Origin of the sequence: Haloferax gibbonsii ATCC 33959, from assembly GCF_000336775.1 — an archaeon.
GTDB lineage: Archaea > Halobacteriota > Halobacteria > Halobacteriales > Haloferacaceae > Haloferax > Haloferax gibbonsii.
Genome location: NZ_AOLJ01000025.1, coordinates 53,949 through 109,352, shown reverse-complemented (window position 1 = coordinate 109,352; position 55,404 = coordinate 53,949). Strand labels below are relative to the sequence as shown.

The window sequence follows — 55,404 nt, the reverse complement described above, 5'->3', positions numbered from 1 at the left end:
CACTTGAGCGCGATGTCGCGGTCGGTCACGATACCCCGGATGTCGTCGCCGTCAGCGACGACGACCGAACCGACCTTTCGGTCCTCCATCAGCTTCGCCAGCTCTCGAATCGGCGTGTCTTCCCTCGCTGTCACCAGTTCGTCTCTCGGTCGTGCGATGTCTCGTACGGTCATCTCTCTCACTCCGGTGGAACCACGCGGTGTGGGTACGCCACCGTTCGACACGTTCGTCGCCCGCGATATTATTTCTGTATTCTTACATCTCGACCAGTTTCGGCGGTATGTCGGCGCGCGCGGAGTGTCCGCGGACGCGGACGGTCTCTCGCGTCGGTGTCATCAACGGCGGCGTGCTCCGATACCCCACCGGAAGCCGTGCGTGAGGTCAACACGCCAATCACACCGGGACCGGGGCGCTTTTTTAGCCTCCATCGTTAGGAGACGGTGTGTTATCGGTCGAGTTGCACTCGCATTCGTCTCTGTCCTACGACGGCCGGGACCCAATCGAGTACCTCCTCGAACAGGCGGTCGCGGTCGGCTTGGACGCCCTCGCCGTGACCGACCACGACGAGATAGACGCCAGCCTCGAAGCCGCGGAACTCGCGGCCGACTACGGACTGGTCGGCATCCCCGGGATGGAAGTCACCTGCGCCGCGGGCCACGTCCTCGCGCTCGGCGTCGAGGAACTGATTCCAGCGGGGTTGTCGTACGACGAGACGCTCGACCGCATCCACGACGCCGGCGGCATCGCCGTCGTCCCGCACCCCTTCCAGAAGTCGCGTCACGGCGTCGCCCCGCACATCTCCAGCGCGCAACTGGCCAGCGCCGACGCCATCGAGATCTACAACTCGCGGCTCCTCACCGGCATCGCCAACCAGCGCGCCGAGCGGTTCGCCAAGCGGCGGAACCTCCCGATGACGGCCGGGAGCGACGCCCACATCGCGGAGATGGTCGGACAGGCCGTCACCGAGGTCGGCACCGACACCCGAAGCGCGGACGCCATCCTCTCGGCCGTCGCCGAGGGGCGAACCAGCGTCGTCGGCAACAAGACCCCGTGGCGTATCTCGTTCCGGCAGGCCGCGGGCGGCGCGACCCGGCGCCTGAAACACGCCCTGACGGACCTCTTTTGATGCGCGGCGCGTCCCCCGACCTCGTCCGGCGCGCCCTCGGCGAGCGCGACCCGCTCCCCGGAACCGCGGGATTCGCGGGCGAACTCGACGGCCGACTCGTCCGCGACGTGCTCGGTCGCCAGCCCCTCTTCTCCGAGCGCGACGACCCAGAGCGGTGGTCGTTCGACCACCGCGACCTCGACGACCCGGTCGCCGTCCCCGCCGGTCACGCCCGCGAGACGACCGGCGAGGCCGCCGGCGACGACGAACGCGTCTGGTCGCTCCCCGACCCGCCGGCAGCCACCGACCGCGACGCCGCGCTCGAACGCGTCCGCGAGGCCGTCTTCGACTCGGTTCAGTCGGTCGATGACGACGGCCTCGCCGTGGCCTTCTCCGGCGGCGTCGACTCCGCGGTCGTCGCGGCCGGCGTCCCCGACGCCCCCTGTTACGTCGCCGGCTTCGAGGGCTCCCACGACGTCGCCGCCGCCCGCGAGGCCGCCGCCGCGATGGACCGCGACCTCGCCGTGGTCGAACTCACCCACGAGGCGCTCGAACGCGCCGTCCCGGAAATCGTCGCCGCGCTCGGACGGACGAACCCGATGGACGTGCAAATCGTCCTTCCCCTGTACCTGCTCGCCGAGCGGGTCGCCGAAGACGGCTACGACCGCCTCGCGGTCGGACAGGGCGCGGACGAACTGTTCGGCGGCTACGCGAAGGTCCAGAAGGCCCCCGACGACCCGCGCGTCGAGGCCGAAACCGTCCGCGGGGCGGCCCGCGAGCTGATTCTCACGCTCCCCGACCAGCTCGAACGCGACCTGCTCGTCCTCCGCGCCGCCGGGGTCGAACCCGTCGCGCCGCTGCTCCACGACCGCGTGGTCTCGGCGGCGCTCCCGCTTCCCGGCCAGTTGCTCGTCGACGGCGACCGGCGGAAGGTCGCGCTCAGGGAGGCCGCGAGCGGCGTGCTCCCCGAGTCGGTCGCGGAAGCGGACAAGAAGGCGGTCCAGTACGGGACCTACGCCTCGCGCGAACTCGACCGGCTCGCGCGGCAGGCGGGGTTCAAGCGGCGGATGGAGAATCACGTCCAGCGGTACGTCGAATCGCTAGTAGAGTAGGTCGGTCCCGGTCGGTCTCGTCGCTCCGTTCGACTCAGTTCTCCGTCTGACTCAGTTCTCCGTCTCGTCGCCGACGACCTCGATGGCCTCCAGCGCGAACTGCACCGTGTCGGGGTCGAGGTCGCTCTCGCGGAGGGCCGACTCGTCGTACCACGACCAGACCTCGGGGTCGGCCTCGCCCGCCGCGGGGTCGATGTCGCGGGAGTCCACGCGGGCGTAGAAGATGTGGTCGATGTGCTGGTGACCGACCGAGCCGTCGCCGTGGACGTTGATGTCGTAGAGCATCTGCTGGCGGGGCTGGGGGAGCGCCCGGCCGTCGGGCGCGGGGACGGACGGCGTGTCGTCGACGAGTTCGGGGTCGAGACCCGTCTCCTCGCGGACCTCGCGGAGGCCGGCCTCGTGGGGGAGTTCGTCGCGGTCGACGTGGCCGCCCGGCGGGATGCGGATGCCGAGGCGCTCGTGTCGGTGAAGCGCCACCGCACCGTCGTTGACGATGTACACGGTCGAGGTGAAATGTCGGGTCGTCTCCATGGCTGTGGCTCCGGAGCGAGCGGCATGGCTGTTGCGAAACGAGACGAAACGGAGCGAGACGAAACGAAGCGAAGCGAGACGCGGCGGCGCGAACCGAACGAACCGGCCGGGTTAGGGCAGTTGGACCTGCTCTTCGGCTTCGAGGAGTTCGTGGTAGCGGTTGCGGATGGTGACCTCGGAGATGTTTGCGACCTCGGAGACCTCGTTCTGCGTCACCTTCTCGTTGGTGAGAAGCGAGGCCGCGTAGACGGCGGCGGCGGCGAGGCCGACGGGGGACTTGCCCGAGTGGACACCCTGTTCTTTGGCGTTCTTCAAGAGCTGTCGGGCGCGCCGCTCGGACTCGTCGGAGAGGCCGAGTTCGCTGGCGAACCGCGGGACGTACTGCTCGGGGTCGGCGGGCTTGATTTCGAGCTTCAGCTCGCGGACGACGTAGCGGTAGGTGCGGGCGATTTCGTCCTTCTCGACGCGCGAGACGCTCGTAATCTCGTCGAGCGACCGCGGGGTGTCGGCCATGCGGGCGGCGGCGTACAGCGCCGACGTGGCGACGCCCTCGATGGAGCGGCCGGGGAGCAAGTCGTCGTCGAGCGCGCGGCGATAGATGACCGAGGCGGTCTCGCGGACGTTATCCGGGAGGCCGAGCGCGGAGGCCATGCGGTCGATTTCGCCGAGCGCCTGCTTCAGGTTGCGCTCCTTGGAGTCGCGGGTGCGGAACCGCTCGTTCCACGTGCGAAGTCGCTGCATCTTCTCGCGCTGGCGGGACGACAGCGAGCGCCCGTAGGCGTCTTTGTTCTGCCAACCGATGTTGGTCGACAGCCCCTTGTCGTGCATCATGTTCGTCGTGGGCGCGCCGACGCGGGACTTCTGGTCTTTCTCCGAGGAGTTGAACGCGCGCCACTCGGGGCCGTGGTCTATCTCGTTTTCCTCCACGACGAGGCCGCAGTCCTCACAGACCGTCTCGCCGTGTTCGGAGTCGGCGACGAGACTCTCCGAGTCACACTCGGGACACGAGAGCGTCTGCTCCCGCTCGGCGTCGGTCTGCTCGGTATCTTTCGTATTCTCATTGCGCACGCGCGCGTTGCCGGTCGTGAAACGTCGGACACTTTCTGTCATTTGTGTGCGAGAGAAGCAACTGGGAACGGTCGTTCTCCGTCTATTCGTATTGACCCTCGTTACTTATATCTGACGGCGGCAGAAGGACGGAATGAGCCGTGTTCGCAGGGTCGGTTCCAGTCGTCTCGTCGGCGAGCTCGCCCGGGCGGTCCCACCCCGCGGACCGGAGGAAACGACCCACACCGAAACTCTTACTCCCGGTCTCCGTCACCTCCGATACATGAGCGATACGCCCGTCGACGCCGACGAGGTTCGACACGTCGCCGAGTTGGCGCGGGTCGACCTCGACGAGGACGAGGTCGAGGAGTTCGCGGCGCAGTTCGCGGACATCCTCGGCTACTTCGACGCCCTCGACGAGGTCCCCGAAGTCGACCGCGAGGACGAACTGGTGAACGTGATGCGCCCCGACGAGGTCCGCGAGGGCCTCACCCAAGAGGAGGCGCTCTCGAACGCCGCTGAGACCGAAGACGGCTTCTTCAAGGGCCCGCGGGTGTCGTAGATGTCGCTGAACGCCTTCATCACGAAAGAGACGCTCGACGGCTCCGACGACGGCCCGCTGGCCGGCAAGACGGTCGCCGTCAAGGACAACATCTCCACGGAGGGGCTGCGGACGACCTGCGGCTCCGCGATGCTCGAAGACTACGTCCCGCCGTACGACGCGACCGTCGTCGAACTCCTGAAGGACGCCGGCGCGACCATCGTCGGCAAGGCCAACATGGACGAGTTCGGCATGGGGACGACGACCGAGACCTCGGCGTTCGGCCCGACGAAGAACCCCGTCGACGAGTCCCGCGTCCCCGGCGGCTCCTCCGGCGGCTCCGCGGCCGCCGTCGCCGCCGGCGAGGCCGACCTCGCGCTCGGCACCGACACCGGCGGCTCCATCCGCTGTCCCGCGGCGTTCTGCGGCGTCGTCGGCATCAAGCCGACCTACGGCCTCGTCTCGCGGTACGGCCTCGTCGCCTACGCGAACTCCCTCGAACAGATCGGCCCCATCGCGCCGACCGTCGAGGACGCCGCCGCGCTCCTCGACGTCATCGCCGGCCCCGACGACCGGGACGGCACGACCCGCGACGCCGGTGCCGACTCGAACTACGCCGCGGCCGCCGACGGCGACGTCGAGGGGCTCACCATCGGCGTCCCGACCGAGTTCGTCGAGGGCGCGGACGAGGGCGTCGAAGCGGCGTTCTGGGCCGCGCTCGACGAACTCGAAGCGCAGGGCGCGGAGTACCGCGAGGTCAGCATGCCGTCCGTCGAGAAGGCCGTCGCCGCCTACTACGTCATCGCCATGTCCGAGGCGTCGTCGAACCTCGCCCGCTTCGACGGGGTCCGCTACGGCAAGTCCGGCGGTTACGACGGTAACTGGAACGAGGCGTTCGCCCGCGCCCGCGAGGACGGCTTCGGCTCCGAGGTCAAACGCCGCATCCTCCTCGGCACGTACGCCCTCTCCGCGGGCTACCACGACAAGTACTACGCGAAGGCGCAGGACGCCCGCGCGTGGGTCAAACAGGACTTCGACGAGGCGTTCGAGGACGTGGACGTGGTCGCGTCGCCGACGATGCCGGTCCCGCCGTTCGAACTCGGCGAGAGCCTCGACGACCCGCTGCAGATGTACCTCGCCGACGCGAACACCGTGCCGGTGAACCTCGCGAACCTCCCCGCCATCTCGGTGCCGGCGGGCGAGACCGACGGTCTCCCGGTCGGTCTCCAACTCATCGGGCCGAAGTTCGGCGAGGAGACCATCGTCCGCGCCGCGTCCGCGGTCGAGAACTAACACGAGAACGGCTTTTCACGGCACCGAGCGCCGACCGAGTCGCTCGGTTCCGCGTCGTCGGTCGTCGTCGCGGGTGGACTATCCCCGAAACAGATTCATCACTTCGTCGGCCACGTCCGACTCGACGCCGAGCACGTAGCGGTGACCGGCTTCGAGGACGGTGTCGGGGCCGCCGATTCGGTTCCCCTGATAGTCGACGATGATGAGACTCCCCTGTGGGAGCCGAACCTCGTCGAGTCGCTTGCCGGCGACGGGCGCGTCTTCGGCGACTTCGACCTCCACGATTTCGACGTTGCCACCGATGTCTTCGATAGTTCGAACGCCGCCGTTCGCGATTTCGTTGGTCGCCGCCCGCGCGCCGAGTCGCTCTGGGAAGACGAGTCCGTCCACGAACTCCTCGTAGAGTTCGTCCGGCGTCCCGGTGATTCGCATGACGGTCCGAACGTCCGACATCCGCTGCGCGGCCAGGCAGACGGCGAAGTTGGTCGACTCGTCGTCGGTGAGTGCGGCCACCACGTCGCTCCGCTCGGGTTGGGCCTGTCTGAGTATCTCCGGGCGGGAGGCGTCCCCCTCGATGACGGTGGCGATGTACTTGTCGGCGACGTCCGGGATTCGGTCCGGGTCCGCCTCGACGATGACCACGTCGTGGCCCCGGTCGGAGAGGAGTTCGGCCGTCCGAAGGCCCAACTCTCCACCGCCGGCGACGACGACGCGTAAATCGTGTGTTACTGGGTCGGGCATGCGTGTGAATTGGTGTCGGCGTGTAGTAGTCGTCTCGGTGCGGTGTTTCGTCGGCGGGTAGTCTTCGGACTCTCGGGTCGATTCGTCGGTCAGTCGTCGGCTCCCTCCGCCGGTTCAATCGGCTCCGGGTCCTGAATCTCGGGCGGTCCCGCCGGGCCGACGTCGTCGCGCCTCGACAAGAGGAGGTAGACGCCGCCGCCGACGACGAGCCAACCGATGGCCAGCACCCAGGTGAACCAGTCGATAAAGAGGCCCAAAAGCACGTTACAGACGATGCCGAGGACCGGAGTGACGGGGTACAGCGGCACTTCGAAAGGTCGCTGTAGGTTCGGCTGTCGCCGCCGAAGCCGAATCAACGCGTAGTTGACGATGATGAACCCCAGAAGCGAGAACAGGCTCGCAAGGTTCCCGACGATGCGGATGGGAACGACGAGGACGGCGACGAGCATCACCACGGCCGACGCGAGAATGGCGACGAGCGGCGTCCCGTACCGGTGGTGGAACCGGCCGAGGCGGGCGGGTAACTGTCGCTCGCGGCCCATGGCGAACGCCACTCGGGACGACCCGATGACGACCGCGTTGAGCGCCGAGATGGTCGAAAAGACCGCCCCGAAGGCGATGAGCGCCGCGCCCGTTCCGACTATCGGGAACGTCGGCATGAAGCCCTCCGCCGCCTGCGCGATTGCCGTCTCGCCCGCGCCAGCGAGCCCGTCCGCGCCGAGCGTCCCGATGGCGACGAAGACGACGAACAGGTAGACGACCACGGTGACGGCGACCGAGAGGAGGATGGCCCGCGGGATGTTCACCTGCGGGTTCTCGACTTCCTCGGTGACGGTGGCGATGAGGTCGTACCCCTGAAACGCGATGAACGTCAGCCCCATCGCGGGGAGGACCGACAGCGCTCCCTCGGTGAAAAGCGGGTCGAACTCCCCCGCGTCCGCGGCCGTGAGACCGAACGCGACGAACACGCCGAGGATAGCGATTTTGAGTAGCGTGATGGCTGTCTCGCCCCGTCCCGAGGCTTCCGTCGAGAGGGCGTTGAGCGCCACGAGCGTCACGACGGCCCCGAGCGCGTACAGGACCGGCGGCCCCGGAAGGGCGTAGCCGTAGATGTGCCCGAACTCGACGAAGTTCGAGGCGAACCCGAGCGCGTACAGCGACCCCGCGATCATGTACGTGAACCACCGCGTCCACCCCATGACGAAGGCGACGGGTGCGGAAAACACCTCGCGGACGTACGCGTACCCGCCGCCGTTTCGCGGAATCGCGGCCGCGAGTTCGGCGTACGAAAGCGCCGTGAAGGTCGTCACGCCGCCGTTGAGGGCGAACGCGACGATGGCCGCCGGGCCGGAGATATCGACTGCAAGCCCCGTCAACACGAAGATTCCCGCGCCGATCATCGCGCCGATTCCGACCATCGTCGCGTCGAGCAGACTGAGACTCACCGTCGGTTCGCGCCCGCCCGAGTGACTCACGGGCGGACCCTCGCTTGGTCGCGGGACCGACTGGCCGGGACCGTCATGTGTCCACATATACCACATCTGTTGATAAATATCCGGTCCACCACCCCGACCGAGACGCCGTAGACGCGCGGGCGGGCTGGACGAACACTCGGTTTACCCTCCAGTAGGGTGACCGAACACGCGGCGACGCCTCATTCGGTAGCTGTTTGCGCGGAAAGTCCCCGTTTGACCAACGAAACGACATGCCGACAGTTTTTCCACCACCCGATGCGCACGCCGGAACGTCATGTACATCATCGTCGTCGGTGCGGGCAACATCGGCACGCCGCTCATCGAAATCGCCACCGAGGGCGGCAACGAGGTCGTCGTCGTCGAGCGCGACGAGGCGAAGGCCGAGGCGGCCGCCGCGACGTTCGACTGCCTCGTCCTCAACGACGACGCCACGGTCAAACAGACGCTCGACGAGGCCGGCGCGGACCGCGCCGACGCCATCATCACGACGACGGACAAGGACGCGACCAACATCATGGTCTGCCTTCTGGCGAAGGAGCTCGACATCCCCGACATCGTCTCCGTCGTCCACAACCCCGAGCACATGAGCCTCTACCGCCAAATCGGCGTCAACACGATGGAGAACCCCCAGCGACTCATCGCGGAGTACCTCTATCGGGCGGTCAAGCGCCCGTCCATCGTCGACTACATGCGCATCGGCGAGCACGCCGAGGTGTTCGAAATCCGCGTCGACGAGGACGCGCCGATTACGGGGATGACGATTCAGGAGGCTGCCCAGGAGAACCTCCTCGACGGCGACACCCTCATAGTCGCTATCGAGCGCGAGGGCGACGACGACCCCGTGACGCCCCGCGGGAACACGACCATCGGTTCGGGCGACCTCCTGACGGTCTACTCCGCGAAGGGCGCGACGCCCGACGTGACCGACGTGTTCGGCCACTACGAGGACCACTGATGCCCCGCCGCGGACGAACCGTCTCGGGATGGCCCGCCGACCTCGCGGTCATCGGCCGCGACGTGGGCTCGCTCCTCGCCATGGAGTCGGCGCTGATGACCGCGTCGGTCCTCGTCGCGGTCGGCTTCGGCGAGTGGTACGCCGCCCTCGCGTTCCTCGTCGCCGGGGGCGCGACGGCGTTCGTCGGGCTGGGCGCGCGGAAGGCGTTCGAAGACGCCCCCGCGCCCCGCATGAAACACGGGATGATAATCGCCGCCGCGGGCTGGTTCGCCACCGCCGCCTTCGGGTCGCTTCCCTTCTTCCTCACGGCGCAGTTCGCCCCACAGAGCGTGTTCACGGCGCTCGTTCCCGCGGGGGTCGACTACGCCCAGTCGAGCCTCGTCTACTTCCGCGACCCCTTACACGCCCTGTTCGAGAGCATGAGCGGGTGGACCGGCAGCGGACTCACGATGGGCATCCACGAACCGTCGCTCCCGCGGACGATTCAGTGGTGGCGCTCGCTCATCCAGTGGGTCGGCGGCGTGGGCGTCATCGTCCTCACCGTCTCCATCCTCTCGCGGCCCGGCAGCGGGAGCTACGCGCTCTACCGCGGCGAGGCCAGAGAGGAGAAGATTCACCCGAGCGTCGTCTCGACGGTCCGGACGGTGTGGAAGATTTTCGTCGGCTACACGCTCCTGTCGGTGGTCGTCCTCTTTTTCGCCATCCGCGCCAGCGACTACGGGGCCGCGCTCCCGCTGTGGGAGGCGGCGTGGCAGGCGCTCAACCACGCGATGACCGGCCTGTCGACCGGCGGGTTCGCCGTCACCGACGGCTCCATCGGGACGTACGACTCGCCGCTCATCGAGACGGTGTTGCTCCCCATCATGGCGCTGGGCGCAATCGCCTTCCCCGTCCACTACGCCGTCCTGAAGAACCGCGACGTCGACCGCCTCTGGGGCGACCTCCAGACGCGTTGGCTCCTCGTCCTCTTCGCCGTCGGCGCGGTCGCGCTGGCCGTCCAGAACCTCGTCAGTCTCCCCGCGACCGCGGGGTCGGCGTTCGTCGAGACCGCCGACTACTTCGGGCTCTCGGGCGTCGTCGGCGGGGCGGAGTCGGACGCCGTCCGCGACGCCGCGTTCCACTGGGTGAGCGCGCTCACCTGCACCGGCTTTCAGGCCGCGCCGCTCGGCGAGTGGTCAGACGGCGGGAAGATTCTGCTGTCGGGGGCGATGACCCTCGGCGGGGCCGCCGGGTCGACCGTCGGCGGCATCAAAATCATCCGCGGCTACACCATCGCCCGCGGCATCCGCTGGCAGTTCTCCCGCGTCTTCCTCCCCGAGAGCGCAATCGTCAACATCGAGATGAACGGCCGCCGGCTCTCGCGGACCGAGATGGACCGCGAGTTCTCCGAGGCGGCCATCGTCTCGATGCTCTGGCTGCTGTTGCTCGTCGGGTCGAGCGTCCTCCTCGTGAACCTCGCCGGGCCGGAGTTCACCTACGCCGACGCGCTGTTCGAAGTCGCGTCCGCGCAGGGGAACGTCGGCATCTCGACGGGCATCACCGGCCCGTGGATGAACCCGTGGGTCGAGACGATGTTCCTCTTCAACATGTGGGTCGGTCGCCTCGAAATCATCCCGGTGTTGGTGTTCGCCCGGTCGGTCATCTACGGGCTGAATCCCTGACGAAAAGCGGCACTGACTCCTGTTTTTCGGCGCTATCGCCGCCAGTACTCTGGCGTGAAGATGACCAACACGGGGAGAATCTCCAGTCGGCCCACCCACATGAGAAGCACCATGTACAGCTTCGAGCCGTTGGAGAAGTCGAGATAGCTCCCCATCGGGCCGACGATGCCGAAGCCCGGCCCGACGTTCCCGAGGGTCGCGGCGACGGCGCTCATCGTTTCGAGGATGCTCACGTCGAAGCCGGTTCGCGCGGCGTCGAGGTGGAGCAGACCGGTCGAGACGAAAAAGAGCACGAGGTACAGGAGCGTGAAGGCGTAGATGCCGCGGATGGCCCGCTCGTCGACCGCGCGGCCCGCGAGCCTGACCGGGCGGACCGCCTCGGGGTGGGCCGTCGTGAACAGCTCTCGGCGGAGCGATTTCACGATGACGTACCAGCGGACGATTTTGACCGCGCCGCCGGTCGACCCGCCGGAGCCGCCGATGAACATCGCGAAGAGGAGGCCGTACTGCGTCGGCGCGCTCCACGCGTTGAAGTCGATGCTGGCGTAGCCGGTCGTCGTGACGATAGAGACGACCTGAAACACCGACTGGCGGACCGCGGGTTCGACGTTGCCGATGATGGCCGTGCGGATACCTTCGAGGTAGAGTTGGTCGTAGGTCTCGCCCGCCGGCGCGACGGACATGAGGCCGTCGCCGAGGAAGAGAATTCCGGCGAGAATGGCCGAGATGACCCCGATGACGCCGAGGTAGGACTTGAACTCGGTGTCCCGGAACAGCCGCTTCGGCTCGCCCGTGAGGACGTGCCAGAAGAGCGCGAAGTTGGTCCCGGCGGCGACCATGAAGGGAACGATGACCCACTGCGCGGCCGCCGAAAACGCCTCGATGCTGCGGGCCTCCGGGGAGAACCCGCCGGTCGGCATCGTCGTCAGCCCGTGGGCGATGGCGTTGTACACGTCCATGTTCGGGGCGTTGCCGGTGACGTGCAGGCCGTAGAGGAGGACGATTTCGAGCACCGTGAGGCCGAGGTACGCGCCCCAGAGCGCGCGGGCCGTCTCGGCGATGCGCGGGGTGAGTTTCTCGATGCCGGGGCCGGGCGCTTCCGCGTCCATCAGCTGTGCGCCACCCACGGAGAGTTCGGGGAGGATGGCGACCGCGAGGACGACGATACCCATCCCGCCGAGCCACTGGGTGAGCTGTCGCCACATCATGATGCCGCGGGTGTGGGAGTTAAACGAGATGTCGCCGAGCACCGTCGCCCCGGTCGTGGTGAAGCCGCTCATCGTCTCGAACAGCGCGTTCACCGGGCTCCCGAGGGTCGACTCGGGGTGGATGGGCGACGCGAGGAAGGGGATGCCGTGGGCCTCGATGAGAAACGGTATCGCGCCGACAATCGTGACGGCCAGCCACGTCACCGCGACCATCAGGAAGCCCTCGCGGGCCCCGATGTCGGGCTCGTCGGCGAGCCGTTCGAGCCCCGCGCCGACGAGGACCGTGACGGCCATCGTGACGACGAACGGGAGCACCGACTCGCCGTAGTACAGCGCGACCACGAGCGGGAAACAAAGAGGGACCGCGAGATACTTCAGGACGGTCCCCACGAGACGCAGGCTGGCTCTGTAATCGACCCGCAATTTCATCCGTGGACTAACGTACCGAGCGCCGGGTTCTTCCCTGTTCGGGTTCGCGGTCGCCCGCGCGACGACGTGACGGGGTCGAGTGTTCGGCGCAGAACGAGGGGCCGTGCGGCGACGGACCGACTTACAGGTTTGGTCCCACGTCGTCGATGACGCAGCTATCGACGAAGACGACGACGTGGTCGCCGGGTTCGATGACGGTGTCCCCGCGGGGGGTGATGAACTCGCGACGGCGGGTTATCGCGCCGATGACGACGCCTTCGGGGAGCGTCGCGACCGACTCCCGAATCGGCTTGCCGGCGAGGACGCTCTCGGCGTCGATTTCGATTTCGAGCACCTCGGCCTTGTCCGATTCGATGAGTGCGACGTTCTCCGCGCCGCCCTCGCGGGTGAACCGCGTTATCTCTTCGGCGACGACCTCGCGGGGGCTGACGCCCACGTCGACGCCGACGGCCTCGAACAGGTCCACGTACGGCGTCGTGTCGATGACGGCGACGGTGCGTTCGACGCCGAGGCGGGCGGCGAGCAGCGACACGAGCAGGTTCTTCTCGTCGGAGTCGAGCGCCGAGACGAGCAGGTCGGCGTCGCCGATGTACTCGCGTTCGAGGAAGTCCACGTCGGTCGCGTCGCTCTCCATGACGATGGTCCCCGGAAGCATCTCCGCGAGTTCGCGGGCGCGCTCCGCGTCGTACTCGATGAGTCTGGGCTTGAAGCCGCGCTCTTCGAGCAGGCGGGCGACGTGGTAGCCGATTTCGCTCCCGCCGACGATGACGACCTCCTCGGCGGTTCCCGGCGGTTCGTCCGGCGAGACGGAACTGGCGAACCCTTGGACGCTCTTGGGGCTGCCGATGACGACGACGCGGTCGCCGGGGCCGATGACGGAGTCCCCGCGGGGGATGGTGACCTCGCCGTCGCGGAGGATGGCCGCGAAGGTCAGCGAGTCGAACCGGTCGGCCTCGCTCACGGTCTGGTTGGCGACGGGGCTCTCCTCGTCGACTTCGAACTCGGCCATCTGGACCTGCCCGCCCGCGAAGGGGTCCACGTCGCGGGCGGCGGGGAGGCCGACGACGCGGACGATGGACTCCGCGGCGAGCAGGTTCGTACAGACCATGAAGTCGATGCCGAACGCCTTCTCCGAGCGCTGCCACGTCCGGAGGTACTCCGTGTTCTTGACGCGGGCGATGGTGAACGCGTTCGAGATGGCCTTGGCGGTCGCGCAGGCGACGATGTTCGTCTCGTCGTCGTCGGTCGAGGCGATGACCATGTCGGCGCGCTCGACGTCGGCCTCTTCGAGCGTGTCCACGGAGGTTCCGTCGCCGTGGAGCGCCAGCACGTCGAGCGAGTAGTTCAGTTCGTCGACGCGCTCCGGGTCGCAGTCGATGACGACGACCTCGTGGGTCTCGTCGAGGTCGGCCGCGATGGACGACCCGACCTGTCCGGCACCGATGATTATCACGCGCACCAGAGACCAGCCCCTGTCATACCCCTGTGTTGGACGGCGGGCGCGTATGTGCATTTCCCTTCGCGAATACCCCGGCCACCGTCGCTCACGGCCCCGGTTTCGCGTGTATCGTGAGTTCAACGCGCCGCGGCCGCCCCTCGATGTCGGCGACGATTCGCTCGACGATTCGCTCGGCCTCCTTCTGGAGCACCGGTCGGAGTTTGTCGATGACCCAGCCCAGCGAGACGAACCGCGGGAGGTCGATGTCGCCCGCGGAGACGCTGTCGGGGTCGTACTCGACCTCGAAGAAGACGCGACAGGCGGTGTCGGCGTCCGACGGGGCCCCGTCGGGCAGGTCGTCGAGTTCCTCCACCCGCCAGCGGCCGACGGCGTGGACGTCCTTGGTGATGGTCCAGTCGATGCGCGTCGGCGGGGTGACGTCCGTCACCTTCGACTCGGCGGTGTAGGTGAGCTTCCACCACGAAAAGTACAGGGCGTACCGCGTGCCCGGCGACCCGTCGCCCGACTGTCGCACGTCTCGCAGGTGCTTCGAGTAGTCGGCGTACCGCGGGAAGTCCACGAGGAACTCGTATATCTCCTCGGGGGGCAGGTAGACGACGGTGCTGACGGCTATCTCGTCCACGAGCGTCGAATGGGGTCGGCGGGACCAAAGCCTTGTGGGCCGCGTCGCCCGTTCCCGCGGGACCGACAGCCGTCGCAATCGCAACCTATAATCGGCCGGTGTCTCGACCTAGAGCCGAGATGGTGGGGGGGACGCTTCGGGACGTCAGGGCCGAGATTCGGTCGCTGGCGCGTCCCGACGGCGACTACGCGATAGTGTGCGGTCGCACTGGTTCGGAGCCCGGTGCCGCGACGGGCCGGCGGTTTCCGGACCGGCGCACCGCCGGGGCGGCCGCGGAACTGACGAGAGACTACCGGGCGGCGCTTCGGCGATACGACCCGAACATCCCGTACGACGACCCGCAGGTGTACGAGGTGTCGAAGGGGCCGCCTCGGTCGGCCGCAGCGGGGTCGGAAGACGACTACACCCGCTACAGTGCCTTCTGTCACGACACCGCGGGCGCGCTGTTCGAGGCGCTGTCGGAACTCGGCCACCGGGAGGCCGAGACCGCCGCGATGGAGACGTACCTCACGCTGGCCGAGGTCGTCGACGACCACGACGACTTCTGTCTCACCTTGGTGTGGAGCCTGATGAGCGAACTGGACGTCCGCCTCTCGCCCGCCGAGCAGCGGGCGGTCGTCGAGGCGGCCGCGGACCTGTTTTGTCCGACTGCGACGCCGAACCCGGTTGACGCGACGCTCGGGCACCTCGAAACGGCCGGCTTCGTCGAGGGCTACTCGGTACGGCCGATTCCCGACGCCGAGGCCGATGTCGGGACCGGCGGGATGTCCGAAACTGACGTCCCCACGAACGCCCGTACCGACGCTCGGACCGACGGCGACGACAGCTCTCGGACGTGGGAACTCACCTTCGGCGACTACGCGCTCGCGGAGCGGACCGGCCGGATTCCGACGCTCCCCATCGCCGTGTCGCTCCTCCGACGGACGCCCGGGCGGGCGGTGCGCTTCATCGACGGCGAGGCGCTCTCGGACGGTCGCTGGCGGCTTCGCGTCCGGATGACCCCGGAAGGCGACTCCGCGGGGCTCGTCAGCGTCGAGGCGGCCGAGAACCGCTGGCTCAACGACCCGAGCGCGTCGCTGGGGCGGTAGCGCGCGTCTCGCGCGGCACGGGATTCGGCAGACTTCGGCGACATCCGCACGGTTTTACTCGCCGCTGAGCTATCGCACGGCATGAGCGAGACGAATCCACGAGACGCGCTCGTCGTCGGCGGCGGCGTCGCTGGCCTCACCGCCGCGACGTTCCTCGCGCGCGCCGGCCTCGACACCCTCGTCGTCAACGACGGCGAGCCGATCGTTCGCCGAAACGCCCACCTCGAAAACGTCCCCGGCTTCCCGGCGGGCGTCAACAGTCGACTGTTCACCGACCTGCTCTCCGAACAGGCCGACCGAAACGGCGCGGACCGACTGACGGGCCGGGTCACCGACCTCGACGTGCTCGGCGACGACGACCCGCTGTTCCGCGCGACCGTCGAGACCGACGACGGCGAAGAGACCGTCGAGGCGTCGCGGGTCGTCGCGGCGTCGTGGTCCGACGCGTCGTACCTCGAAGACACGGGCGTCGACCTCCGCGCCGCCGGGTCGAAGACCTACGTCGACGTGGACGACCTCGGCCGGACCGCCGTCCCCGGCATCTACGCCGCGGGGCGACTGACCGAGATTTACCACCAGGCGGTCGTCGCCGCCGGCGACGCCGCGGAGACGGCCATCACGCTGGTCCACGATTCGGGGACGGCGTTCTACAACGACTGGGTCGCGCCGACCGGCTACTTCACCGACCGCGGCCGCGAGGTGCCGCCGGCCTGCGAGGAGATAGACGCCGACGAGCGCGCCCGCCGCGAGCGCGAGTCCCGCGAGGTCATGCGCGAGTTCTTCGCCGAACCGCACGACGAGCCCCAGCGCACGCACCCGAGCCTCGTCGACGACGAACTCGGGCGACTCGACGAATAACCGACTCCGATTCGCGCGGGTGCGGTCCGAGACCACCCCGCGCGGACGCGAATCCTTTTAACCGATAGCGGGCGCAGAGACGAGTGAATGCTCGAAGGTGTGAACGTCGCGCTCGGGGTGACGGGGAGTATCGCGGCCGTGAAAGTCGTCGAGTTGGCGCACGAACTCCGACGGCGGGGCGCGTCGGTCCGCGCGGTGATGACCGACGCCGCGACGGGAATCATCCACCCGTGGGCCGTCGAGTTCGCCACCGACAACGACGTCGTGACCGAGATTACCGGCCGCGTCGAACACGTCGAACTCTGCGGCCGCGAAGGTTGGGCCGACGTGTTCCTCGTCGCGCCCGCGACCGCCAACACGGTCGGCAAGATAGCCGCCGCCGTCGACGACTCCCCCGTGACGACCACCGCGACCACCGCCATCGGCGCGGGCGTCCCGGTCGTCGTCGCGCCCGCGATGCACGAGCCCATGTACGACCACCCCGGCGTCCTCGACGCCATCGAGCGGGTGCGGTCGTGGGGCGTGGAGTTCGTCGACCCGCGCGTCGAGGAGGGGAAGGCGAAAATCGCCACCGAGGAGGCCATCGTCACCGGCGTGGCGACGGCGACGACCGAACAGTCGCTCGCCGGGAAGTCGGTCGTCGTCACCGCCGGCGCGACGACCGAATCCATCGACCCCATTCGAACCCTCTCGAACCGCGCCTCCGGTCGCACGGGTCGCGCCGTCGCCCGCGCGCTCGCGATTCGCGGCGCGGACGTGACGCTCGTCCACGACGGCGACGACGTACACTACGCCGACGTGCTCGCCGTCGAGTCGGCGGCCGAGATGCTGGAGGCCGTCGAGGCCGCGGTCGACGCCGACGCCGACGCGCTCGTCTCCGCGGCCGCCATCTCCGATTTCACCGTCGAGGCGGCCGACCAGAAGATTCGCTCCGGCGAGGCGCGCACGCTCGACCTCGAACCCGCGCCGAAGCTCATCGACGCGGTCCGCGGTTCGCATCCCGACCTCACCATCGTCGGCTTCAAAGCCGAGACGACCGGCGACGACGAGGCGATGGTCGGCGAGGCCCGCCGCATCATGGACCGCGTCGGCCTCGCGTTCGTCGTCGCCAACGACGCCTCCGTCATGGGCGCGGACGAGACCCGCGCGCTCGTCGTCCGCGCCGACGAGACGAGCGAGTACGTCGGGTCGAAAGACGGGCTCGGCGCGCGCGTCGCTGACGAACTGAAAACGGAACTCTCGTGAAAAAACGACCCGGCCCGGCTCGGGACTACGCGAGTAGTCCGACGAGCACGCCGCCGAGTATCAACACGACGAGTGCGATACTCGTCGCAATCGTCGCGCGAAGGCTCCCGACGGTAATCGAGTCCGCCTCGGTCCGTCCGAGGCCGCCGGCGACCCGACGCAACGCGGGGTACGGGTTCGCAATCGCGCCCGCGACGTCGTAGGACGCGGTCGAGACGACGCGGTCGACGGCGGCGAAGAGACCGGTCGAGCCGCGAACCAGCGCGCGGGTGCCGTAGAAGACAGCGGGATTCAACACGGCGTCGACGTCCGGCACGTCTCCGACCTTCGAGAGCGGTTTCTTCACGACCACGAAGCCGACGACCCCGAGCACGGCGAGCGCGAACCCTTCGCCGAGGTGGCTGAGCGTGAAGGGGTGCGCGTCGGCGGTGCTTCCGGGCAGTATCGCGAACAGCGCGTCTGGGTACAGCCCGAAGGCGACACAGAGCCCCGCGACGCTGAGCATCGCGACCGACTGGCCCGTCCCGGCGCGGTCGAGCGACCAGTCGCGGTCCGCATCGCGGAAGAACGCGTAGTAGCCGAACTTGATGAACGACATGAACGTTCCGACGCCCCCGGCGAGGAGGAGGTAGAAGATGCCGTCCAGATGCTCCTTGTGGGCGGCGGCGGTAATCATGCCCTTGCTGACGAACCCGTTGAAGCCGGGGAAGCCGCTAATCGAGAGGGCGGCGACGGTGAACGCGAGCGCGGTCGCCGGCAACGCCCCGCGGAGGTTCCCCAGGTACTTGAGGTTCTCTTCGCCGGTCCGCGAGAGGACGACGCCGGCGGTCATGAACAACAGCGCCTTGTAGAGGATGTGGTTGTAGACGTGCGCGAACGCGCCGGCGGTCGCGAGCGCCGTGCCGATGCCGACGCCGGCGACCATGTACCCGACCTGCGACTGGATGTGGTACGCCAGGAGCCGTCGCATGTCGTTTTGCATGAGCGCGTAGCCGACGCCGACGACGGCCATCGCGGTCCCCATGTACGCGATTGCGAGGTTCCCGTCGGGGAACGCGCGAGCGAGGCCGTAAACCCCGGTCTTCGTCGTGTAGACCGACAGGAAGACGCTCGCGGCGAAGTGGGGACGCGGATACGTGTCGGGAAGCCACGTGTGCAACCCGACGTATCCGACGTTGACGCCGATACCGAGCGCCGCGAGCGCGGCCGGAACGCCGGCCGCGATACCGCCGGTCGCCGAGAAGAGGAACGACCCCACCTCGACGTAGTGCCAGACGATAGCGCCCATGAGCAGGCTGCCGCCGAGCCCGTGGGCAATCGCGTAGCGGTAGCCCGCGCGCACCGCTTCGCCGCCGTAGTCCCAGACGAGAAGCGTGCTCGTGACCGCCATGAGTTCCCAGAAGAACACCATGGTGAGCCAGTCGCCGGCGAAGACCGCGCCGAGGCTCGTCCCCACGTAACCGAGGGCGTAGGCCGTCTGGATGTTCCGCGCGTCCGACGAGTACGAGTAGAGGACGGCGGCCGCGCCGATGAGGCCGAAGATAATCCCCATCAACCGGGAGAACTCGTCGACGTTGAACAACACGGCGTCGAAGCCGAGGAACGTCACCGGCAGGTGTGCGCCGGCCGGGGCGAGAAGCGACCAGACGGCCACCCCGCCGGTCGAGAGCACGCCCAGGGCGTGCCCGACCCGACGCGAGACGAACGGCATGACGAGCGCGACCGCGAGCACGACGAACGCCGGCGGCAGGAGTGTGGCTGTCGACATCAGAACACCACCCCCGTCACGTCGGCGACGACGCGCTGGACGAGCGCGAGGAACACCGCCGTCTGGGGAACGACCCCGAGGACGATTGCGCCGGCCGCGGCAATCGTAATCGGGGCCATCATGAACCACGTGCTCTCGGTGCCGAGTCGACGACGTTCCCACCCGCCGGCCGGTGCGCCGCCGTGGTGGTGGTCGTGGTCGGGTTCGCCGTCGGTCGCGGCGTCGTGGTCGGACTCGCCGTCGGCCACGGCGACGTGGTCGCTCGGATTCCGGTCGACGGCGTACTGCTCACCCTCGGCGACCGAGTCTTTCGACCCGCCGTCGGTGACTGCCCGCACGCCGCCGATGGGGAACTCGATGAGCGGTTTCGCGTCCGAGTCCTCCGGCGTCTGGAAGAACGCCTGGTAGATGACCGGCCAGAAGTAGCCGATATTCAACAGGCCGGACGCCAAGAGCACGAACACGAAGACCGTCTGTCCCGTCTCGATGCTCCCGATGAGGAGGTACCACTTGCTGACGAACCCGGCGACCAGCGGCAGGCCGGCCATCCCGAGGCTCGCGACGGTGAACGCAATCATCGTCAGCGGCATCCGCCGGCCGATTCCCGCCATATCGCTGATATCGTCGGTGTGCGTCTCGACGTGAATCACGCCCGCACAGAAGAACAGAGTGAGCTTCATGAACGCGTGGGCGGGGATGTGGAGCAGCCCGCCGACGAGCGCCGCGGGGGAGAGTAGGGCCAACCCGAGGACGATGTACGAGAGCTGGCTGACCGTCGAGTACGCCAACCGCCGTTTGAGGTTGTCCTGTCGGAGAGCGATGATACTCGCGACGACGATGGTGAACGCGGCGACCGCGGCGAGCGGAAGGCCGACTCCGAGCGAGCCGACTGCGTCGGGACCGTACACGTCGAGGATGACGCGGGCGATACCGAACACGCCGCTTTTGACGACCGCGACGGCGTGGAGCAACCCGGAGACCGGGGTCGGGGCGACCATCGCGTCGGGGAGCCACGAGTGGACCGGCATGAGCGCGGCCTTCACGCCGAAGCCGGCGACGAGCAGCGCGAACGCGGCCCGCGCGACGACCGGGTCGGCGTTCGCGAGCGCGGCGATGCCGCCAGCGGAGAACTCGACGGTTCCGGTCGTCAAGAACACGAGCGCCGTCCCGGCCAGGGCGGCGACCCCGCCACCGAAGGTGTACGCGAGGTACTTCCGACCGGCCTTTCGGGCCTCCTCGGTCTCGTCGTGCGTGACGAGCGGATACGTCGCCACCGTCAACAGCTCGTAGAAGACGTACAGGACGATGAGGTTCGAGGCGAACGCGACGCCGAGGGCGGCGCTGACGCTCCCCGCGAAGGCCGCGAAGTACCGCGTCTGGGCGTGTTCGTCCAGCCCGCGCATGTAGCCGATGCTGTAGAAGCTCGTGATGAGCCACAGGAGGCTCGCGAGCAGGGCGAATATCATCCCGAGCGGGTCGGCCCGGAGGACGAACCGAACTCCGGGGACGAACGTCCCGAGGTCGGTGACGTACGTCGTCCCGTTGAGAACCCCCGGAACCATGCTTGCGACGATACCCAGTGCGGAGACCGCAGAGAGGACGGTGAAGCCCTCCCTGACGTTGGGACTGCGTTTCGATGCGACGATAGTGACGATACCGACCGCCGCGGCTAGCACCGCCGCGAGCGGTCTCAGTGAGAAAACGTCTGTCATTTAGAAGTACACCTCCAGTGCCGGTTGGATGACGGTGATGAGGTCGGAGCCGAGAACGCCGAGCACCACCGCGGCGACCGCCGAGACGACGACGACCGCGCGCATGCCGAACGACACCTCGACGGTTTCGTTTCCGCCGTCGGTCGAGACGGCGTCAGCCTCGGGTTCGGGCGCGGTGAAGTACATTCGCTCGATGACCCGGCCGAAGTACGCGAGGGTGAGAAGCGTGCTCACCACGACGACGGCCGCGACGGACCACGCGCCGGCTTCGACCGCACCGACGACGATGTTCCACTTCCCGACGAACCCGACGGCCGGCGGGATGCCGACCATCGAGAAGGCGAGCACGGCGAACGCCGCGCTCGACACCGGTGCCTTCGCGGCGAGTCCCGCGAAGTCCTCGACCGTCCGCACGCCGAGACCGGTGGCGAATACGCCGACGGTGAGGAACAGCCCGCCTTTCATCACCGCGTGGCCGACGAGGTGGACGACCGCTCCGACGAGCGCCGTCTCGTTCGCGAGGCCGATCGCGGCGACGACCAGACCGAACTGCGAGACCGAGGAGTACGCGAGCATGCGTTTGAGGTCGGACTGCATGACCGCGAGGACCGCCCCGACGACGATACTCACCGACGCGAGCGCCACGAGGGCGTCGCCGGCGAGCGAGACCTCGTCGAGGAACTCGGTCGTGTACACCGCGTAGATGATGCGGACGAGCGCGTAGCCGGCCGCCGTCGAGACGAGCGCGGAGATGTACGCGCTGACGGTGTCGGGCGACTCGGCGTAGGCACCGGGCTGCCACGTGTGCAGCGGGAAGACGGCGACCTTGACCAGGAGGCCTGTCACGATGAGCCCGAAGCTCGTCAGTATCGCTGGCGAGGAGTAGCCGACAGACGCGACCGCCTCGGTGAGGTCCGCCATGTTGAGCGTCCCCGTCATGATGTAGAGGTACCCGACGCCGAGCAGGTAGAGGGACGCGCCGATGGTCCCGACGAACAGGTACTTGAGGCTCGCTAACGCCGCGCTCGGCGACCGACCGCTGGCGACGAGGGCGTAGGTCGCGAGTCCCGTAATCTCCAGGAAGACGTACAGGTTGAACACGTCCGCGGTCGCGAAGACGCCGGAGATGCCGGCCGTGAGCAGTGCGAGTTCGCTGTAGAACGCGTTCGAGTGCGGCCCCGCGCGGCGGGCGTAAGCGAGCACGCCGAGCGTCGAAAGCGACACGAGCACGAGCAGCGGCGCGGAGATGCCGTCGGCGACGAGTTCGATGCCGAACGGCGGTTCGAACCCACCGACGGCGTACGAGATCCGGCCGACGTCGAGAACCCGCGCCGCGACGGTCGCGGAGAGTCCGAGGTGGACGAGGCCCATCGCGGCCGCGACGAACCAACCGATTCGCTCGAACCGGCCCCCGAGAGCGACGGGGAACAGCGACGCGGCGATGGGGACGACCACGAGGAGGACGAGCGCGTCAGTCATCGACCTGCACCTCCTTGATGACGTCTTCGTCCAGCGAACCGTAGCCGTCGTAGATGCGGATGACGAGCGCGAGCGCGACCGCCGTCAGGCTCACCCCGACGACGATAGCCGTCAGGATGAGCACGTGCGGAAGCGGGCTCACGAACGTCTCTTCGCCGTGGCCGACCACGGGCGGAGCCCCGCCGTCGACGTACCCGGTCGTCACGAAAAACAGGAAGATGCCGACCTGGAAGATGTTCATACCGATGATCTTCTTGACGAGGTTCGGACTGCCCATGACGACGTAGAGTCCGATACCGAACAGCAGGATGCTCGCGACGTAGTTGTAGTGCGTCGTGAGGAGGTCGATCACGCGTCGTCACCTCCGGAGTCGTGGTTGAATCCACCCGCGAGGTTCATGAACAGCGAGACGATGACGCCCGCGACGATTGCGCCGATGCCGAGTTCGACGAGTTCGATACCGTACTTCACGCCGTGGCTGATACCGTAGGCGGCGTACTCCAGGAACGCCCCGTCGAACGCGAGCGCACCGATTCCGATACCGACGAACGTCGTCGCGCCGACGCCGACGAGGAGTCGGATGACGCTGTCGTCGAGCCACTCGCGCGTCGGCTCGATACCGAACGCGAACGCGAGCATGATGATGCTCGACGCGACGATCGCGCCGCCCTGGAACCCGCCGCCGGCGGACTCCGCGCCGTGGAACATGACGAACAGCCCGAACGTGAACACGAACGGGCTGACGACGCGAACCGTCGTCATGATAATCGTACTCTCGACGTACGCGCTGAGAGAGCCGTCGGTGGCGCTCATACGTACACCTCCTTGCGGAGGACGACGAGGACCGCGAGCCCCGCCGCGAGAACGACCGCGGCCTCACCGAGCGTGTCGAACCCGCGGTAGGCGGCCAAAATCGCCGTCACGACGTTTTCGACTTCGGTCTGCGGATAGGCGTTTTCGAGGTAATACCGGGTGATCTCCGAGGTCGCGACCGGCGAGGTCGGGTCGCCGATAGTGGGGAGCGACCGAACCGTCGTGAGCAACACGCCCACGAGACCGGTCGCGATTATCGCGGGCCCCCACGCGACGCGCTCGAAGAGTCGGTCCCCGCCCGGCCGGACCGTTCGGACGATTGCCAGGAGGAACAACACCGTCGTGACACCCGCCCCGACGGCCGCTTCCGTCAGCGCGACGTCGGGCGCTCTGAGGAGGATGTAGACGATTGCGACGCCGAAACTGAACCCGGCGAACGCGATAATCGCGCTGAGGATGTCTCGGAGGAAGGCCACGGCGAGCGCGGCGAAGACGACGAACGTCAGCAACACGCCGTAGAGGAGTAACTGCACGTTCAGTCGCCCTCCTCATCGCTCGCGGTCCACGGTTCGATACCTTGGTCGTGGGCCGCCCGTGCGATGGCGTGAGCGGCCGTCGGGTTAGTGATGAGCATGAACAACAGAAGCAAGACCGTCTTGACGGCGGAGACCTCCGCGCCGAACAGGAGCGCGATTCCGCCGAGGGAGAGCACCGTTCCGAGCGTATCGCTCTTCGAAGTCGCGTGGGCGCGGGTGTAGAGGTCGGGCAGTCGGATGATTCCGACGACCGCGACGAAACTGAAGAAGACGCCCGCGAGGACGAGTCCCACGACGAGGTATTCGAGGGGCGTCATCTCAGAGGACACCCCCGCGCTCGACGATGAACTTGGAGATGGCGATGCTGGCGAGGAAGTTCAAGAGCGCGTACACGAGCGCGACGTCCAGGAATCCGGAGAGACCGAACGCGGCGGCGACGAGCGCCAACACGACGACCGTGTTCGTCCCGATGGCGTTGATCGCGATGACGCGGTCTTCCATCGTCGGTCCGCGGACGACGCGGTACAGGAGGACGACCGCGAACGTGATGAACGCGCCCGCGGCACCGAGTAACACCGTCTCGAACGTCGAGAGCTGTCCGAGCATCGTCACTCGTCACCGTCCGTTTGGTCGTCGTCGGTCCACGAGGCTATCGTCCCGCGCTCTGCGGGCGTCGGGATACGAGCCGCCGAGCGTCCGTAGAAGACGAACCGAACGGCGCGTTCGAGCGCGCCGCCCGCGAGCCCGTCTCGGGCGGAGCCGGTGAGCGAGTGAATGATGAGACTGTCGCGGTCCATATCGACGGTCAGGGTCCCCGGCGTGAGCGTGATGCTGTTCGCGAGGGTCGTCACCGAGAGGTCACCCCAAATCGCCGCCCGGTACCGCTGCATCTCCGGGTCGATGGGGAGGTCCGGGTGGAGGATGATGTAGGCCACGGAGAAGTTGGCCTTCACGATCTCCCACAACAGGTAGGGAACGTAGAGGAGAAAGCGGGCGATTCGGGCGACGCTTCCGGTCGCGGACGGCGTGTTCACGAACGAGATGCGCGCGAAGACCGCCGTCACGACGCCGGCGGAGACCGCGCCGGTGACGAGGTTGAACGTGTCGAAGACGCCCGCGAGGAGGAGGTAGAACCCGAACGAGACGCCGAACATCGCGAGGGCCTTCGAGACGTTCGCTCGGCTGGGAAGTCGGCTGCGCTCGACGACGCGGTCGACCGGCGCTTCCTCGACCAGTAGCCCCGACCGCGCGAGTTCGAACTCGAGGGGCTGGAGCATCGGTGCGCTCCCGCCGGGTTGGTACTCCGGGTCGAGAACGATGCGGTCGAGGCCGCGGTCACGAGCGTACTCGAGGAGTACTTCGGCGAAATCGTTCGGTGAGAAGAGGTATCGGTCCTCGCCGACGACGGCGGTTTCGATAGAGACCGAGACGTCCTCGGCGTCGAGGTCGCCGTCGTCGTCGTAGTCGAGGTCGTCGTTCGCCCAGACGCGCGCCCGTTCGAGGGTTTCGGCGACGGCGTCGGCCGCTGAACGCTCGCTCTCGTCGACCAGTTGCCATCGGACGGGGTACACGAAGTGAACGGTCGATTCTTCGCCGGTCTCCGAGGCGATGCGCCGCGCCTCGCGGACCGCGTATGCGACGGTGTTCCGGAACGTGGACGACTCTCCGACCGGAACGAGAATACGGGAACTCGTATCGGGCATCAGCCACCTCCGAAGTCGGACCGGACGATTCGTCGGGACGTTCGATACTGGCTCATTGGTACTACGTGTCTGTAGCGAAAGCCAAGCAAAACCCTTTCCGCTATCCGACGGTCAGACGCGGGTCGCAGTGTCCAATCGAGACCGCTGAAACGGCGTCGACATCCGGGGTTACGGCTCGTTCGTCGAGTCTCCGGCGAACGGGCTGTAGGGACAGGTGTACTCGTTGCGGATTATCTCTTCTTCCGCAATCTCGAACCCCATATCGCTGAGTTCGCGCCCGATGCGACTCAGGTCGTCGCTGTTTCGACCGAGCGCGACGATGTGGACGTTCTTCTCGCCGGACATGATCTCCCGAACCGAGATGACTCCCTCGACCGAGAGGGCGTTCTTCGCGAGTTCTTCTCGCTTCGAAATCGGCGCCGTACAGAAGATGATCGTGTGGAGCTGGTAGCCGAGCGCCTCGTAGTCGATGTCGAGGTGGCTCCCCCGGATAATCCCGCTCGATTCGAGCTTCGAAATCCGGTTTCGAACCGTGCTCGAAGAGACGTTACGTGCGGACGCGATATCGTTTCCCGACGTGTGTCGCGCGTCTTTCTGCAGCGCATAAAGGATGTATCTATCGAGCTCGTCGATGGATGTCGACGCCATGAGCCGACCAATGGGGCTCCTGAAAATATGTGTTTTGGTCGCGTAAACCACCGACGAACGCGCGGAACGCGGTGAACTGTCCGCCGGGGTCAGAACAACCGACGGTCGAGCGCGCGCATGAGTCGCCCGCGCCGAGCCGCGTCCTGACCGTGAACCGCGAGTACCGAACCGCTCCACTCGTCGATGACCGCCTTCGCGTCCGACGCCCCGTTCCACTCGTCGGCGGCCACAACGAGGAGGTCGCTCTCGGTCGACGGGGCGTGGCGGCCACCGTCCGTGGAGAGCGTCCCCATCTCGACGGGAGCGCTACACAGCTCCGCGATGTCGGCTTTGTACTGTTCGAGGGACTGTCGCCGGGCCGCCGAGTCGGTGGTGTCCCCGCAGTGGCTCAGGTGGATTCGACCCTCGGACTCGCTCGCCAGCGCGTCCGCGACGGCGACTTTCGTCGGGTCGTACGGCCCCTGGCTCGCGAGCAGTTCGACGGTGTGAATCCCGTCGAGTTCGGGTCCCTTGAGTAGACCGGCTTCGCAGGGTGCGTGGCGGAGAATCCACGACGTGTCGGTTCCGAAGAGCCGCTCGCTCACGCGCTTTGTCCCCGTCGGGTGCTCTACGAGGAGGAAGTCGACGTCCTGGTTGTCGGCGTAGTTGACGACCGCGTGTCGCGTGTCGTGGGTGACGATGGTGCCGCACCGTATCGGCACGCCGAACTCGTCGTCGAGCTCGTCGGTCTGTCGTTCGAACTCGACGTCTGCGGGCGATTCGACCGCTGACGCGTAGGCCAAGGACGTCTGGTCCGGCACCGTCTCGAACCGCGCGACCGTGACCCGCCCGTCGTTGGCGCGAGCGAGCCTCGAAGCCACCTGAATCAGCGCCCGCTCTCTGGCTTTCGAGATGTCGTGCGAAATCGCCACGAGGGCGTGGTACTCGTCGCGGTGCGCTTGGATGGCCGCTTCGGCTCGTTCGACCGCGTTGCGGCTGACCTCTTGGCGAACAGCGTCGGCGGCCGCGCCCTCGCGGTCGACGCGAGACCGGGCGTAGACGAAGAACCAGAGGGCGCCCGCGATTGTGAGAACGACCGCGCCGACGAGCGGGACGGTCCCCATCTGCGTGAGGAGGACGAGACCGCTGACCGCGCCGAACACCTGCATCCACGGGTACAGCGGCGAGGTGAACGACGGTTCGTACTCGACGTGTCCCTCTCGGAACGCGACGACGGCGAGGTTGATGAGGACGAACACGAGGAGCTGGAACGCGCTCGCGAGCTTCGCGATGTCGAGCAGCGGAACGAACGCGATGAGGAGCAACAGCACGACGCCCGTGAGGGTAATCGACGTGCTCGGGGTTCCGAACCGGTCGCTAATCGTCGACAGCGACGGCGGGGCGAGTTTGTCTCGGCTCATCGCGAACGGGTACCGCGACGAGGAGAGAACCCCGGCGTTCGCGGTACTGACCAGCGCGAGGACCGCAGCCACGACGACGGCGACGACGCCGGCGGTTCCGAGCGACGCCTCCGCGGCGAGCGCCATCGGCGTCGCGCTCTCGGCGAGGACGCCGCGGTCGGTGACTCCGACCATCACGGCGACGATGAGGACGTAGAGGACCGTCGTGAACCCGAGCGACCCGAGGATGCCGAGCGGGATGTTTCGGTCGGGGTCTTCGACCTCTTCGGCGACGCTCGCTACTTTCGTCACGCCCGCGTAGGAGACGAACACGAGACCGGTCGCGGTGAGCAAGCCGCCGACTCCGCCGTTGAAGAACGGACGGAAGTTCGTCGACTCGACGGTCGGCGTCCCGCCGAGGACGAACCAGACGAGCGCGACGAGCATGATGGCGACGATTCCGACCTGTAGCCTCCCGGTCTGTTTCGCCCCGACGAGGTTGACGACGACGAGGAGCGCCGCGAGCGCGAGCGCGACCGGCGTGACGACCGTGGAGGGGACGTCGAACAGCAACAGCAGGTACGGCACGCCGCCGACGAGTGCGAGCGCACCCTTGAACGAGAGCGAGAACCACGTGCCGATACCGGCGATGGTTCCCAACAGTGGGCCCATCCCTCGCTCGATGAACAGGTAGGTGCCGCCGGCTTCGGGCATCGCCGTCGCCATCTCGGATTTCGACAGCGCCGCGGGCAGCACGAGAATGCCGGCGATCAAGTACGCCAGGATAACCGCGGGACCCGCGATGTCGATCGCAAGCGCCGGTAAAATGAAGATTCCGCTGCCGACCATCGCCCCGATACTGATCGCGAGCACCGAGAAGAGACCGAGGTCTCGTTCGAGCGTTTTTTCCACGTTTATCCTCCCGCTCGGGCGTCCTCTGCCGGTTCGGCGCTCGACCCGACGACCATGTCAGTGACGAGCGACGTGGCGCAGATGACTTCCACACCGAGGTCCTCGAACACGTCCGTGTTCTGCGGGTCGTTAACGAGTACGGTGATTCGGTCGACGTCGAACGTCGTCCGCGAGGCCTGCGTGAGAAGCAGGTTCGTCGGGTCGACCCGCCCCACGACGATGACCGCGTCCGCGTCTGCGTTCCACGCGGTTCGGAGGGACTGTGGCTCGTCGAACGCCGCGACTCGCGCGTCGATACCGCGTTCGATCGCGTGGGCGACCACTGCCTCGTTCTCGTCGATGAACGTGACGGATTCGTACTCCTCCAGTAGTCGCTCGGCGAGCGCGCGACCCGCGTGCTCTCCACCGAGTACGAGTGGTTGGTGTATCATGGGTATGGTCGTGACTCAAACTGGGCGCAGCGTTCGGTCACTCACGCTATCTATGGGACGGAAGCTTATATTTCAATCGGGTTTTGTAGCCAATCGACAAAATGAAAGGATAATATTTGTCGAATCGTCCTAGAATGCTGGAGAAGGCGGAACCGACCCCGAACCACTACGCTGTCTGTTGGTTTTGAGATGAGATAACTGAAAATTCGAGTACTGTAGTTCATTAAAAATCGATGTGTTTGTGCGATATCGCGCTCGCGGACACGTTTCGTAACGGTTCCTACCAGCCACGAGGGGGTCGAAACGCCGTCCTCGAGACCGGGGTCAAATCAGGGAGTCAGGTCTCGCAGTAGACGGCGGTTTCAGGTGGTCTCCGGCCGGATTTGGCGGGGGCGAATTATTACCTCCAGTGTGACCCTCAAATTTATAATACTGACTCACAATCGGACATCTATGATACGTCCAGGCGCGCGCTCCGGGCAGGGAGACGCGCAGCGTCAGGGCAAGGGGGGAAACGAATGATAATCGACCCGTCACGGATGGCATCCGTCAACGGACCGGGGCCCGACAGCGAGGTCGCGATGGACGCGCTTCGGGGGACTGCGAAGGGGGCAGTCTCTCTGGTCGCCGTCTACGGTGCGACGGCCTTCGACCTGTTTCACGTCGGGGAGTCGGTCCGCGAGGACTTCGGGAGTCGCGACGAACTCGTGACGCACCTGAGTTCGCTCGCCGAGGAGACTCGGCGCGAGTTCATGGAGCGCGGGCTGTTTTCCGGGCTTAGTCCGGTACAGAACAGCGTCGAGTACCGGTTCGAGGAACGCGACGGCTACGGCGTGTTGCAGGTCTACTGCGGCGGCCGTGGCATGCTGCTTTTCGTCGAGCCCGACGAAACCGTCGAACCGCTGGTGAAGACCGCGTCACAACTTCTCGGCGGGATGTAACCGTCCACGGAGCGGCGCGCTCCGTGCGGAGACCGTCGTCGGAGAGCGGTCGCGCTCGGCGTCGGTCGGTCCGCGGTAGTCGATACCGCGAGACGTGGGTCGGCGTGTCCGAGAGCCATCGAACCGCCACATTTTATGCCTAACCGGGGAAACGAGCGCCATGGACCAGTTGCGTCAGTCCCTTCTCGACGCGCCGATCATCGAAAAAGGAGATTACGAGTACTTCGTCCACCCCATCAGCGACGGCGTTCCGATGCTGAAACCGGGGCTCCTGCGCGAGATCGTCATCAAGATCATCCGCAAGGCGAACCTCGAAGACGTGGACAAAATCGTCACGCCCGCGGCGATGGGCATCCACATCTCGACGGCCGTCTCGCTCATGACGGACATCCCGCTCGTCGTCATCCGCAAGCGCGAGTACGGCCTCGACGGCGAGGTCTCGCTCCACCAGCAGACGGGCTACTCCGAGGGCGACATGTTCATCAACGACGTGAACGAGGGCGACCGCGTGCTCGTCCTCGACGACGTGCTCTCGACCGGCGGCACGATGAAGGCCGTCCTCGACGCGCTCGACCACATCGGCGCGGACGTCGTCGACACCGTCGCCATCATCAAGAAGGCCGGCCCGAACGAACTCGACGACTCGGACCACCACGTCAAGACGCTCATCAACGTCACCGTCGAAGACGGCGAAGTCGTCATCGTCGACGAACACGGCGACGACTGACCCGACACCGACGCGGCCGCGACGCCTCACCGTCGCGCCGCCCTCCCCCGCGGATTTCCGCCTCCGCGGGGCCTTTTTGTGGCCGGACCGTACCCGGGAGCGATGACATCGGCGCTTTTCATCGTCAGCGAAGACGGCTACTGGGGAGAGGAATGCATCGAGCCGCTCACTACCCTGACCGACGCCGGAGTGGACGTGACGGTCGCGACGCCGACGGGCGCGCCGCCGGTCGTCGACGAGCGCTCTATCGACCCCGAGGAGGTCGGCGAGGAACTCGCCGAACGCGTCGTCGAGGTCCACGAGAACGACGAGCGACTGCAGAATCCGGAGCCGATTGCGCAGGTCGACGCCCGCGAGTACGACGCCGTGGTGTTCCCCGGCGGCCACGGAACCGCGTGGGACGTCAATCAGGACCGACACGCCCGACAGGCGCTCTTGCAGGCGGTCGCCGGCGACGACTCGAAGGCGCTCGTCGTCTGTCACGCGGTCGGCATCCTCGGGTTCACCCGCGAGGCCGACGGCTCGTTCCTCGTCGAGGGACGCGAGGTCACCGGCTTCCCCAACGAGTGGGAGGAAGGCATCGTCGACGAAAACGACCTGATGCCCGACGGCCGAAAGCTCCCGTACTGGGTCGAAGACGAGGTGAAGGCCGCCGGCGGCGTCTGGGACGCCGAACTCGACAGCGACACCAGCGTCACGGTCGACGGCGACCTCATCACCGCGCGCGGTCCCGGCTCCTCGTCGGCGGCGGCGCGGACGCTCTTGGACGAGTTAGACGCGGCATAAGCGGCACCGCCCGGTGGCAACGAACCATCGTGGGGAACCCTTTTTCGTGACTCGTCCGTCGGTTCCGTCGTGAAACTCGCAGGGCTCTCGCTCGAACCCGGAGAGCGGTTGAGCGGGTCGGAACTCCGGTCCCGATTCGACCGCGGAATGACGGGCCGCGGCATCGAAATCTGCTACGACGACGACGACCAGCGGTATCTCCGCCTCTTTTCGAGCGATACCGGACCGTACGGCGACGACGTGACCGGCGGCCAGTTCACGTACATCGGAGAGGGGCGGACCGGCGACCAGACGCTCACCGGTGGCAACAAGTTCCTCGCGCGGGCCAAACACCATCCGTTACCGATATTTTTCTTCCATCGAGGATCGGCCGGGGCTGACTGGGAGTACCAGGGTCAGGTCGAAGTCGTCGACTACGCGCACGGCCCGTTCGAGGGAGACGACAGGGACGTCTACCGGTTCGTGCTCCGCCGCCGTCACGAGAGGCGAGAGCGGATCGACGAGGAAGAAGCCGCGGCGGACCTCGCGCCCGCGGAACGCACCGCGACGACGCGAAGCCGAATCATTCGAAACACGGCGCTTGCGACCGAGTTGAAAGAGCGGTACTCTCACACGTGCCAGGTCTGTGGAGAGCGTCGCCGTCGAGGAGTCCACGACGGCTACGCGGAGGCGCACCATCTCAAACCGCTCGGGCGGCCCCACGACGGCCCGGACGTCGAGGCGAATCTCCTCGTTCTCTGTCCGGACCACCACGCTGACTTCGACTACGGAATGATAGCCGTCGACCCCGAGACGTACACTATCGCCCACGCCTACGAACGCGAGTTGGACGGCACCTCGCTTTCGGTCCGCGAGGACCACGACCTCGACGCCGACTCCCTCGACTACCACAATCGGACCGTGGCGTCGTTTTAGACCGACCGACTACTCGATTTTGAACACGGCCTCTTCGATGCCCTCGCTTCGACACTCCGGGCACCGCGAGGGGTAGTTCACGGGGTCGTCGAAGGCGCTGAAGCCGCAGTGTTTGCACTCCGGCGGCGCGACGAGGAACTGCTCGCCGTCCGCTCCGTGGACTGTTTGAGCGACGTGCTGGAGGTGGCCGTACACCGACGACACCGAGACGCCGACGCTCGCCGAAAGCTCGGAGGCCGTCGCGGGGTCGTCGCGGAGGGCGTCGGCGATGCGCTGGCGGGCCGTCGTGTCGGACTCCCGGGCTGTCATATCGCTCGATTGGGAGTCGAAGGGAAAATCCCTTGCGCCGCCTTCCGCCCGGAAGTGTCAGCAGAATAGAGAGGATGCAAAAAGGCCTTGTCCACGTGGCGGGATTTGGGGGATATGAAGGCAGTCGTCCTTGCCGGTGGGTACGCAACGCGTCTGTGGCCGATTACCAAACACCGACCCAAGATGTTCTTGCCCGTCGGCGACCAGACGGTCATCGACACCATCTTCGAAGACCTGGAAGCCGACGACCGGGTCTCTGAGGTGTTCGTGAGCACGAACGAGCGCTTCGCCGGCGCGTTCGAGGAGTACATCGACGAATCGCCGTTCGAAAAGCCGACGCTGTCGGTCGAAGACACCAGCGAGGAAGACGAGAAGTTCGGCGTCGTGGGCGCGCTCGCCCAGCTCATCGACCGCGAGGAGGTCGAAGAGGACCTCGTCGTCATCGCGGGCGACAACCTCATCAGCTTCGACGTGGGCGACTTCGTGGACTTCTTCTACGAGAAAAACGAGCCGTGTCTCGCCGCCTACGACGTGGGCGACAAGGAGCGCGCGAAGTCCTACGGCCTCGTCGAACTCGACGGCGACCGCGTCATCAACTTCCAGGAGAAGCCCGAAGACCCCAAGAGCACGCTCGTCTCCATCGCCTGCTACGCCTTCCCGGCGGACGACCTGCCCAAGTTCGACGAGTATCTCTCCGGCGACAACAACCCCGACGAGCCCGGCTGGTTCATGCAGTGGCTCCAGCAGAACGGCGACGTGTTCGCCTACACGTTCGACGGCGCGTGGTTCGACATCGGCACGCCCCAGAGCTACCTCGACGCCGTGGCGTGGTACCTCGGCGGCGAGAACTTCGTCCACGAGTCGGCGACGCTCACGAACACCGAGGTCGGCACCAACGTCCACGTGATGGCCAACGCGGTGGTCGAAGACTCCGTGCTCGAAGAGTCCGTGGTCTTCCCCGGCGCGGTCATCCGAAACGCGGAGCTGAAGAACTCCATCGTCGACGAGGAGACGCACATCGAGAGCCTCGACCTCTCGAACGCCCTCATCGGGGCGCACTCGCGGCTGACGAACGGCCAGTAACGCGAACGCGGTCCGAACTGTAACCGCGGTCCGAACTGTAACCGCGGACGCTCTTTCTTAGCCGAGGTACGCGTCGGTGATGCGGAGCCTGCCGTGAGTCCCCTCCCACTCCGTCTCGTACTCCAGTTCGATGGGGCGGTCCATGTGCGGGCCGTCGGTGACGAGCGTCTCGAACTCGCCGCCCTCGCCGAGGATGTGGACGCCGTACTGCTCGTTGAGCGCCTCCAGTTCGTCGAGCGCGTCGGCGTCGAGCGTCCGGCCGAGCCACGACTCGTCGAGGCCGTGGGCCGCGACCTGGATGATGGTGATTTCGAAGCCCGCCTCGAGCATGGCGTCGCCGAGTTCGCGGGGGTCTTCCTGCCACAGCGGGGCGAACAGGTCGATTCCGAGGCGGTCGCACATCGCCTGAATCCGGTTGGTCTGGAACTCACTTTCGATGGCTCCAGCCGTGACGCCCGCGAGGTCGATCTTGGATTGGAGGTCCGACAGCGCCGCTTCGAGGGGTTCGAGTTCGGCGTCGCCCTGCGCGCCCGAGTCGTCGGCGTCGGTCGCTTCGAGGTCGCCGGGGTGGACCTCGACGAGTTCGATGCCGGTGCTTTCGGCGGCGAGCGCGGCGAGGTCGGTCGCCGGCACGTGGTACATGTACGAGTCGTCGCTGGGGTGGACGGTCAGAAGACGGGTGACGTTCAGACCCTCCTCGAGCGCGCGGTAGAGCGCCCACGAGGAGTCCTTCCCGCCCGAAAAGAGGCTGACCCACTCGGCTGTCATGGAGGCGATAGCGTGTTGGGGGAGATAGGCGCTACGGTGTGGACGCCGCGGACTCGTTTCGAGCAGCTCGCATTACATGTAACCCAAGTCGCGAAGCCGACCCATCAGGTCCTCTTTGTCCTGCGCGCGCCCCTCGCGTTCCGCGCTCGCGCCGAGGTCCTGCACCCACGCGGGTCGGTCGTCGGACTTCGCGGAGCCGGATTCGGTGCCGAGCGAGCGGTAGCCCTCGAAGTACTTCGGCGAGACGGGGAGGTCGGCGGGTTCGACGCCCTCCGGGAGGTCGTCGAGAGCGGCGGGGACGTGGCCCGCCGGGTAGCCCTCGACCGAGTCGGGGACGATGTAGTTCCAGAACGCCGCCCACACGTCGGCCTCCTCGAACTGGAGGATGGAGTGGACGCGGTCGTGCGGCGGATATCTCTCGGAGTCGTGACGAGGGCTGAAGAACGTCTCGTCGGCGCGGGCTTCCTGTTCGTCCCAGCGGACGCCCGAGAAGACGCCGTCGAAGCCGCGGTCTTCGAGCGTGTCGTTGAGCGCGACGGTCTTCAGCAGGTGGTTGCCCTCGAAGGTGTCGGCGTCGAGGACGATGGTCTCGCCCTCGTAGCCGAGGCGGGCGAGTTCGCGGCGGGTGTCGTCGCCGAGCTCCGAGAGGGGAATCTCGTCGCCGGGCGACGCGCCGAGTCGCGCGAAGTCCTCGTTGCGGGCGACGACGAGGTCGAGGCCCCATCGGTCGGCCCACTCGCGGACGAACGCCTCGGTCTCGTCGAAGTGCTCGAAGTGGTCGATAAAGACGACGGGCGGGACGGGAACGCCCATGTCGGCGGCGACCTCGCGGACGACGTAGAGGACGAGCGTGGAGTCCTTGCCGCCGGTCCACATGACGGCCGGGCGCTCGTACTGTTCGAGGGCGGTCGCGGTCACCGCGGCCGCTTTCTGGAGTTTGTCTTCGAGCGTCGGGTAGTCGGCGGCGGTCTGGTCTCGGCCGTCGGCGTAGTCGAGGTCGAGATAGTCGGGGAACGCGAGGCTCATGCCACAGATGTCGCTCGCTGAGGATATCCCTGTTTCCGCTGCGAGACAGTCGCAGTCGCGGTCACTCTCTGCAGTCGGCGTCGGGGAGCCAGCGTCGAAAAAGAACGTCTCGTCGGGTTAGCCGTCGACCGACTTCACATGTAGCCGAGGTCGCGCAGGCGCTCCATCAGGTCCTCTTTGTCCTGGGCGCGGCCCGCGCGCTCGGTCGTGTTCTCCATGTCCTGCAGCCACGCCGGTTCCTCGGCGGACTTGTCGGTCGAGACCTCGCTGCCGAGACTCCGGAAGCCGGCGAAGTACTTCGGCGAGACGGGAACGTCCTCCTGCGTGACGCCCTCGGGGAGGTCGGTGTCACTCGTGGGGACGTAGCCGTCCTCGGGGTAGTTCTCGACGGTGTCCGGGACCGCGAAGTACCAGAAGGCGTCCCAGACGGCGCTCTCTTCGAACTGGAGGATGGGTTGAATGCGGTCGTGCGGGGGGTAGATGTCGGGGTTGTGACGGGGGCTGAAGAACGTCTCGTCGGCGCGGGCTTCCTGTTCGTCCCAGCGGACGCCGGAGATGACGCCGTCGATGTCGTACTCCTCGAGCGTGTCGTTGAGCGCGACGGTCTTCAGCAGGTGGTTGCCGACGTAGGTGTCGAGCAGGAAGGGGAAGGTGTCCTCTTCGTACTCGAGGATGTTGCGGATGTGGTGCTGGTTGTGCTCGGAGAGTTCCGAGACGGGGATGTCGTCGCCGGGTTCGAGGCCGTTCTCGTCGACGTACGCGCCGACGTCCTCGTTGCGGGCCCAGATGACGTCGAGGTCCCACTCGTCGGCCCAGTGCTTGACGAAGTCCATGATCTCGTCGAAGTGCTGGTAGTGGTCGATGAAGACCGCCGGCGGGACTTCGAGGTCGTAGCGCTCTGCGACCTCCTTGATGAAGTAGAGCGTGAGCGTGGAGTCCTTGCCACCGGTCCACATCACGGCGGGGTTCTCGTACTGCTCGAGTCCCTGCTTCGTGACCTCGATGGCCTTCTCGATCTTGTCCTCGATACTCGGGTAGTCCTCCGGCGTCTCGCCCTCGCCGTCGGTGTAGTCGACGTCGAGGTAGTCCGGGAAGGCTTCGGCTTCCGACATGATGTGTAATTACATCTAATTAGGCGGTGTAAATGCTTTTTGCCCGAGGATTAGTGTGATGCGTGATACCGCCGAACACGATTTGGGCCGCTGACTCACGTGGCTCGGCGGTGACGGGGTGGGAAGATACGACGCGGTTAGGAGATGAACTTGTTGTCGCGCCAGTTGATTCCGCTGTCCGAGGACCCGTTCTGCTGGGGGTTCTCGACGACTTCGACGGAGGCGGCGCGGACTTCGCCCTCGACGATGCGCGTCGCCTGGAGTTCGTCGCTTTCCTCGGTGATAGCGGTCAGCGTCCCCTTCTCCGAGAGCATTGCGATCTCGCGGAGGACGAGGAACATCGGGTACTGGAGCGCCGTGTTCTGGAGCACGGTTTCGAGGTCGCCTTTGAAGCAGGCGAACTCGACGAGTTCGGAGGGTATCTCCTCTTCTTCGTCGTCTCCCCAGTTGGGCGCGCCCGCTCGGGGCGGCTCTTCCTCGTAGACGCGATTTTCCGTCACGCTCGCTTTCAACTGGGCCGTCGGCGTGTACTTGCTGAGGTTGTCGTCGGCGGAGACGGCTTTGATGATGAGGGTGTTGTTTCGGCGGGTGATGTCTACGTTCTCGACCTCAGGCGGCAGTTCTGGGTCGTTTTCGAAGTAGTCCATCACGTCTTCGAGTGGCAGTTCCAACGTCGAATGGAGTCGATATACGCGGCCTGACATTGTTGGCTTCGGTATCGACGAGAGCCACGGTGCGGGCGCACCCGGATGGCGATACCTGTGTGCATGTACGAGTTCGAGGCTTATATGGCCTCCCCTTCTCGTTAGGCGACAGATAAGAAGTCGGCGTCGGGCCGCGGTCCGGCGGTCTGCCGGGGTCGCTTCCGGCGGTCAGTTCGCGCCGGTCAGCGTCGCTTCGAGTTCGCCGCGCTCGTCGAGCTCTTCGAGGATGTCGCTGCCGCCGACGAACTCGCCGTCGACGAACGTCTGGGGGATGGTCTCCCAGTCGCTTTTCTCCTTGAGCGCCTCGCGGTAGTGCGGGAGCGCGGGCAGCACGTCGACGGTCTCGAACTCGTCGACGTACTGGGAGATGAGGTCGACCGCCTTCGCGGAGTAGCCGCACTGCGGCATCAGGCGGTTACCCTTCATGAACAGGACGACGCGGTTGTCCGCGACGGCTTCGTCGACGCGGGACTGTACTTCCTCTGGGTCCAAGCTCTCCGGTTGGAACGTCATGCGCCCAGATAACCGCCGGGCGGACAAAGGAGTTGCGTCGCCGGTGGGTTCGGTCCGCAGGGCCGACTCCGACTGCGCGGCGGCCCGTGCTGGGCGTTACTGCTCGCCGACGCGGACGACGTTGATGAGCGAGTGAACCGGGACGCCGTCTATCTCTTCGACGCCCTGCTTGTCGACGATGACCACGCACGCGAGGGGTTCGCCGCCCTCGGAGCGGATGGCGTCGATAGTCTCGCGGAGGGTCGTACCGCTCGTCACCGTGTCGTCGACGATGAAGCAGTTCCGTCCCTCGACGGGGGCGAAGTTCCGGGAGAAGCCGCCGCCGAGGTCCTCGATGTCGCCTTCGTCCCACTGGTGTTTCGCGGGCGAGTAGGCGGCGAGGGTCGTTTCGAGTTCGCGCGAGACGGAGGTCGCGAGGGGGACGCCCGCCTTCTCGATACCGACGGTCACGTCGGCCTCGCCGTTCGTCTCCATGAGCAGGTCGGCGAGCGCGCGCCCGACGTAGGTGAGACGCTTGCCGCCGCTGCCGATGGCGTTCCAATCGACGTGGATGTCGTCGGGGCCGTCGGGCTCTACCTGGGGTTCGGGTTCGGTCGCCGCGCCGCTCCGTTCGACCAGCCAGCTTGCGGTCTCGCGGGAGACGTTCAACTCGTCGGCAATCTCGCCCTTCGAGAGGCCACGGTCCGCGAGCTCCGCCGCGCTGGCGATGAGGTCGTCGACGTTCTTCATACAGTATCGAATTCGATGGCCGTTTTTATAGTGGTGTCGTCGTCTTCGAATGCTGCTTCGAACTCCGAAAGCGGGTGGACGCCGGTGACGAGGTCGCGGAGGAACCACCGCGGGAGCTTGGTGAACGTCACGGTCGCGGCCTCGAAGTGCTTGACGTGGGAGTTGACGCTGCCGACGAGCGCCTTGTTGTGGAGAACCATCTCGCGGTGGAACGCGCCGGCGTCGACCTCGAACTCCCAGTCGCTCGGGACGCCGAGGAGCGCGGCGACGCCGTTCGGCGCGAGCGCCTGCACCGACTGGATGGCGTGTTTGGGGAACCCGGTCGCCTCGTAGATGAAGTCCATGTGCTCGTGTGCGTCCGGAATCTCCTCGACCGAGGTCTCGCGGGAGTCGACGTAGGTCGCGCCGAGCTTCTCCATGATGTCGATGGTCGGGTCGGGGCGGTCGCGTCGACCGAGGCAGTAGAGGTCCTCGTAGCCCTTATCGTCGGCTTTCAGCATGGCGAGCGTCAGGAGTCCGAGGCTCCCGTTGCCGAGGACGAGCGCCGACGAGGGGGTCCAGTCGAACGCGGAGCGGCTCGCGTAGGCGTGCTCGCGGGCCTTCTCGGTGATGGAGATGGGCTCGATGAGGAAGCCGAGTTCGGCCTGCGAGCGCGGGATGCGGACGAGGTAGTCCGACGGGCTGGTGAAGTACTCGGACATGAACCCGTGCGCGCCGACGATACCGCGCTCGGCGTACATCCCGTCGGGAGCCATGTCGGGTTGGTCCTTCTCGAAGTACTCGTTCGTCCCGGACGCCGGGGGGCGGCGGACCGTCGGCACGACGATGTCGCCTTCCTCCAGTTCGGTGCCGTTCGGGTCGACGACGATACCGACCGCCTCGTGGCCGAGCACGAGGTGGTCTTCGCCCTCGGGGAACCCCCCGTGGCCGCCGGCGATGACCTCGTGGTCCGTCCCGTCCACGCCGACCCGAAGCGTTCGGACGAGCGCCTCCCCGACGTCGGGTTCCGGTCGCGGCTTCTCGATGACGACCGGTTTGTCTTCCCCGCGCCTGACGGCGATTGCTTTCATACCCCCACCAATGCACCACCCCACCAAAAGACTTATTCTATGATGAGTAAATAATTCAGCCACGGTGAGCGCCCTGCGTCGTCGCACCAGCCCATGACGAACCGCCTCGCGCGGACCAGCCTGTCCAGCCCAACCGTGCCGGCGCTCGCCGAACCCGTGCCCGAACCGCACCGAAGCCGATACCCCGTGCCCGTCGGCTTCTGAGGCGGTCTCGGTTTTCTCCTGACGGTCGCTCGGCTCAGCGACGCGTTCGACCGACCGCAGCAAATAGCGTACCGCTTCGCCGGGCCGACGTTCCGACGACCCGGTCGACGGTTCAGTTCTCGATGTCGTCGACGAGTTCGTCCGCGAGACCGACGTACGTCGCGGGCGTGAGCGCGAGCAGTTCCTCGCGAGTTTCCTCGTCAACGTCGAGGTCCGCGAAGAGGTCGTGGAAGTCGTCGAGGGTCACCTCGCGGCCGCGGGTGAGCTCCTTCACTCGCTCGTAGGCCTGCGTGTCGCCCTCGCGGCGGAGAATCGTCTGGACGGCCTCGCCGATGATGGCCGGCGTGTCGTCGAGTTCGTCGCGCATGACCTGCTCGTTCGGGACGACCTTGCCGAGGCCGGTCTGGGTCTTCTTGTAGCCGATGAGGCAGTGGGCGAACGCCGCGCCGATGTTCCGCTTGACCGTGGAGTCCGAGAGGTCGCGCTGGAGGCGCGAGGTCGTCACGTAGTCGGCGAGGAACGTCAGGTCCGCGTTGGCCTTCGAGAGGTTGCCCTCGGAGTTCTCGAAGTCGATGGGGTTGACCTTGTGCGGCATCGTCGACGAGCCGGTCTCGCCCTCGACGGCCTCCTGTCCCAGATAGCGGTCGGAGACGTAGAGCCACGCGTCGCGGTCGAGGTCGACGAGGACGTTGTTGACGCCGCGGACGGCGTCGAACAGCGCCGCGAGGTCGTCGCAGGGGTTGACCTGCGTGGCGAGCGCGGTGTGTTCGAGGCCGAGCGACCCGACGAACTCGCGGGAGAACGCCCGCCAGTCCACGTCGGGGTAGGCGGCGACGTGGGCGGCGTAGACGCCCGACGCGCCCGCGAGCTTGCCGGCGAGTTCGTCGGTCGCGGCCTCGACGCGGGCGAGCGTCCGACCGAGACGGGCGGCGTAGACGGCCATCTCCTTGCCGAACGTCGTCGGGGTCGCGGGCTGCCCGTGAGTGCGCGCGAGCATGGGCACGTCGCGGAACTCCCGCGCGAGCGAGACGAGTTCGTCGCGGGTGTCGCGGAGTTCGGGCACGAGGACCTCCTCGACCGCGCCCTTCACCATGAGACGCTGGGCGAGGTTGTTCACGTCCTCGGAGGTGAGCCCGAAGTGAATCCACGGGTGGACCGACTCGTCGGTCTCGGTTCGGATGAAGTACTCGACGGCCTTCACGTCGTGATTCGTCGCCGAGAAGCCTTCCGCGCCCTCGACTTCGAGCCGTTTCACGAGGTCGGCGTCGTCGGCGTCGAACGCCTCGTAGAGCGCTCGGAGGTCGGCGCGCTCGCTCTCGGAGAACGAAAGCGGCGTCGCGTCGAGGTCGGCGAGCGCGAGGAGGTACTCCACTTCGACTTCAACGCGGGCGCGCATGAGGGCGGCCTCGCTGACGTGCGGCGCGAGGGGTGCGGTTCGGGAGGCATATCGCCCGTCGAGCGGGGACACCGCGTACAGCGGGTCGTGCCGGTCGGCGTCGGTCATGTCTGAGTCGTCACGATGGGGGAGGTTAAACGCCGGGGGTTCGTCGCCGCCGCGGAGGCGATACTTGCGCACAAGTATGCCCACTCAGACGCGCTCTGCGGCTGCGTGTCGTCGCACATATACACAATCGAGTATATATTGCCGTCGAGGACCGCAACCACTTTGAGGGCCGCGAGTCCCCTTTCTCACATGGTCACCATCGCCGGTCTCGCGAGCAACCGCGGACGAAACCTTCGCAACGTCGCCGACCGCGCCCCCGGCGGGGCGGAACTCGGCGTCGTCGTCTCGAACAGCGCCGACGCGCCCGTCCTCGACTGGGCGGACGAACACGGCATCCCCAGCGAAGTCGTCGAGCGCGGCGACGACGAGGCCCGCGAGTCCCACGAGGAGCGCATCCTCGACGCCCTCGCGGACTACGACTTCGACCTCGTCTGCCTCGACGGCTACATGCGCGTGCTCACCTCGACGTTCCTCGACGCCGCGCCGACGACGCTCAACGTCCACCCGTCGCTGCTCCCCGCGTTCCCCGGCATGGACGCCCACGAACAGGTGCTCGACGCCGGCGTCAAGACGACCGGCTGTACGGTCCACGTCGTCAACGAGGAGGTCGACGCCGGCCCCATCGTCACGCAGGAGGCCGTTCCGGTCTACACCGACGACGACGCCGACGACCTCAAATCGCGCGTCCTCTACGACGCCGAGTTCAAGGCCTACCCGCGCGCAGTCCGCTGGTTCGCCGAGGGCCGCGTGACGGTCGAAGACGATTCCGTCACCGTCGAGGGCGACGTCGACGCCGGGCTGCCCGAGCGCCGCGTCACCTCCGAGGACCGCTACGACGAACTCCGCTACGGCGAGAACCCGCACCAGGACGCCGCGGTCTACGTGGACGAGACGTGCGACGAGGCGTCGGTCGTCGGCGCGCCCCAGCTCAACGAGGGCGCGAAGGGGCTTTCGTACAACAACTACAACGACGCCGACGGCGCGCTGAACATCATCAAGGAGTTCGACGAGCCCGCCGCGGCGGTCATCAAGCACACGAACCCCGCCGGCTGCGCCACCGCCGACACGCTCGCGGAGGCCTACGCCGACGCCCTCGCCACCGACCCGATGAGCGCCTTCGGCGGCATCGTCGCGCTCAACCGCGAGTGCGACGCCGAGACGGCCGAACTCATCATCGACTCGTTCAAGGAAGTCGTCGTCGCGCCCGGCTACACCGACGACGCGCTCGACGTGCTGACCGAGAAGAAGAACCTCCGCGTCCTCGATGTGGGCGAACTCGGCGAGCGGACCGAGACGTACACCGAAAAGGCGCTCGTCGGCGGGCGACTCGTCCAAGAGCGCGACCTCTGGACGCCGACGCTGGACGACCTCGAAGTCGTCACCGAGACCGAACCCACGGACGAGCAGTTGGAGACGATGCTGTTCGCGTGGAAGGTCCTGAAGCACGTGAAGTCCAACGGCATCCTCTTCGCCAAGGGGACCGAGACGGTCGGCGTCGGCATGGGGCAGGTCTCCCGCGTCGACGCGGTCGAACTCGCCGCGATGAAGGCTGAGGAACACGCCGAGGGCAAAGACGCGCAGGGTGCCGTCATGGCCTCCGACGCGTTCTTCCCGTTCCCGGACGGCGTGGAGAAGGCGGCCGACGCGGGCATCGAGGCGGTCATCCAGCCCGGCGGCTCGGTGAACGACGAGGACGTCATCGAGGCGTGCGACGAGCGCGGGATTGCGATGGTCTTCACCGGGCAGCGGTGCTTTAGACACGACTGAGCGGAGCGAAGGAGCGTCTAAAGCTCGAAGCACGACCGGAGGGAGTGCTTCGGTGTTTCCGCCACGATTAGTGACGGAAGTCAGTGAGACGAACGAATGTGAGTCTCGCGCGATTTTGGGCACGACTGGGCATCTCCTCTCTCACTTCCAGACGCCCCGAGACCGTTCCCACGTCCTAACACCGACGGTGTCCCTTCAAGTGTCGGCGAGGCGAACACAGAGGTATGTACGAACACATCCTGGTGCCGACCGACGGGAGCGAGGGGACGATGCAGGCGGTCGAACACGCGCTCGAACTCGCCGACGCGGAGTCGAAGATTCACGTGCTGTCGGTCGTCGACCAGCGGGTGTACCTCGCCGCCGGCGGCGACCAACAGGACGCGGTCATCCAGTCGCTCCGCGACGACGCGGTACAGGCGGTCGAGCGGTGCGCCGAGAAGTGCGAGGGGAAGGCCTCGACGGCGACCGCAATCCGCGACGGCGTGCCGCACCGGGTCATCCTCGACTACGCCGACGAACACGACGTCGACGTGGTCGTCATGGGAACCCACGGGCGGACCGGTCGCGACAAACTCACGTCGCTCGGGAGCGTCACCGAGCGCGTCATCGAGAACGCCAAACGCCCGGTGCTCGTCGTTCACATCGACTGACTCCGGCGCGTTAAGCGCACTCCGGTGACGTTCCGGGTCGCCCGCGGAGCGTCGCCGATGACAGCGGTGGCGGTCGGGGCTGTCGGGCGACCGGCGTCGTGTCGCAGGAGTGACGTGGAGCGTTAGGCCTAAGCCCACCGTCCGGTTTCTCACGCGTATGGAGTACCACGAGGCGGTGAACTTCCTTTTCGACCTCCGGCGGTTTCAGGTCAAGCCGGGGACCGAGTCGATTCAGCGGTTGCTCTCTCACCTCGGCGACCCCCACGAAGGCGTGTCGTTCGTGCAGGTCGCGGGGTCGAACGGCAAAGGAAGCACCGCCCGGATGGTCGACGCGATACTGCGCGAGTCGGGCGCGCACGTCGGCCTCTACACCTCGCCGCACTTCGACGACGTGCGGGAGCGAATCCGCGTCGACGGCCGGAAGATTCCGAAGGCCGCGCTGTCGACGTTCGTGGCCGAAGCCAAGCCGTACCTCGTCGAGCGGGCCGCCGACGGCGAGCCGCTGACCTTTTTCGAGACCGTGACCGCGCTCGCGCTGTGGTACTTCGACCGCGCGGACGTGGACGTGGCGGTCCTCGAAGTCGGGATGGGCGGCGAACTCGACGCGACGAGCGCCGTCGACCCGGTCGCCAGCGCCGTCACCAACGTCTCGCTCGAACACACCGCCGTCCTCGGCGATACCGTCGCGGAAATCGCGAAGACGAAAGCGGCCGTCGCGCCCGCCGACGCACCGCTCGTAACCGGGGCGACCGGCGAGGCGCTGTCGGTCATCCGCGAGGAGGTCGGCGACGTGCTGACCGTCGGCGACGCCGGCTCCGAAGCCGACGTTCGCGCCTCCTACGGCGGCCGCGTCAACCACCAGGAGGCCGCCGTCACCGTCGAGACCGACGACGAGACGCTCGACGTTCGAATCCCGCTTTTGGGCGCGTATCAGGCGCAAAACGCCGGTATCGCCGTTTCGATCGCCCGGCAGGTCCGCCCCGACATCGACGAGGAGGCGATTCACCGCGGCCTCCGAAACGCCCACTGGCCGGGTCGGTTCGAGGTCATGGGCACGGAGCCGACGGTCGTCCTCGACGGCGCGCACAACCCCGACGCCTGCGCGCAGGTCGCCACCGTCCTCGACGAGTTCGACTACGACGACCTCCACCTCGTCTACGGGGCGATGCACGACAAGGACCACAGCGAGATGGTCGGAGCGCTCCCGGAGGTCGCGTCGGTCGTCACCTGCAAGGCGGACATCTCGCGGGGCGAAGACCCCGAGATTCTGTCGTCCGTCTTCGAGCGACTCGACGGCCCCGAAGTGGAGACCGGCGGCGCGGTCGCCTCGGCGCTCGACCGGGCGCGCGCCCGCGCCGCCCCGGACGACTGCGTGCTCGTCGTCGGCTCGCTGTACGTCGTCGCCGAGGCGCGCACGACGTGGACGCGGGCGGTCGTCCCGAAATCCCACCGCACCCTCGACGACGCTCGCCGGACGCTCGAACGCGCGAACGTGTCGGACGCCGCCGACCGGGGGGCGCGCGCGAAGCGGGCGGTCAATCGAACTGTCCACACCCGCGTCCAGCGCCGACAGGCCCGAGTGCTCCGCGAGGAACTGCTGTCCGTCGGCGGCGACTGCGCCGTCTCGGGCCACGAGTTCGGCGGCGAACTCGTCGACGTGGTCCTGACCGGGACGCTCGACCAGTTCGAGCGACTGACGGCGGCCCTCGAAGCCCGGCCGTACGCGCTCGCGGGGGTCGCAGCGGAGATTCGGGAGGCGTTCGGCGCGAGCGGCACCGACCGCGACGACGCCGGCGAGTACCCGTGGGACGACGGCACGGCCGTCATGGGTATCCTGAACGTGACGCCGAACAGCTTCCACGACGGCGGGGAGTTCTACGACATCGACGACGCCGTCGAACAGGCGCGGGCGATGGTCGACGCCGGGGTAGACATCATCGACGTGGGCGGCGAGAGCACCCGTCCCGGCGCGGACGAGGTCCCGGTCGACGAGGAGATTCGCCGCGTCGCGCCCGTCATCGAGGCCATCGCCGACCTCGACGTGCTCGTCTCGGTCGACACCCGGAAGGCGGCCGTCGGCGAGGCCGCCCTCGACGCCGGCGCGGACATCCTCAACGACGTGACCGGCCTCGAAGACCCCGAGATGCGCTTTCTCGCGGCCGAGCGCGACACGCCCGTCATCGTGATGCACAGCATCGACGCGCCGGTCGACCCGTCCCGCGAGGTCGACTACGACGACGTGGTCGAGGACGTCATCGACGAACTGACCGAACTGGTGTTACTCGCCGAGAAGGCGGGCATCCCCCGGCGGAACCTCATCGTCGACCCCGGTCTCGGCTTCGGGAAGTCGAAGGCCGAGAACTTCGAACTCCTCGGGCGCGCCGACGAGTTCGCCGCGCTCGGCTGTCCGATTCTCGTCGGCCACTCCCACAAGTCGATGTTCTCGCTCGTCGGCGAGGAGCCGGGCGACAACCTCGCGGCGACCGTCGCGGGCACGACCATCGCCGCCGACCGCGGGGCCGACATCGTCCGCGTCCACGACGTGCCGGAGAACGTCGCGGCCGTGAACGTCGCGCTCGCCTCGCGGGACCCGAGCCGGTTCGAAGGCGACTCGGAGAGCGAAGACTGAGACACGGCTGCCGGCTCAGGTCCCGCGCTTCGACAAATTCTTGTCACACACTTGATTCGATTCGCGTATGTCCCTCCTCCCGTACTGGCTCTCGACGGAGTTCCCACACGTGCTGGTCGTCGCCGTTCCCCTCCTGTTGATACTTCTCCTCGCCGGCGGCCTCGAACGCCGAGTGGCGGAACTGGAAACGAAACTCGACGAGCGGTCCGACGAGTGAGTGGCGTTTCCCGGTCGTTCGGGAGCCGAATCAGGTACTGGACCGGGAGCCGGAGGCCGGGTCAGCAGTCGGAGCCGGTGTTTTTCTGCGCCGGGTGCCTACTCTCTCCTCGTGTGCACACTCATCCTCGCGTGGCAGGTGTTCGAAGACGCGCCGGTTGTCGTCGCCGCCAACCGCGACGAGCAACTCGGCAGGCCCGCCGAACCGCCACGGCGATGGGACGACGGCGACGGCCCCGCAATCGTCGCCCCGCGGGACGCCGAGGCGGGCGGGACGTGGGTCGGCTACAACGACGCCGGCGTCTTCGTCGGCATCACCAACCGCTGGGTCGAGGTCGCGGGGGGCGGCGAGCGTTCCCGGGGCCGCCTCGTCCGCGACGCGCTCCGCCGTGAGACCGCCGAGGACGCCGCCCGGTTCGTCGAACACGCGGTCGACGACCACACCTACGACGGCTTCAACCTCGTCGTCGCCGACGAGAACGCCGCGCTGTTCTTCGAGTGGGACGGCAGCGTCTCGGTTCGGAACTTCGACCCCGGCGTCCGCGTGGTCGTCAACGTCGGCACGCCCGACTCGTGGTTCGTCCCCGAGCGACGGCCCGAAGTTGGGGAGCGGCAGGCCGACAACGCCCGGCGATTGGAGGAGGCGCTCCAGCCCGAGCCCGACGAGTCGGTGACTGCGTGGCGCGAGCGGGCGAAGGCGGCGCTGGGCGACCACGACTTCGGCGTCTGCGTCCACGACCCGGAGGGTCGGTTCGGCACGCGCTCGTCGTCGGTCATCACGCTCGGCGAGGCGGAATTCGCCTACGAATTCGCCGACGGCCCGCCGTGTCAGACCGCCTTCGAACCGGTCGAACGTCAGGATTAAACCGCTCGCACGACGTGTAGGTGGTATGAGCGCGAGCGAAGCCGAGCAAGACCTTTCTTCCGACGAGCACGCGGGACTGGAACTCATCCGCGAGTCGGGCGGCATCCACCAGAGCGACTTCTGGAAAGAACTCGACATCTCCTCCCGGAAGGGGAGCCGCATCGCCGAGGTGCTGGAGTCGCTCGGTCTCATCAAGCGAACCGAGACCGTCTACAACGGCCACACCACCTACTACCTCGAACCCGCCGCGCGCGACCTCAGCTTCTCGATGCTGATGGCGGGCGACATGCTCTCGCCGCTCATCGGTGAAGAAGAGATAAACGCCAACAGCAACGCCTTCTCGCAGTGGCTCATGAACCTCGCCTACGAGGAGTACTGAGACGACCGCGGTCTCGTTCGAGAACCCGATAGACGACCGCTTTCCCGATTCTGTTTCCGGTCCGTTTTCCCTTCCGTCCGGGTCTGTTTTCATCCCGTTCAGCGTCTCGCTTGCACCCGTCACCGACCGTGAGCGACGCGACGCTCCGCCCGCCGCGTCCGAGCCGACGGTGCGGTCGCTCGGGGGGATGGGAGTCGAAGAAGAACGCGCGAGAACGGGAACCGCGGGACGCGGTTTACTCTTCGGTCTGTTCGTCGTCCTCGGTCGCCAACAGGTCGTTGGCTTCGAGGTAGCTCTCGATTTCGTCGTTAGACAGCTCGACGAAGCGCTCGGTCTCCGCGGAGACCGTCGCCACGTCGACGCCGTCGGGCGAGGTGCCCTCCTCGCTGGTCGAGCCGATGGCTTCGAGCGCGAGTTCGATACCCTCGTCGAGGGTCAGGTCGTCGCGGAAGTTCTCTTCGAGGTGCTCTTGGTGGTCGCCGCGGTCGGCTCCGATGGAGACGGCCTTCCACTCGTAGGGGGTCCCCGAGGGGTCCGTCTCGTAGAGACGGGGGGTGCCGTTTTCGACGCCGCCGATGAGGAGCGCGACGCCGAACGGGCGCGCGCCGCCGACCTGCGTGTACTGCTGGATGTGGTCGGTGACTTCCTTGGTCAGCGTCTCGATGCCGATGGGTTCGCCGTAGCGGAGGCGGTTGACCTGCGACTGGCGGCGGGCGAAGTCGATGAGCTGGCGGGCGTCGGCGACGTGGCCGGCGCTCGCGATGCCGATGTGGTCGTCCGCCTTGTGAATCTTCTCGACGCTCGTCGGCTCCATCAGCGGCGATCGAGAGCGCTTGTCCGCCGCGAGGACGACGCCCTCGGGCGTTCGCACGCCGATGCTCGCGGTGCCGCGCTTGACGGCCTCACGAGCGTATTCGACCTGATAGAGTCGACCATCCGGCGAGAAGATCGTAATCCCGCGGTCGTACGCCTGTTGTTGCGCTTGTCCCTGCATGGAATATCACTCGAAATCGAGTTGCGTCGCGCCCGTGAACCCGTCCGGACCGCCGACGTCCAAGAGTGAGTCGCGGACGACGGCGGTTCGGGATTCGTTCTCGAACACGACGGTTCTCTCCTCGGAAATTCCGGCCCGGCCGTGTAAATACCTTTCCGAACAGGCACGCACTGTCCCCGAGACGCCTCTCACTCTCACCCCGACGGGGTCGCCGCCGACGGCGTCGATGCAGGCGAGCGCGGCCCGGGCGTCTTCGACGTGACCGCGACGGGCGCGGACGATAGTCTCGGCGATACCGTCGGCGTAGTCGAATCCGAGGACGGTGAGGTCGGCGTCGGCGCTCCCGGCGTCGCCGTAGAGGTTCTGGGCGGCGTACCAGAGTTCGCGCTGGAACGGCCCGCGGCCGAGGTCGGCGTCGGGCCACGTCTCGACTTCGACGGCGAGGTACCGCCGCCGCGGCCGGAGGTGTTTGGGCAGGTGTTTCATCGGTTCAGTTCACTCGTCGGCGGTCGGCGCTCGCTCGGCGACGAGGACGCCCACCTGCTCGTGGACGGACTCGACGGCCGTGAGGACGAACCCGGCGTCCGTGAGCGCGTCGGCGAGGAAGCCGACGGTCGCGGGGTCGTCCACCTCGGGCGAGTAAAACGGCTCGTCGGGGTCGGGCGTCCCGAAGAACATCACGTCGCCGAGGACGAACCGCCGGGGTTCGAGGTCGGCGATGACCCCGATTGCCTCGCGTTTCTCCTCGTCGGAGAGGTGGTGCATGGCGAAGTTCGTGACCACGATGTCGATTTGCTCGTCGTCGTCCACGTTCGGTTCGCGGAACCGGCCCTCGCCGAACTCGACGTTCTCGATGCCGACTTCGGCCGCCTTGGTTCGGGCCTGTTCGAGCATCCCCTCGCTGATGTCGCGGCCGACGACGCGCTTCGCGTCGGGGGCGAGCGCGAGGGCGATAGCGCCCGTTCCGGTGCCGAGGTCGAGGACCACGTCCTCGGGGGAGGGGTCGGCGTAGTGGACGACGAGCGAGACGCACGCGCGGTACTCATCGCTGTCTTGCGAATCGTCGTACTCCGCGGCGATGTGGGAAAAGCGGGCGGCGTGTTCCTCAATCGTCTTCTTCATACCGTCCCCGTTTGACGCCGGGGGCTATGAACGACTCGGACATGCGCTCGCGGTTGCGCGCCGCGAGGCGACCCCACTCGCGGAGGCCGTCGAGCACCTGCTCGGGGTCGAAGCCGATGACCTCGCCCAGCCCCGCCAGCTCGCGGGGGCTCCGCAGGTGGAGGTGCGACGACGGGGTCGCGGAGACGACGTAGGGCGCGTCGTAGTACTCGACGAGTTCGCGGAGCTTCCGGAGGGCCGAAATCGCCTGTACGCGAGTCCCCCCGTCGCTTCGAAGCACCGGACCGAAGTCGAACTCCACGCGGACGCCGTTGTCGCGGGCGGCCTTGGCGAGGACGTGATTGAAGTTGCCGTCGCCGTCCATCGGACGCGAGAGCACGTCCACTCGCGGCTGTTCGACGGCGAAGCGGTTGAGCGCGTTCGTGCCGCCGCGGAGGATGAGCAGTTCGCGCTGCGGGCGGTAGTTCCCGACCGCGCCGCTGGCGCGTTCCGGGTTCGACGCGTCGATTTCGACGGCGTCGACGAGGTCCACGTCGAGGTCGTCGCGCAGGCGGTCGTAGTCGGGGCTGGCGTCGAGCGCGCGGACGACGACGCCGTCGTAGTCGTACCGACCGGCGGCGACGGCGGCGCGGCTGGCCGTGCTCTCGCCGTCGGGGTGTGCGTAGACCGCCTCGTACATACGCCGACACAGGAACGGGTGGGAAAAGGGCGTTGCGTTCCGGGGCTCCGGCGCGAGGGCGGGCGACGGACCGTCAGAACCGGGCGTACGCAGCGAACGACGCGAGGCAGAGCGCGGCGACGCCCGCACCGACGCCGAAGCCGGGGACCTCGAACCCGGACCGCGAATCGGTCGTCGTCGCCGTCGACGGCGGGGCCGTTTCGGTCGTCGTCGCCGTGGTCTCGACGTCGGGCGTGAGCGTCGAGTCACCGGGCATGTTGTGCGTCACGAGCGTGGCGTTTTCTTGGTAGATAGACTGCTGGTTGTGGCGAATCGAGACTTGAACCGGACCGCCGCGGAGCTGGGACAGCTCCGAGAGGTCGAACGTGACGTCGAACGTGCCGTTTTCGCCGACGCGGACGGCCTTCGAGACGAGGAACGGGTGGGTGTCACCCACGGACTTCACGCGGACGCCGATGAGCGTCCCGGACGAGAACGAGGTCGTCCCGTGGATGTGCTCGTCATCGGCCGCGTCGAGCGTGAGTCCCTCGCCGGAGTGGTCGATAACGGTGCCGTCGGCGGCGACGGCTCCCGGAAGCGACAGCGCGACGACGACGAGGAGGGAGACGACGAGATGGGGAGGGCGCATCGTCCGAAACGTATCGTTCGGACAACAAGTACGTTTTGATTAATTAACAGTTAGGCGGTGAGCGCGGTGAGCGCGGCGCGGAGCGCGGCGGCCGCGGTTCGCACGTCGTCGGTGCGCACGTACTCTCTGTCGGCGTGCGCGACCGCGCCCTCGTCGTCGGCGAGGTCGCCGGGACCGAAGACGACGACGGGCGCGGGCGAGAAGTAGGAGGCCTCGGTCGCGGCCGTGAAGGGCCGGACGTCCGCCCGCCCGCCGGCGTCTCGGGAGGCCGCGGCGAGCGCCGTCACGAGTTCGTGGTCGGGGTCGGTCGCGAACGCTTCGAGGAACGGCGTCGGGCGCTCCGTGAGCGCGAAGTCGACGCCAACGTCGTCGGGCGCGGCGGCCCGGAGCGTCGATTCGAGTTCCTCGCGGAAGCCCTCGGCCGTCTCCGGCGGGACGCTCCGGCGGTCGACCACGAGTCGGCAGTCGGCGGGCACCTGATTCGAGTTCGCGCCGCCGTCGACCATCGTCGGCGTCAGCGTCGCCGGGCCGAGTTCGGGGTGGGCCTCGCGGTCGTCGTCGAACGACCGGAGCGCGTCGAGGACCGGCGCGAGCGCGTCCACGGCGTTGACGCCCGACTGCGGCTCGGCCGCGTGCGCGGCGACGCCCGACAGCGACACCGTTCCCTCGAACCGACCCTTCGCGGCCGTACAGACGTCGAGGCCGGTCGGCTCGCCGACGATGTACATGTCGCCGCCGAGGTCGAGTTCGGCCGCGCCCGTCGAGAGGAGTTCCTCGTCGGGCGTGATGGCGAGCGTCACTCGGGCGTCGGGGCCGGGGTCGGCGGCGAAGAAGGCCGAAAGCAGGGCCGCGAGTGGGCCCTTGGCGTCGCAGGAGCCGCGGCCGTGGATGACGCCATCGTCGCGGTCGTACGGGACGTGCGGCGAGACGGTGTCGATGTGCGTGTTGAGGACGAGGTGCGTCGCCGGCTCCGCCGCTCCCTTCGAGGCGACGGTGTTGCCGGCGTCGTCCACGGTCGGGGAGACGCCCTCGGCTTCGAGCGTCTCGACCAGCAGGTCGCGCATCTCGCCCACGTCGTCGTTCGACGCGACGGGGACGGCCCGTTCGAGGAACGCCACGGGGTCGAACCCGTCGGCGTCGCCGCTCATCGCTCGCGGAAGACGATGTCGGCTTCGCCGTCGCCCTCGTAGACGGCCGGTCCGCCGAGGAGCGCGGAGCCCTCGTCGGGGACGGTCACGGAGAGCGCGCCGCCCGGCGGGGTGACGGTTACGGGGTCGTCACCGGAGACGTGTCCGAGTCGCTTCGCGGCCGCGACGACGGCGACCGCGCCGGTGCCGCAGGACTGCGTCTCGCCTTCGACGCCGCGCTCGAAGGTGCGCTGGCGGAAGCCGCCCTCGCCGTCGGGGGAGGCGAGCGTGACGTTCGCGCCCTCGGTGAACACCGGTGCGTGACGGACCGCCGGCGCGACCGATTCGAGGTCCACGTCGTCCACGTCGTCGACGAAGGCGACGGCGTGGGGCACGCCCGTGTTGACGGCCGTGACGGTCAGGCCCTCGACCTCGGTGTCGACGAGTTCGTCGTCGGACGCGAGCGGTACGTCGCGGGGCGCAAACGAGGGCGCGCCCATCTCGACGGTCACGTCGGTGCCGTCGAGGCTCGCGCGGCGGGTCCCTGCGGGCGTGTCTATCATGACTTCGTTCGTGCCGGTTCGCTCGGCGGCCCACGCGGCCGCGACGCGAGCGCCGTTGCCGCACATGGCGGCGACGGAGCCGTCGGGCTGGACGAGGGTCATGACGACCCGCGGCGGGTCGTAGCGCGATTCGAGCGCGAGGAACAGGACGCCGTCTGCGCCGCGGCGTTCGCTCTCGCTCAGGGTGATTCCGGCCTCGCGGTCGCAGTGGGTGCGGGCGAAGGCGGGTCGGTCCGGGACCGGGTCGTCTGCGTCGACGACGAAGAAGTCGTTTCCAGTGCCGTGGAACTTTTCGAAGGGAACGGTGTTGAGTACGCTCATGATTCTGTGTTGGTGCTTGGTCAGTTGGGGATGTGCTCGGATGCGGTTCGTTCGAGTGCGGTGACGTCGTCGAGGGTCTCGCGCCGGCGGGCCAGTCGGGGGCCGTCGGCGTCGAGGACGACTTCCGGGGGGCGCGGTCGAGAGTTGTAGGTGCTCGCCATCTCGTAGCCGTACGCCCCCGCGTTGCCGAGCGCGAGACAGTCGCCGCGCTCGGGTTCGGGGAGTTCGCGGCCGTCGGCGAACACGTCGCTCGTCTCGCAGACGGGGCCCGCGACGATGGTCGAAACCGGGTCGGCGTCGGGCCGAGAGAGGTTCGAAATCGCGTGGTACGCGTCGTACATCGCCGGTCGGAGCAGGGTCGTCATACCAGCGTCGATGCCGACGACGGTCGTCTCGGGGGCCTCCTTCACGGTGTTGACCCGCGAGAGGAGGACGCCGGCGTCGGCGACGACGTAGCGGCCGGGTTCGATTGCGAGTCGCGCGTCCACCTCGCCGAGCGCCTCGCGGGTCGCGTCGGCGACGGCGTCGAGGTCGAGCGGCGGTTCGTCCTCGCGGTAGGGGACGCCGAAGCCGCCGCCCACGTCGACGAATTCGAGGTCGCCGACCTCTCGGGCGAGGTCGCCCATCCGGCGGACCAACTCGCGGTGCGCCGAGAGGTCGTCGCCGGAGATGCCGCTTCCAGCGTGGGCGTGGACGCCGACGAGGTCGAACTCGTCGCGCGCGTCGGCGGCGATGTCGGGGACGCGGTCGATGGGGATGCCGAACTTCGCGTGCCCGCCGGTCGTGACCTTCTCGTGGTGGCCCGCGCCGACGCCGGGGTTCGCGCGAAGGCAGAGCCGACCGTCGAAGCCGCGCTCGCGCAGGCGGTCGATAGTGTCCGCCGCGCCGACCGTGACGGTCATCTCGGGGTTCGACTCCCACCGCGAGACGACGTGGTCGAGGTCGGCGTCCGGCGGGTTGACCGCCGTGTAGCGGACGCGCTCGCCGGGGAAGCCGGCGTCGAGGGCGCGCTCGACTTCGCCCGCGGAGGCGCACTCGGCGTCGACGCCGGCCTCGCGGACGGTTTCGAGCACCGCGCGACCGGCGTGGGCCTTGACGGCGTAGCTGACGTGCGCCTCGGGGAACGCCTCGCGGAGTCGGTGACAGTTCTCGCGGACGCGACGGAGGTCGGTCACGTACAGCGGCGAGCCGAACTCGTCGGCGAGCGACAGCAGGTGCTCGCGGTCCCAGTCCGAGAGCCGCCGGACGGCCGGCCCGCCGCCGCTCATTCGCGCAGCGCCTCCTCCCGACGGGTGGCGTCGAGGGTGTCGTCCTCGATGTCGAGGGCGACGACCGCGGGCTTGTACGCGCCGCCGGCGAACAGGTCGTGGTCGCCGAGCGACGACTCCACGAAGCGCGTGAAGGCGCGGCGGTTCGCGGGCAGGTGGCCGTAGTAAATCTCCTCGTCCACGAGGTCGTAGACGGGGATTCGGGGCGTCAGAAGCGTGTTCTCGCCGACGATGGAGTTCTCGCCGACGACGAAGCCGGAGGTGACTCGACAGCCCGCGCCGAGCGCCGCGCCGTCTTCGACGACGACCGGGGCGTCCTCGACGGGTTCGAGCACGCCGCCGATGAGCGTGTTCGCGCCGAGCTTGACGTTCGCGCCGATCTGCGCGCAGGAGCCGACGGTGTCACAGGAGTCCACGAGCGTGCCGTCGCCGACGTGCGCGCCGACGTTCACGAACGAGGGGCTCATCATGATGCAGTCGGAGCCGAGGTACGCGCCGCGGCGGATGGCGGTGCCGTCCGGGGTGTTGCGCGTGCCGCGCTCGCCGAGGTCTTCGGTGTCGCGCAGGGGGAGCACGTCGTGGTAGCGGACGTCGCCGTACTCGCGGGCGAGCGTCTCGCGCAGGCCGAAGTTGAGCAGGATGCCCCGCTTGACCCACTCGTTGGCCTCCCACGAGGTCACGTCGGAGCCGGTCTTCTCGGCGGCGCGCACCTCGCCCGCTTCGAGGGCGTCGAGGAACGCGTCGAGCGTGTCGAGTTCGTCGACGGTCGCCGATTCGGCGTCCACGTCGCCGTCGTTGTATCGCTGCCACAGGTCTCGTACGTCGGATTCCAGGTTCATTCGAGTACCTCGGTGAAGTCGTACCACCCGGCGTCGCGGTCGGAGAGCCACGCCGCGGCGTCGAGCGCGCCGGCGGCGAAGACACCCCGCGACCCCGCGCGGTGCGTGAGTGAAAGAGACTCGTGATTTCCAGCCAGTAATACCTCGTGCTCACCGGCAATATCCCCCGCCCGGCGAGCGTGGACGCCGACTTCGCCCTCGGACCGGGGCGCTTC

Annotated in this window: 59 protein-coding genes (2 of these 59 running past the window's edge); 20 read left to right on the top strand and 39 right to left on the bottom strand. The window is 67.5% G+C overall.

What is annotated here, in order from left to right; all coding sequences use genetic code 11:
- On the bottom strand, nucleotides 1–173 hold the start of the coding sequence (locus C454_RS17190; protein WP_049905253.1) for a CBS domain-containing protein. It extends 262 nt beyond the left edge of the window; the window shows 173 of its 435 coding nt (coding positions 1–173); it begins with the start codon at nucleotides 171–173; its stop codon lies off the left edge, out of view.
- A gap of 269 nt (nucleotides 174–442) precedes the next feature.
- On the opposite strand from C454_RS17190, the gene C454_RS17185 reads away from it, so the two are divergent.
- Together C454_RS17185 and C454_RS17180 are read left to right on the top strand one after the other, a co-directional pair.
- On the top strand, nucleotides 443–1,126 hold the full coding sequence (locus tag C454_RS17185; RefSeq protein ID WP_004977563.1) for a PHP domain-containing protein: 684 nt from the start codon (nucleotides 443–445) through the stop codon (nucleotides 1,124–1,126).
- A complete protein-coding gene (locus C454_RS17180; RefSeq protein WP_004977562.1) occupies nucleotides 1,126–2,217 on the top strand; it encodes an asparagine synthase-related protein in 1,092 nt (363 codons plus the stop codon). Before C454_RS17185 ends, C454_RS17180 begins: the two co-directional genes overlap by 1 nt.
- Before the next feature lie 51 nt (nucleotides 2,218–2,268).
- Here the strand turns inward: C454_RS17180 and C454_RS17175 are convergent, their stop codons facing one another.
- A complete protein-coding gene (locus C454_RS17175) occupies nucleotides 2,269–2,748 on the bottom strand; it encodes an NUDIX hydrolase (protein ID WP_004977561.1) in 480 nt (159 codons plus the stop codon).
- 111 nt (nucleotides 2,749–2,859) lie between these two features.
- Nucleotides 2,860–3,816 carry a transcription initiation factor IIB gene (locus tag C454_RS17170; protein ID WP_004977560.1) on the bottom strand — a complete coding sequence of 319 codons (957 nt, stop codon included), beginning with the start codon at nucleotides 3,814–3,816 and terminating at the stop codon, nucleotides 2,860–2,862.
- A 262-nt stretch (nucleotides 3,817–4,078) separates the two neighbouring features.
- Here C454_RS17170 and gatC point away from each other — a divergent pair, with 262 nt between their 5' ends.
- Nucleotides 4,079–4,357, top strand: coding sequence for an Asp-tRNA(Asn)/Glu-tRNA(Gln) amidotransferase subunit GatC (gatC, locus tag C454_RS17165; protein WP_004977559.1), 279 nt, complete (start codon nucleotides 4,079–4,081; stop codon nucleotides 4,355–4,357).
- On the top strand, nucleotides 4,358–5,629 hold the full coding sequence (gene gatA, locus C454_RS17160) for an Asp-tRNA(Asn)/Glu-tRNA(Gln) amidotransferase subunit GatA (protein ID WP_004977558.1): 1,272 nt from the start codon (nucleotides 4,358–4,360) through the stop codon (nucleotides 5,627–5,629).
- A 78-nt stretch (nucleotides 5,630–5,707) separates the two neighbouring features.
- On the opposite strand, the gene C454_RS17155 is transcribed toward gatA, so the two are convergent.
- Nucleotides 5,708–6,370 (bottom strand): potassium channel family protein, encoded by a 663-nt coding sequence (locus tag C454_RS17155; RefSeq protein WP_049905251.1) that lies wholly within the window; start codon nucleotides 6,368–6,370, stop codon nucleotides 5,708–5,710.
- A gap of 89 nt (nucleotides 6,371–6,459) precedes the next feature.
- Nucleotides 6,460–7,845, bottom strand: a complete 1,386-nt coding sequence (locus tag C454_RS17150) for an APC family permease (protein WP_004977556.1) — start codon at nucleotides 7,843–7,845, stop codon at nucleotides 6,460–6,462.
- A gap of 274 nt (nucleotides 7,846–8,119) precedes the next feature.
- Here C454_RS17150 and C454_RS17145 point away from each other — a divergent pair, with 274 nt between their 5' ends.
- Nucleotides 8,120–8,800 (top strand): potassium channel family protein, encoded by a 681-nt coding sequence (locus tag C454_RS17145; RefSeq protein WP_004977555.1) that lies wholly within the window; start codon nucleotides 8,120–8,122, stop codon nucleotides 8,798–8,800.
- Entirely contained in the window at nucleotides 8,800–10,461 is a 1,662-nt protein-coding gene (locus C454_RS17140; RefSeq protein WP_004977554.1) for a TrkH family potassium uptake protein, read from the top strand. Before C454_RS17145 ends, C454_RS17140 begins: the two co-directional genes overlap by 1 nt.
- Nucleotides 10,462–10,493: 32 nt before the next feature.
- Here the strand turns inward: C454_RS17140 and C454_RS17135 are convergent, their stop codons facing one another.
- The 3 genes from C454_RS17135 to C454_RS17125 all read right to left on the bottom strand — a co-directional run bounded on the left by C454_RS17135 (nucleotide 10,494) and on the right by C454_RS17125 (nucleotide 14,179).
- Nucleotides 10,494–12,098 (bottom strand): TrkH family potassium uptake protein, encoded by a 1,605-nt coding sequence (locus tag C454_RS17135; protein ID WP_049905250.1) that lies wholly within the window; start codon nucleotides 12,096–12,098, stop codon nucleotides 10,494–10,496.
- A 121-nt stretch (nucleotides 12,099–12,219) separates the two neighbouring features.
- Entirely contained in the window at nucleotides 12,220–13,557 is a 1,338-nt protein-coding gene (gene trkA, locus C454_RS17130; protein ID WP_004977552.1) for a Trk system potassium transporter TrkA, read from the bottom strand.
- Between the two features lie 85 nt (nucleotides 13,558–13,642).
- A complete protein-coding gene (locus tag C454_RS17125) occupies nucleotides 13,643–14,179 on the bottom strand; it encodes a type II toxin-antitoxin system RatA family toxin (protein WP_004977551.1) in 537 nt (178 codons plus the stop codon).
- Between the two features lie 119 nt (nucleotides 14,180–14,298).
- Here C454_RS17125 and C454_RS17120 point away from each other — a divergent pair, with 119 nt between their 5' ends.
- The 3 genes from C454_RS17120 (at nucleotide 14,299) to coaBC (ending at nucleotide 17,370) form a co-directional block, all read left to right on the top strand.
- A complete protein-coding gene (locus C454_RS17120) occupies nucleotides 14,299–15,267 on the top strand; it encodes a DUF7551 domain-containing protein (RefSeq protein WP_004977550.1) in 969 nt (322 codons plus the stop codon).
- Between the two features lie 81 nt (nucleotides 15,268–15,348).
- A complete protein-coding gene (locus C454_RS17115; RefSeq protein ID WP_004977549.1) occupies nucleotides 15,349–16,125 on the top strand; it encodes an NAD(P)/FAD-dependent oxidoreductase in 777 nt (258 codons plus the stop codon).
- Between the two features lie 87 nt (nucleotides 16,126–16,212).
- On the top strand, nucleotides 16,213–17,370 hold the full coding sequence (gene coaBC, locus C454_RS17110) for a bifunctional phosphopantothenoylcysteine decarboxylase/phosphopantothenate--cysteine ligase CoaBC (protein WP_004977548.1): 1,158 nt from the start codon (nucleotides 16,213–16,215) through the stop codon (nucleotides 17,368–17,370).
- 25 nt (nucleotides 17,371–17,395) lie between these two features.
- Here coaBC and C454_RS17105 read toward each other — a convergent pair whose 3' ends face one another.
- From C454_RS17105 to C454_RS17050, 12 genes are all read right to left on the bottom strand, one after another.
- A complete protein-coding gene (locus tag C454_RS17105; RefSeq protein WP_004977547.1) occupies nucleotides 17,396–19,138 on the bottom strand; it encodes a Na(+)/H(+) antiporter subunit D in 1,743 nt (580 codons plus the stop codon).
- Entirely contained in the window at nucleotides 19,138–20,850 is a 1,713-nt protein-coding gene (locus C454_RS17100; protein WP_004977546.1) for a cation:proton antiporter, read from the bottom strand. The genes C454_RS17105 and C454_RS17100 overlap by 1 nt, the downstream gene beginning before the upstream one ends.
- A complete protein-coding gene (locus tag C454_RS17095) occupies nucleotides 20,851–22,329 on the bottom strand; it encodes a monovalent cation/H+ antiporter subunit D family protein (protein ID WP_004977545.1) in 1,479 nt (492 codons plus the stop codon). It abuts the gene before it with no gap.
- Nucleotides 22,322–22,681, bottom strand: a complete 360-nt coding sequence (locus C454_RS17090) for a cation:proton antiporter subunit C (RefSeq protein WP_004977544.1) — start codon at nucleotides 22,679–22,681, stop codon at nucleotides 22,322–22,324. Before C454_RS17090 ends, C454_RS17095 begins: the two co-directional genes overlap by 8 nt.
- Nucleotides 22,678–23,142: an MnhB domain-containing protein gene (locus C454_RS17085; protein ID WP_004977543.1), complete on the bottom strand. Its 465-nt coding sequence runs from the start codon at nucleotides 23,140–23,142 to the stop codon at nucleotides 22,678–22,680. The genes C454_RS17090 and C454_RS17085 overlap by 4 nt, the downstream gene beginning before the upstream one ends.
- On the bottom strand, nucleotides 23,139–23,675 hold the full coding sequence (locus C454_RS17080) for a DUF4040 domain-containing protein (protein WP_004977542.1): 537 nt from the start codon (nucleotides 23,673–23,675) through the stop codon (nucleotides 23,139–23,141). Before C454_RS17080 ends, C454_RS17085 begins: the two co-directional genes overlap by 4 nt.
- 2 nt (nucleotides 23,676–23,677) lie before the next feature.
- The gene (gene mnhG, locus C454_RS17075; protein ID WP_004977541.1) at nucleotides 23,678–23,995 is read right to left on the bottom strand and encodes a monovalent cation/H(+) antiporter subunit G; all 318 of its coding nucleotides are present in this window, start codon (nucleotides 23,993–23,995) and stop codon (nucleotides 23,678–23,680) included.
- 1 nt (nucleotide 23,996) lies between these two features.
- A complete protein-coding gene (locus tag C454_RS17070) occupies nucleotides 23,997–24,284 on the bottom strand; it encodes a cation:proton antiporter (RefSeq protein WP_008092688.1) in 288 nt (95 codons plus the stop codon).
- A gap of 2 nt (nucleotides 24,285–24,286) precedes the next feature.
- Nucleotides 24,287–25,381 (bottom strand): monovalent cation/H+ antiporter subunit E, encoded by a 1,095-nt coding sequence (locus C454_RS17065; protein WP_004977539.1) that lies wholly within the window; start codon nucleotides 25,379–25,381, stop codon nucleotides 24,287–24,289.
- A 168-nt stretch (nucleotides 25,382–25,549) separates the two neighbouring features.
- On the bottom strand, nucleotides 25,550–26,029 hold the full coding sequence (locus C454_RS17060; RefSeq protein ID WP_004977538.1) for an Lrp/AsnC family transcriptional regulator: 480 nt from the start codon (nucleotides 26,027–26,029) through the stop codon (nucleotides 25,550–25,552).
- An 89-nt stretch (nucleotides 26,030–26,118) separates the two neighbouring features.
- Nucleotides 26,119–28,320, bottom strand: coding sequence for a universal stress protein (locus C454_RS17055; protein WP_004977537.1), 2,202 nt, complete (start codon nucleotides 28,318–28,320; stop codon nucleotides 26,119–26,121).
- 2 nt (nucleotides 28,321–28,322) lie between these two features.
- Complete coding sequence (locus C454_RS17050) at nucleotides 28,323–28,751, bottom strand: NAD-binding protein (RefSeq protein WP_004977536.1); 429 nt, start codon at nucleotides 28,749–28,751, stop codon at nucleotides 28,323–28,325.
- A gap of 539 nt (nucleotides 28,752–29,290) precedes the next feature.
- On the opposite strand from C454_RS17050, the gene C454_RS17045 reads away from it, so the two are divergent.
- The 4 genes from C454_RS17045 (at nucleotide 29,291) to C454_RS17030 (ending at nucleotide 32,120) form a co-directional block, all read left to right on the top strand.
- Nucleotides 29,291–29,692 carry a hypothetical protein gene (locus C454_RS17045; RefSeq protein WP_004977535.1) on the top strand — a complete coding sequence of 134 codons (402 nt, stop codon included), beginning with the start codon at nucleotides 29,291–29,293 and terminating at the stop codon, nucleotides 29,690–29,692.
- Nucleotides 29,693–29,852: 160 nt separating this feature from the next.
- Entirely contained in the window at nucleotides 29,853–30,419 is a 567-nt protein-coding gene (hpt, locus tag C454_RS17040; RefSeq protein ID WP_004977534.1) for a hypoxanthine/guanine phosphoribosyltransferase, read from the top strand.
- A 102-nt stretch (nucleotides 30,420–30,521) separates the two neighbouring features.
- The gene (locus C454_RS17035) at nucleotides 30,522–31,205 is read left to right on the top strand and encodes a type 1 glutamine amidotransferase domain-containing protein (RefSeq protein ID WP_004977533.1); all 684 of its coding nucleotides are present in this window, start codon (nucleotides 30,522–30,524) and stop codon (nucleotides 31,203–31,205) included.
- Between the two features lie 69 nt (nucleotides 31,206–31,274).
- On the top strand, nucleotides 31,275–32,120 hold the full coding sequence (locus tag C454_RS17030; protein WP_004977532.1) for an HNH endonuclease: 846 nt from the start codon (nucleotides 31,275–31,277) through the stop codon (nucleotides 32,118–32,120).
- Between the two features lie 9 nt (nucleotides 32,121–32,129).
- Here C454_RS17030 and C454_RS17025 read toward each other — a convergent pair whose 3' ends face one another.
- The gene (locus C454_RS17025) at nucleotides 32,130–32,429 is read right to left on the bottom strand and encodes a transcriptional regulator (RefSeq protein ID WP_004063969.1); all 300 of its coding nucleotides are present in this window, start codon (nucleotides 32,427–32,429) and stop codon (nucleotides 32,130–32,132) included.
- Nucleotides 32,430–32,543: 114 nt separating this feature from the next.
- On the opposite strand from C454_RS17025, the gene C454_RS17020 reads away from it, so the two are divergent.
- Nucleotides 32,544–33,512 (top strand): sugar phosphate nucleotidyltransferase, encoded by a 969-nt coding sequence (locus tag C454_RS17020; RefSeq protein ID WP_004977531.1) that lies wholly within the window; start codon nucleotides 32,544–32,546, stop codon nucleotides 33,510–33,512.
- Between the two features lie 57 nt (nucleotides 33,513–33,569).
- On the opposite strand, the gene C454_RS17015 is transcribed toward C454_RS17020, so the two are convergent.
- The 8 genes from C454_RS17015 to purB all read right to left on the bottom strand — a co-directional run bounded on the left by C454_RS17015 (nucleotide 33,570) and on the right by purB (nucleotide 41,142).
- Nucleotides 33,570–34,280, bottom strand: coding sequence for a diphthine--ammonia ligase (locus tag C454_RS17015; RefSeq protein ID WP_004977530.1), 711 nt, complete (start codon nucleotides 34,278–34,280; stop codon nucleotides 33,570–33,572).
- A gap of 72 nt (nucleotides 34,281–34,352) precedes the next feature.
- Nucleotides 34,353–35,306 (bottom strand): phosphoadenosine phosphosulfate reductase family protein, encoded by a 954-nt coding sequence (locus C454_RS17010; RefSeq protein ID WP_004977529.1) that lies wholly within the window; start codon nucleotides 35,304–35,306, stop codon nucleotides 34,353–34,355.
- Nucleotides 35,307–35,440: 134 nt separating this feature from the next.
- Nucleotides 35,441–36,418, bottom strand: coding sequence for a phosphoadenosine phosphosulfate reductase family protein (locus tag C454_RS17005; protein WP_004977528.1), 978 nt, complete (start codon nucleotides 36,416–36,418; stop codon nucleotides 35,441–35,443).
- 137 nt (nucleotides 36,419–36,555) lie between these two features.
- A complete protein-coding gene (locus C454_RS17000) occupies nucleotides 36,556–37,122 on the bottom strand; it encodes a DUF7110 family protein (RefSeq protein ID WP_004977527.1) in 567 nt (188 codons plus the stop codon).
- A 168-nt stretch (nucleotides 37,123–37,290) separates the two neighbouring features.
- The gene (locus C454_RS16995) at nucleotides 37,291–37,635 is read right to left on the bottom strand and encodes a glutaredoxin family protein (RefSeq protein WP_004977526.1); all 345 of its coding nucleotides are present in this window, start codon (nucleotides 37,633–37,635) and stop codon (nucleotides 37,291–37,293) included.
- A gap of 96 nt (nucleotides 37,636–37,731) precedes the next feature.
- Nucleotides 37,732–38,364: a transcriptional regulator GfcR gene (gene gfcR, locus C454_RS16990; protein ID WP_004977525.1), complete on the bottom strand. Its 633-nt coding sequence runs from the start codon at nucleotides 38,362–38,364 to the stop codon at nucleotides 37,732–37,734.
- Nucleotides 38,361–39,434: a glucose 1-dehydrogenase gene (locus C454_RS16985; RefSeq protein WP_004977524.1), complete on the bottom strand. Its 1,074-nt coding sequence runs from the start codon at nucleotides 39,432–39,434 to the stop codon at nucleotides 38,361–38,363. Before C454_RS16985 ends, gfcR begins: the two co-directional genes overlap by 4 nt.
- A gap of 316 nt (nucleotides 39,435–39,750) precedes the next feature.
- Complete coding sequence (purB, locus tag C454_RS16980) at nucleotides 39,751–41,142, bottom strand: adenylosuccinate lyase (RefSeq protein ID WP_004977523.1); 1,392 nt, start codon at nucleotides 41,140–41,142, stop codon at nucleotides 39,751–39,753.
- Nucleotides 41,143–41,331: 189 nt separating this feature from the next.
- On the opposite strand from purB, the gene purH reads away from it, so the two are divergent.
- The 6 genes from purH to C454_RS16955 all read left to right on the top strand — a co-directional run bounded on the left by purH (nucleotide 41,332) and on the right by C454_RS16955 (nucleotide 47,648).
- The gene (gene purH, locus C454_RS16975; RefSeq protein WP_004977522.1) at nucleotides 41,332–42,909 is read left to right on the top strand and encodes a bifunctional phosphoribosylaminoimidazolecarboxamide formyltransferase/IMP cyclohydrolase; all 1,578 of its coding nucleotides are present in this window, start codon (nucleotides 41,332–41,334) and stop codon (nucleotides 42,907–42,909) included.
- 224 nt (nucleotides 42,910–43,133) lie between these two features.
- Entirely contained in the window at nucleotides 43,134–43,559 is a 426-nt protein-coding gene (locus C454_RS16970; RefSeq protein WP_004977521.1) for a universal stress protein, read from the top strand.
- Nucleotides 43,560–43,716: 157 nt separating this feature from the next.
- Nucleotides 43,717–46,188 (top strand): dihydropteroate synthase, encoded by a 2,472-nt coding sequence (gene folP / locus C454_RS16965; RefSeq protein WP_004977520.1) that lies wholly within the window; start codon nucleotides 43,717–43,719, stop codon nucleotides 46,186–46,188.
- Nucleotides 46,189–46,255: 67 nt separating this feature from the next.
- The gene (locus tag C454_RS20850) at nucleotides 46,256–46,405 is read left to right on the top strand and encodes a hypothetical protein (RefSeq protein ID WP_169330639.1); all 150 of its coding nucleotides are present in this window, start codon (nucleotides 46,256–46,258) and stop codon (nucleotides 46,403–46,405) included.
- Nucleotides 46,406–46,516: 111 nt separating this feature from the next.
- Nucleotides 46,517–47,269, top strand: a complete 753-nt coding sequence (locus C454_RS16960; RefSeq protein ID WP_004977519.1) for an NRDE family protein — start codon at nucleotides 46,517–46,519, stop codon at nucleotides 47,267–47,269.
- 25 nt (nucleotides 47,270–47,294) lie between these two features.
- Complete coding sequence (locus C454_RS16955; RefSeq protein WP_004977518.1) at nucleotides 47,295–47,648, top strand: helix-turn-helix transcriptional regulator; 354 nt, start codon at nucleotides 47,295–47,297, stop codon at nucleotides 47,646–47,648.
- Nucleotides 47,649–47,883: 235 nt separating this feature from the next.
- Here the strand turns inward: C454_RS16955 and psmA are convergent, their stop codons facing one another.
- From psmA to dapB, 10 genes are all read right to left on the bottom strand, one after another.
- On the bottom strand, nucleotides 47,884–48,642 hold the full coding sequence (psmA, locus tag C454_RS16950; protein WP_004977517.1) for an archaeal proteasome endopeptidase complex subunit alpha: 759 nt from the start codon (nucleotides 48,640–48,642) through the stop codon (nucleotides 47,884–47,886).
- Between the two features lie 6 nt (nucleotides 48,643–48,648).
- Nucleotides 48,649–49,128, bottom strand: coding sequence for an Rpp14/Pop5 family protein (locus C454_RS16945; protein ID WP_004977516.1), 480 nt, complete (start codon nucleotides 49,126–49,128; stop codon nucleotides 48,649–48,651).
- 9 nt (nucleotides 49,129–49,137) lie between these two features.
- Entirely contained in the window at nucleotides 49,138–49,764 is a 627-nt protein-coding gene (locus C454_RS16940) for a class I SAM-dependent methyltransferase (protein ID WP_004977515.1), read from the bottom strand.
- Nucleotides 49,748–50,443 (bottom strand): RNase P subunit p30 family protein, encoded by a 696-nt coding sequence (locus C454_RS16935; RefSeq protein WP_004977514.1) that lies wholly within the window; start codon nucleotides 50,441–50,443, stop codon nucleotides 49,748–49,750. Before C454_RS16935 ends, C454_RS16940 begins: the two co-directional genes overlap by 17 nt.
- Nucleotides 50,444–50,516: 73 nt before the next feature.
- Entirely contained in the window at nucleotides 50,517–51,071 is a 555-nt protein-coding gene (locus tag C454_RS16930; RefSeq protein WP_004977513.1) for a BGTF surface domain-containing protein, read from the bottom strand.
- 50 nt (nucleotides 51,072–51,121) lie between these two features.
- A complete protein-coding gene (locus C454_RS16925) occupies nucleotides 51,122–52,219 on the bottom strand; it encodes a M20 family metallopeptidase (RefSeq protein ID WP_004977512.1) in 1,098 nt (365 codons plus the stop codon).
- Nucleotides 52,216–53,082, bottom strand: a complete 867-nt coding sequence (dapF, locus tag C454_RS16920; protein WP_004977511.1) for a diaminopimelate epimerase — start codon at nucleotides 53,080–53,082, stop codon at nucleotides 52,216–52,218. The genes C454_RS16925 and dapF overlap by 4 nt, the downstream gene beginning before the upstream one ends.
- Nucleotides 53,083–53,102: 20 nt before the next feature.
- Entirely contained in the window at nucleotides 53,103–54,350 is a 1,248-nt protein-coding gene (gene lysA, locus C454_RS16915; RefSeq protein ID WP_004977510.1) for a diaminopimelate decarboxylase, read from the bottom strand.
- On the bottom strand, nucleotides 54,347–55,189 hold the full coding sequence (locus C454_RS16910) for a 2,3,4,5-tetrahydropyridine-2,6-dicarboxylate N-succinyltransferase (protein WP_004977509.1): 843 nt from the start codon (nucleotides 55,187–55,189) through the stop codon (nucleotides 54,347–54,349). Before C454_RS16910 ends, lysA begins: the two co-directional genes overlap by 4 nt.
- Nucleotides 55,186–55,404, bottom strand: the end of a protein-coding gene (gene dapB, locus C454_RS16905) for a 4-hydroxy-tetrahydrodipicolinate reductase (RefSeq protein ID WP_004977508.1). The gene runs 543 nt beyond the window's last position; only the last 219 of its 762 coding nucleotides appear in the window; its start codon lies off the right edge, out of view — the gene reads right to left on this strand; its stop codon occupies nucleotides 55,186–55,188. Before dapB ends, C454_RS16910 begins: the two co-directional genes overlap by 4 nt.

Excerpts from the sequence above, each read along its gene's own strand:
- C454_RS17180 (WP_004977562.1), top strand. The coding sequence starts at position 1,126 with ATGCGCGGCGCGTCCCCCGACCTCGTCCGGCGCGCCCTCGGCGAGCGC.
- C454_RS17175 (WP_004977561.1), bottom strand. The coding sequence starts at position 2,748 with ATGGAGACGACCCGACATTTCACCTCGACCGTGTACATCGTCAACGAC.
- gatC (WP_004977559.1), top strand. The coding sequence starts at position 4,079 with ATGAGCGATACGCCCGTCGACGCCGACGAGGTTCGACACGTCGCCGAG.
- gatA (WP_004977558.1), top strand. The coding sequence starts at position 4,358 with ATGTCGCTGAACGCCTTCATCACGAAAGAGACGCTCGACGGCTCCGAC.
- C454_RS17155 (WP_049905251.1), bottom strand. The coding sequence starts at position 6,370 with ATGCCCGACCCAGTAACACACGATTTACGCGTCGTCGTCGCCGGCGGT.
- C454_RS17145 (WP_004977555.1), top strand. The coding sequence starts at position 8,120 with ATGTACATCATCGTCGTCGGTGCGGGCAACATCGGCACGCCGCTCATC.
- C454_RS17140 (WP_004977554.1), top strand. The coding sequence starts at position 8,800 with ATGCCCCGCCGCGGACGAACCGTCTCGGGATGGCCCGCCGACCTCGCG.
- C454_RS17135 (WP_049905250.1), bottom strand. The coding sequence starts at position 12,098 with ATGAAATTGCGGGTCGATTACAGAGCCAGCCTGCGTCTCGTGGGGACC.
- C454_RS17120 (WP_004977550.1), top strand. The coding sequence starts at position 14,299 with ATGGTGGGGGGGACGCTTCGGGACGTCAGGGCCGAGATTCGGTCGCTG.
- C454_RS17115 (WP_004977549.1), top strand. The coding sequence starts at position 15,349 with ATGAGCGAGACGAATCCACGAGACGCGCTCGTCGTCGGCGGCGGCGTC.
- coaBC (WP_004977548.1), top strand. The coding sequence starts at position 16,213 with ATGCTCGAAGGTGTGAACGTCGCGCTCGGGGTGACGGGGAGTATCGCG.
- C454_RS17105 (WP_004977547.1), bottom strand. The coding sequence starts at position 19,138 with ATGTCGACAGCCACACTCCTGCCGCCGGCGTTCGTCGTGCTCGCGGTC.
- C454_RS17100 (WP_004977546.1), bottom strand. The coding sequence starts at position 20,850 with ATGACAGACGTTTTCTCACTGAGACCGCTCGCGGCGGTGCTAGCCGCG.
- C454_RS17095 (WP_004977545.1), bottom strand. The coding sequence starts at position 22,329 with ATGACTGACGCGCTCGTCCTCCTCGTGGTCGTCCCCATCGCCGCGTCG.
- C454_RS17085 (WP_004977543.1), bottom strand. The coding sequence starts at position 23,142 with ATGAGCGCCACCGACGGCTCTCTCAGCGCGTACGTCGAGAGTACGATT.
- mnhG (WP_004977541.1), bottom strand. The coding sequence starts at position 23,995 with ATGACGCCCCTCGAATACCTCGTCGTGGGACTCGTCCTCGCGGGCGTC.
- C454_RS17070 (WP_008092688.1), bottom strand. The coding sequence starts at position 24,284 with ATGCTCGGACAGCTCTCGACGTTCGAGACGGTGTTACTCGGTGCCGCG.
- C454_RS17065 (WP_004977539.1), bottom strand. The coding sequence starts at position 25,381 with ATGCCCGATACGAGTTCCCGTATTCTCGTTCCGGTCGGAGAGTCGTCC.
- C454_RS17060 (WP_004977538.1), bottom strand. The coding sequence starts at position 26,029 with ATGGCGTCGACATCCATCGACGAGCTCGATAGATACATCCTTTATGCG.
- C454_RS17050 (WP_004977536.1), bottom strand. The coding sequence starts at position 28,751 with ATGATACACCAACCACTCGTACTCGGTGGAGAGCACGCGGGTCGCGCG.
- C454_RS17045 (WP_004977535.1), top strand. The coding sequence starts at position 29,291 with ATGGCATCCGTCAACGGACCGGGGCCCGACAGCGAGGTCGCGATGGAC.
- hpt (WP_004977534.1), top strand. The coding sequence starts at position 29,853 with ATGGACCAGTTGCGTCAGTCCCTTCTCGACGCGCCGATCATCGAAAAA.
- C454_RS17035 (WP_004977533.1), top strand. The coding sequence starts at position 30,522 with ATGACATCGGCGCTTTTCATCGTCAGCGAAGACGGCTACTGGGGAGAG.
- C454_RS17025 (WP_004063969.1), bottom strand. The coding sequence starts at position 32,429 with ATGACAGCCCGGGAGTCCGACACGACGGCCCGCCAGCGCATCGCCGAC.
- C454_RS17020 (WP_004977531.1), top strand. The coding sequence starts at position 32,544 with ATGAAGGCAGTCGTCCTTGCCGGTGGGTACGCAACGCGTCTGTGGCCG.
- C454_RS17015 (WP_004977530.1), bottom strand. The coding sequence starts at position 34,280 with ATGACAGCCGAGTGGGTCAGCCTCTTTTCGGGCGGGAAGGACTCCTCG.
- C454_RS17010 (WP_004977529.1), bottom strand. The coding sequence starts at position 35,306 with ATGAGCCTCGCGTTCCCCGACTATCTCGACCTCGACTACGCCGACGGC.
- C454_RS17005 (WP_004977528.1), bottom strand. The coding sequence starts at position 36,418 with ATGTCGGAAGCCGAAGCCTTCCCGGACTACCTCGACGTCGACTACACC.
- C454_RS17000 (WP_004977527.1), bottom strand. The coding sequence starts at position 37,122 with ATGTCAGGCCGCGTATATCGACTCCATTCGACGTTGGAACTGCCACTC.
- C454_RS16995 (WP_004977526.1), bottom strand. The coding sequence starts at position 37,635 with ATGACGTTCCAACCGGAGAGCTTGGACCCAGAGGAAGTACAGTCCCGC.
- gfcR (WP_004977525.1), bottom strand. The coding sequence starts at position 38,364 with ATGAAGAACGTCGACGACCTCATCGCCAGCGCGGCGGAGCTCGCGGAC.
- C454_RS16985 (WP_004977524.1), bottom strand. The coding sequence starts at position 39,434 with ATGAAAGCAATCGCCGTCAGGCGCGGGGAAGACAAACCGGTCGTCATC.
- purB (WP_004977523.1), bottom strand. The coding sequence starts at position 41,142 with ATGACCGACGCCGACCGGCACGACCCGCTGTACGCGGTGTCCCCGCTC.
- purH (WP_004977522.1), top strand. The coding sequence starts at position 41,332 with ATGGTCACCATCGCCGGTCTCGCGAGCAACCGCGGACGAAACCTTCGC.
- C454_RS16970 (WP_004977521.1), top strand. The coding sequence starts at position 43,134 with ATGTACGAACACATCCTGGTGCCGACCGACGGGAGCGAGGGGACGATG.
- folP (WP_004977520.1), top strand. The coding sequence starts at position 43,717 with ATGGAGTACCACGAGGCGGTGAACTTCCTTTTCGACCTCCGGCGGTTT.
- C454_RS20850 (WP_169330639.1), top strand. The coding sequence starts at position 46,256 with ATGTCCCTCCTCCCGTACTGGCTCTCGACGGAGTTCCCACACGTGCTG.
- C454_RS16955 (WP_004977518.1), top strand. The coding sequence starts at position 47,295 with ATGAGCGCGAGCGAAGCCGAGCAAGACCTTTCTTCCGACGAGCACGCG.
- psmA (WP_004977517.1), bottom strand. The coding sequence starts at position 48,642 with ATGCAGGGACAAGCGCAACAACAGGCGTACGACCGCGGGATTACGATC.
- C454_RS16945 (WP_004977516.1), bottom strand. The coding sequence starts at position 49,128 with ATGAAACACCTGCCCAAACACCTCCGGCCGCGGCGGCGGTACCTCGCC.
- C454_RS16940 (WP_004977515.1), bottom strand. The coding sequence starts at position 49,764 with ATGAAGAAGACGATTGAGGAACACGCCGCCCGCTTTTCCCACATCGCC.
- C454_RS16935 (WP_004977514.1), bottom strand. The coding sequence starts at position 50,443 with ATGTACGAGGCGGTCTACGCACACCCCGACGGCGAGAGCACGGCCAGC.
- C454_RS16930 (WP_004977513.1), bottom strand. The coding sequence starts at position 51,071 with ATGCGCCCTCCCCATCTCGTCGTCTCCCTCCTCGTCGTCGTCGCGCTG.
- C454_RS16925 (WP_004977512.1), bottom strand. The coding sequence starts at position 52,219 with ATGAGCGGCGACGCCGACGGGTTCGACCCCGTGGCGTTCCTCGAACGG.
- dapF (WP_004977511.1), bottom strand. The coding sequence starts at position 53,082 with ATGAGCGTACTCAACACCGTTCCCTTCGAAAAGTTCCACGGCACTGGA.
- lysA (WP_004977510.1), bottom strand. The coding sequence starts at position 54,350 with ATGAGCGGCGGCGGGCCGGCCGTCCGGCGGCTCTCGGACTGGGACCGC.
- C454_RS16910 (WP_004977509.1), bottom strand. The coding sequence starts at position 55,189 with ATGAACCTGGAATCCGACGTACGAGACCTGTGGCAGCGATACAACGAC.